Source organism: Stratiformator vulcanicus, from assembly GCF_007744515.1.
GTDB lineage: Bacteria > Planctomycetota > Planctomycetia > Planctomycetales > Planctomycetaceae > Stratiformator > Stratiformator vulcanicus.
Genome location: NZ_CP036268.1, coordinates 1,143,187 through 1,200,857 on the forward strand (window position 1 = coordinate 1,143,187; position 57,671 = coordinate 1,200,857).

Annotated in this window: 41 protein-coding genes (2 of these 41 only partly in view); 18 read left to right on the forward strand and 23 right to left on the reverse strand. The window is 57.3% G+C overall.

What is annotated here, in order from left to right; genetic code table 11:
* Positions 1 to 98 carry the final stretch of an FAD-dependent oxidoreductase gene (locus Pan189_RS04390; protein ID WP_145362746.1) on the forward strand. 1,528 nt of this gene lie to the left of the window's left edge, so the window shows 98 of its 1,626 coding nt (coding positions 1,529-1,626); its start codon lies off the left edge, out of view; the stop codon is at positions 96 to 98.
* Between the two features lie 27 nt (positions 99 to 125).
* On the opposite strand, the gene Pan189_RS04395 is transcribed toward Pan189_RS04390, so the two are convergent.
* From Pan189_RS04395 to Pan189_RS04415, 5 genes are all read right to left on the reverse strand, one after another.
* Entirely contained in the window at positions 126 to 569 is a 444-nt protein-coding gene (locus Pan189_RS04395) for a sulfatase/phosphatase domain-containing protein (RefSeq protein WP_375154901.1), read from the reverse strand.
* 24 nt (positions 570 to 593) lie between these two features.
* Positions 594 to 1,559, reverse strand: coding sequence for a sulfatase-like hydrolase/transferase (locus Pan189_RS04400; protein WP_145362748.1), 966 nt, complete (start codon positions 1,557 to 1,559; stop codon positions 594 to 596).
* A gap of 158 nt (positions 1,560 to 1,717) precedes the next feature.
* Positions 1,718 to 2,725 carry an HAD family hydrolase gene (locus Pan189_RS04405; protein ID WP_145362749.1) on the reverse strand — a complete coding sequence of 336 codons (1,008 nt, stop codon included), beginning with the start codon at positions 2,723 to 2,725 and terminating at the stop codon, positions 1,718 to 1,720.
* Between the two features lie 17 nt (positions 2,726 to 2,742).
* Positions 2,743 to 3,396, reverse strand: coding sequence for a DUF502 domain-containing protein (locus tag Pan189_RS04410; protein ID WP_310821067.1), 654 nt, complete (start codon positions 3,394 to 3,396; stop codon positions 2,743 to 2,745).
* 95 nt (positions 3,397 to 3,491) lie between these two features.
* Positions 3,492 to 5,099 (reverse strand): arylsulfatase, encoded by a 1,608-nt coding sequence (locus Pan189_RS04415; RefSeq protein WP_145362751.1) that lies wholly within the window; start codon positions 5,097 to 5,099, stop codon positions 3,492 to 3,494.
* A gap of 214 nt (positions 5,100 to 5,313) precedes the next feature.
* On the opposite strand from Pan189_RS04415, the gene Pan189_RS04420 reads away from it, so the two are divergent.
* Positions 5,314 to 6,555, forward strand: coding sequence for a M16 family metallopeptidase (locus tag Pan189_RS04420; RefSeq protein ID WP_145362752.1), 1,242 nt, complete (start codon positions 5,314 to 5,316; stop codon positions 6,553 to 6,555).
* A gap of 204 nt (positions 6,556 to 6,759) precedes the next feature.
* Here the strand turns inward: Pan189_RS04420 and Pan189_RS04425 are convergent, their stop codons facing one another.
* Positions 6,760 to 7,626 carry a class I SAM-dependent methyltransferase gene (locus Pan189_RS04425; protein WP_310821068.1) on the reverse strand — a complete coding sequence of 289 codons (867 nt, stop codon included), beginning with the start codon at positions 7,624 to 7,626 and terminating at the stop codon, positions 6,760 to 6,762.
* Positions 7,627 to 8,015: 389 nt separating this feature from the next.
* Here Pan189_RS04425 and Pan189_RS04430 point away from each other — a divergent pair, with 389 nt between their 5' ends.
* Positions 8,016 to 11,249: a PVC-type heme-binding CxxCH protein gene (locus Pan189_RS04430; RefSeq protein ID WP_310821070.1), complete on the forward strand. Its 3,234-nt coding sequence runs from the start codon at positions 8,016 to 8,018 to the stop codon at positions 11,247 to 11,249.
* 135 nt (positions 11,250 to 11,384) lie between these two features.
* Here Pan189_RS04430 and Pan189_RS04435 read toward each other — a convergent pair whose 3' ends face one another.
* From Pan189_RS04435 to Pan189_RS04445, 3 genes are all read right to left on the reverse strand, one after another.
* Positions 11,385 to 13,034, reverse strand: coding sequence for an ABC1 kinase family protein (locus Pan189_RS04435; RefSeq protein WP_145362755.1), 1,650 nt, complete (start codon positions 13,032 to 13,034; stop codon positions 11,385 to 11,387).
* Positions 13,035 to 13,108: 74 nt separating this feature from the next.
* Positions 13,109 to 13,474, reverse strand: coding sequence for a four helix bundle protein (locus tag Pan189_RS04440; protein WP_145362756.1), 366 nt, complete (start codon positions 13,472 to 13,474; stop codon positions 13,109 to 13,111).
* 154 nt (positions 13,475 to 13,628) lie between these two features.
* Positions 13,629 to 15,191, reverse strand: coding sequence for a DUF8689 domain-containing protein (locus Pan189_RS04445; protein ID WP_310821071.1), 1,563 nt, complete (start codon positions 15,189 to 15,191; stop codon positions 13,629 to 13,631).
* A gap of 357 nt (positions 15,192 to 15,548) precedes the next feature.
* On the opposite strand from Pan189_RS04445, the gene Pan189_RS04450 reads away from it, so the two are divergent.
* Entirely contained in the window at positions 15,549 to 16,880 is a 1,332-nt protein-coding gene (locus Pan189_RS04450; protein ID WP_145362757.1) for an outer membrane protein assembly factor BamB, read from the forward strand.
* A gap of 428 nt (positions 16,881 to 17,308) precedes the next feature.
* Positions 17,309 to 17,863, forward strand: a complete 555-nt coding sequence (locus Pan189_RS04455; protein ID WP_145362758.1) for a hypothetical protein — start codon at positions 17,309 to 17,311, stop codon at positions 17,861 to 17,863.
* Positions 17,864 to 18,099: 236 nt separating this feature from the next.
* Here Pan189_RS04455 and Pan189_RS04460 read toward each other — a convergent pair whose 3' ends face one another.
* The 3 genes from Pan189_RS04460 to Pan189_RS04470 all read right to left on the reverse strand — a co-directional run bounded on the left by Pan189_RS04460 (position 18,100) and on the right by Pan189_RS04470 (position 22,378).
* The gene (locus Pan189_RS04460) at positions 18,100 to 19,563 is read right to left on the reverse strand and encodes a hypothetical protein (RefSeq protein ID WP_145362759.1); all 1,464 of its coding nucleotides are present in this window, start codon (positions 19,561 to 19,563) and stop codon (positions 18,100 to 18,102) included.
* A gap of 854 nt (positions 19,564 to 20,417) precedes the next feature.
* Entirely contained in the window at positions 20,418 to 21,044 is a 627-nt protein-coding gene (locus Pan189_RS04465; RefSeq protein ID WP_145362760.1) for a sigma-70 family RNA polymerase sigma factor, read from the reverse strand.
* A 131-nt stretch (positions 21,045 to 21,175) separates the two neighbouring features.
* Positions 21,176 to 22,378: a phosphoglycerate kinase gene (locus Pan189_RS04470; protein ID WP_145362761.1), complete on the reverse strand. Its 1,203-nt coding sequence runs from the start codon at positions 22,376 to 22,378 to the stop codon at positions 21,176 to 21,178.
* A 194-nt stretch (positions 22,379 to 22,572) separates the two neighbouring features.
* Here Pan189_RS04470 and Pan189_RS04475 point away from each other — a divergent pair, with 194 nt between their 5' ends.
* The 3 genes from Pan189_RS04475 (at position 22,573) to Pan189_RS04485 (ending at position 25,786) form a co-directional block, all read left to right on the forward strand.
* Positions 22,573 to 23,304 (forward strand): Uma2 family endonuclease, encoded by a 732-nt coding sequence (locus Pan189_RS04475; protein WP_145362762.1) that lies wholly within the window; start codon positions 22,573 to 22,575, stop codon positions 23,302 to 23,304.
* A 228-nt stretch (positions 23,305 to 23,532) separates the two neighbouring features.
* Positions 23,533 to 25,341: a DUF5060 domain-containing protein gene (locus Pan189_RS04480; RefSeq protein WP_145362763.1), complete on the forward strand. Its 1,809-nt coding sequence runs from the start codon at positions 23,533 to 23,535 to the stop codon at positions 25,339 to 25,341.
* On the forward strand, positions 25,262 to 25,786 hold the full coding sequence (locus Pan189_RS04485) for a hypothetical protein (RefSeq protein ID WP_145362764.1): 525 nt from the start codon (positions 25,262 to 25,264) through the stop codon (positions 25,784 to 25,786). Before Pan189_RS04480 ends, Pan189_RS04485 begins: the two co-directional genes overlap by 80 nt.
* A 94-nt stretch (positions 25,787 to 25,880) precedes the next feature.
* Here the strand turns inward: Pan189_RS04485 and Pan189_RS04490 are convergent, their stop codons facing one another.
* On the reverse strand, positions 25,881 to 27,104 hold the full coding sequence (locus tag Pan189_RS04490) for a baeRF7 domain-containing protein (RefSeq protein WP_145362765.1): 1,224 nt from the start codon (positions 27,102 to 27,104) through the stop codon (positions 25,881 to 25,883).
* A 323-nt stretch (positions 27,105 to 27,427) separates the two neighbouring features.
* Here Pan189_RS04490 and Pan189_RS04495 point away from each other — a divergent pair, with 323 nt between their 5' ends.
* The 3 genes from Pan189_RS04495 (at position 27,428) to Pan189_RS04505 (ending at position 32,010) form a co-directional block, all read left to right on the forward strand.
* Positions 27,428 to 29,656 carry a hypothetical protein gene (locus tag Pan189_RS04495; RefSeq protein ID WP_145362766.1) on the forward strand — a complete coding sequence of 743 codons (2,229 nt, stop codon included), beginning with the start codon at positions 27,428 to 27,430 and terminating at the stop codon, positions 29,654 to 29,656.
* A 60-nt stretch (positions 29,657 to 29,716) separates the two neighbouring features.
* Positions 29,717 to 30,916 carry an AI-2E family transporter gene (locus Pan189_RS04500; RefSeq protein WP_145362767.1) on the forward strand — a complete coding sequence of 400 codons (1,200 nt, stop codon included), beginning with the start codon at positions 29,717 to 29,719 and terminating at the stop codon, positions 30,914 to 30,916.
* Between the two features lie 92 nt (positions 30,917 to 31,008).
* Complete coding sequence (locus Pan189_RS04505) at positions 31,009 to 32,010, forward strand: 3-keto-disaccharide hydrolase (RefSeq protein ID WP_310821072.1); 1,002 nt, start codon at positions 31,009 to 31,011, stop codon at positions 32,008 to 32,010.
* Between the two features lie 9 nt (positions 32,011 to 32,019).
* On the opposite strand, the gene Pan189_RS04510 is transcribed toward Pan189_RS04505, so the two are convergent.
* The 3 genes from Pan189_RS04510 to Pan189_RS04520 all read right to left on the reverse strand — a co-directional run bounded on the left by Pan189_RS04510 (position 32,020) and on the right by Pan189_RS04520 (position 35,943).
* Complete coding sequence (locus tag Pan189_RS04510) at positions 32,020 to 32,709, reverse strand: TIGR02117 family protein (RefSeq protein WP_310821075.1); 690 nt, start codon at positions 32,707 to 32,709, stop codon at positions 32,020 to 32,022.
* A 180-nt stretch (positions 32,710 to 32,889) separates the two neighbouring features.
* Positions 32,890 to 34,932, reverse strand: a complete 2,043-nt coding sequence (locus Pan189_RS04515) for a PrkA family serine protein kinase (RefSeq protein WP_145362770.1) — start codon at positions 34,930 to 34,932, stop codon at positions 32,890 to 32,892.
* 462 nt (positions 34,933 to 35,394) lie between these two features.
* Positions 35,395 to 35,943, reverse strand: coding sequence for a hypothetical protein (locus Pan189_RS04520; RefSeq protein ID WP_145362771.1), 549 nt, complete (start codon positions 35,941 to 35,943; stop codon positions 35,395 to 35,397).
* Between the two features lie 294 nt (positions 35,944 to 36,237).
* On the opposite strand from Pan189_RS04520, the gene Pan189_RS04525 reads away from it, so the two are divergent.
* Positions 36,238 to 36,981, forward strand: coding sequence for a sugar phosphate isomerase/epimerase family protein (locus Pan189_RS04525; protein WP_310821076.1), 744 nt, complete (start codon positions 36,238 to 36,240; stop codon positions 36,979 to 36,981).
* A gap of 66 nt (positions 36,982 to 37,047) precedes the next feature.
* On the opposite strand, the gene Pan189_RS04530 is transcribed toward Pan189_RS04525, so the two are convergent.
* Positions 37,048 to 39,294 (reverse strand): 30S ribosomal protein S1, encoded by a 2,247-nt coding sequence (locus Pan189_RS04530; RefSeq protein WP_145362773.1) that lies wholly within the window; start codon positions 39,292 to 39,294, stop codon positions 37,048 to 37,050.
* A 210-nt stretch (positions 39,295 to 39,504) separates the two neighbouring features.
* Here Pan189_RS04530 and Pan189_RS04535 point away from each other — a divergent pair, with 210 nt between their 5' ends.
* Positions 39,505 to 40,083 carry a hydrolase gene (locus Pan189_RS04535; protein WP_145362774.1) on the forward strand — a complete coding sequence of 193 codons (579 nt, stop codon included), beginning with the start codon at positions 39,505 to 39,507 and terminating at the stop codon, positions 40,081 to 40,083.
* Positions 40,084 to 40,088: 5 nt separating this feature from the next.
* On the opposite strand, the gene Pan189_RS04540 is transcribed toward Pan189_RS04535, so the two are convergent.
* Entirely contained in the window at positions 40,089 to 40,763 is a 675-nt protein-coding gene (locus Pan189_RS04540; protein WP_310821079.1) for a hypothetical protein, read from the reverse strand.
* A gap of 241 nt (positions 40,764 to 41,004) precedes the next feature.
* Here Pan189_RS04540 and Pan189_RS04545 point away from each other — a divergent pair, with 241 nt between their 5' ends.
* Entirely contained in the window at positions 41,005 to 42,042 is a 1,038-nt protein-coding gene (locus tag Pan189_RS04545) for a DUF368 domain-containing protein (RefSeq protein WP_310821080.1), read from the forward strand.
* 32 nt (positions 42,043 to 42,074) lie between these two features.
* Positions 42,075 to 43,535: a cardiolipin synthase gene (gene cls, locus Pan189_RS04550; RefSeq protein WP_310821081.1), complete on the forward strand. Its 1,461-nt coding sequence runs from the start codon at positions 42,075 to 42,077 to the stop codon at positions 43,533 to 43,535.
* A 108-nt stretch (positions 43,536 to 43,643) separates the two neighbouring features.
* Here cls (Pan189_RS04550) and Pan189_RS04555 read toward each other — a convergent pair whose 3' ends face one another.
* The 3 genes from Pan189_RS04555 to Pan189_RS04565 form a co-directional block, all read right to left on the reverse strand.
* A complete protein-coding gene (locus Pan189_RS04555; protein WP_310821082.1) occupies positions 43,644 to 45,398 on the reverse strand; it encodes an arylsulfatase in 1,755 nt (584 codons plus the stop codon).
* A 161-nt stretch (positions 45,399 to 45,559) separates the two neighbouring features.
* On the reverse strand, positions 45,560 to 46,882 hold the full coding sequence (locus Pan189_RS04560) for a DUF1552 domain-containing protein (RefSeq protein ID WP_145362779.1): 1,323 nt from the start codon (positions 46,880 to 46,882) through the stop codon (positions 45,560 to 45,562).
* Between the two features lie 24 nt (positions 46,883 to 46,906).
* Positions 46,907 to 49,339, reverse strand: a complete 2,433-nt coding sequence (locus Pan189_RS04565) for a DUF1592 domain-containing protein (protein ID WP_145362780.1) — start codon at positions 49,337 to 49,339, stop codon at positions 46,907 to 46,909.
* Positions 49,340 to 49,836: 497 nt separating this feature from the next.
* Between Pan189_RS04565 and cls (Pan189_RS04570) the strand changes: the two genes are divergently transcribed.
* The gene (gene cls, locus Pan189_RS04570) at positions 49,837 to 51,303 is read left to right on the forward strand and encodes a cardiolipin synthase (RefSeq protein WP_145362781.1); all 1,467 of its coding nucleotides are present in this window, start codon (positions 49,837 to 49,839) and stop codon (positions 51,301 to 51,303) included.
* Positions 51,304 to 51,532: 229 nt separating this feature from the next.
* On the opposite strand, the gene Pan189_RS04575 is transcribed toward cls (Pan189_RS04570), so the two are convergent.
* Entirely contained in the window at positions 51,533 to 52,993 is a 1,461-nt protein-coding gene (locus Pan189_RS04575; protein WP_145362782.1) for a DUF1552 domain-containing protein, read from the reverse strand.
* A 39-nt stretch (positions 52,994 to 53,032) separates the two neighbouring features.
* Positions 53,033 to 55,663 (reverse strand): DUF1592 domain-containing protein, encoded by a 2,631-nt coding sequence (locus Pan189_RS04580; protein ID WP_145362783.1) that lies wholly within the window; start codon positions 55,661 to 55,663, stop codon positions 53,033 to 53,035.
* Positions 55,664 to 57,020: 1,357 nt separating this feature from the next.
* On the opposite strand from Pan189_RS04580, the gene Pan189_RS04585 reads away from it, so the two are divergent.
* Together Pan189_RS04585 and Pan189_RS04590 are read left to right on the forward strand one after the other, a co-directional pair.
* On the forward strand, positions 57,021 to 57,341 hold the full coding sequence (locus Pan189_RS04585; RefSeq protein WP_145362784.1) for a hypothetical protein: 321 nt from the start codon (positions 57,021 to 57,023) through the stop codon (positions 57,339 to 57,341).
* A gap of 39 nt (positions 57,342 to 57,380) precedes the next feature.
* Positions 57,381 to 57,671, forward strand: partial view of an FkbM family methyltransferase gene (locus Pan189_RS04590; RefSeq protein ID WP_445785726.1) — the start only. The gene runs 351 nt beyond the window's last position; the window shows 291 of its 642 coding nt (coding positions 1-291); its start codon is at positions 57,381 to 57,383; its stop codon lies beyond the right edge, outside the window.

Genomic DNA, 57,671 nt, shown 5'->3' on the forward strand with positions numbered 1-57,671 from the left:
ACGTTCGCAGCGGCACCACCAAACGCTGCGCGTTCGCCGCCGGCGATGGTGCCATGAGCGTCAGTTGCATGCACGAAGTGCTGGAAGACCTGTCGTAATCGACCGGTCGCATGGGCGGGACTCGTCTATTCGCTTAATAGCCGATCCAGCTCGGCTTGCAGCGATGGAAGAATGGGCGGCGTTTCAGATCCGCTCAGCAAATTGCGCATCTCATAGGGATCGTTCTTTAGGTCATAGAGTTCATCCATGCCTTTAAGATCATTATACCGGATGTACTTCCAGCGTGAGGTTCGCACCGCGTGGTAGCCCATGTTCTTAACGCGTGGGAAGACGGTGTCGGTGTTGTATTCGACAAGTAGCGAATCTCGCCAGTCGTCCGGTGACTCTCCCTTAAGCAGCGGAACAAGGCTGCGGCCGTCCAATTTTCGATCCACACTCACTTCGGCGAATTCGAGGAGTGTCGGAGCAAGATCGACGATCGCGGCCATCTCGTCGACGACCTGACCCGCAGGCACCGCCCTCGGATAGCGGACCAATAGTGGAACACGAAGCGCCTCTTCATACGCCAGTCGCCGCTCGACGCTTAAGCCGTGCTAGCCATACCAGTAACCGTTATCGCTGGTGAAAACGAAGATGGTGTCGTCCAACTTCTTTGATTCCTTGAGCGACTTCAGAAGCATCCCCACGCCTTCATCGACGGCGGCCAACATCCGCAGCCGATCGCGAATCGTCTCGTCATCGGTCCCGGTCGCTCGACTCAGGGGCGGAAGCCCCTCGATCTCTAGCTGCAGAGCCGGTTTATCGCTGATGTCGTCAGTGACATTAAGCCGCCGCGGGATCGGATCGTCTCGGTAGAGGCCCTCATGTCGCTGGGCGGGGAGGAATCGTGCCGCGGAAGGATCGGAAATACTGCCGTCATCATATTGAATTAACTCGGGATGAAGCGCTTTCTGGGCGACGTAAAGGCAAAAGGGCGTTTCTCGCTCGCGTCCTGCGAACTCGGCTGCATACCGGTTTAAAACATCGGTCGTGTGCCCTTCGTGTGAAACGAACTTTCCGTTGATGTTTAATTCAGGATTGAACGAAGTTCCTTGCCCTTTAATACCGACCCAATGATCGAAGCCGGGTCGGGCGGAGGCATCGTTCCCCATGTGCCACTTCCCGACATAACCCGTTTCGTAGCCGGCCGCCTGCAGTTCCCGTGGGAAGGTCTGCAAGCGATAACTCTGTTCGCTGCGGTCGGTGTTATCGCGAATGCCGTGATTCTTTGTGTATAGACCGGTCAGCAGGCAGGCACGCGCGGGCGAACATAATGGGGTGTTGCAAAATGCATTGCGAAAGCGTGCACCCTCATAAGCCAGACGATCAATATGCGGCGTTCTTACAATAGGATGCCCCGCACAACCGATGTCGTCCCAGCGCAAGTCATCGACCAGAATGACAATGATATTGGGTCGGGGGATGTTGGGTCGGGGGTGGTCCGCCGCATCAGCGACGCAATGGGACACGCAGAGCGCGAGCGCGACGGCCGCGATGACGGCTGATTGAGGAATGATCATTGGTGTTATCGACAAGGCCTGTTGAGTTGAGCGCCGCGGGACGATTCCACGATGCGGCGACCGGCCTTACGATGTCAAGCCCGGCCCCTGAATTTGGCGATGGCTCCGCGGTCGCCAAATTTCCGAGGCTGCGCCTCATGTCGTGCGAAAAACGGCTGTCAATCTAAGGTTTCGCGCGGAAAGATCTTGTTCCAATCACGCCGCATATCGACAATTAGCCAACCGTGCTTTTCTGCTTCGTCGAGAGCTTTGTCGGAGCGACCGATTAATGAATCACGGTCGTAAGCGTACTCTCGCGTTGCGTCGGTGTGATGGATTAGGATCGCCATTCCGGGGCCAACCGTGTTCGCGGCCCACTGAAGCATTTGGAGGTCGCCGTCGGAGTTGCCGCCGGCAATGACGGGGCGACGACCGATGACCTGTTGAATTCCGACCGGCTTGCCGGGGCCATCATCGATGAGATCGATCTGCGGCAATTTCATTAATACTGGCTGCCCGTACCGTTGATCGAATTTGTATTTCCCTCGGGAACCGACGACCTGCTCGGGTGGGATGCCGTAGACTTCTTCGCACCATGCCCGCACGAAGTCGACGCCACCACCCGTAACAATGTAGGTCTTAAAGCCGTTCGCCCGTAGAAAGGCAAGCAATTCGACCATCGGTTGATAGGTCATTTCGGTGTAGAGCAGCCCGGTCTCGGGGTGACGAGCTGACGCAATCCATTCGTTGACGATCGATCGAAATTCGTCGACGCTCATGCCGGAGTGCGTCGCCGCGATAATTTTCGCCAAGCCCGGCTTCCCCAATTTCTTAAGGGACGCCATATCACCTTCCAAGACCGACTTGTAAGGCTCTTCGTTTTTCCATTCCGGGTGGGCCTCGGCCATCGCCTTAATTCGGTCGATCGCGAACACAAGTTGCACGTAGGCCGGCTGCTCGCACCAGAGGGTGCCATCGTTGTCAAAGACGGCGATGCGCTCGGCGGGCGGTATAAACCCTTCCGAACCTTCAGTGGTTGCCTGTTCGACGAAGTCGACGATCGACTGCTTGGTGGCATTGTCGTTCCAAGAGGGCAATGGTTGGGTAGATTCTTCCGCGACCAGTGCGTGACACCAACATCCCACGAAGAGGAGACTGACCGCTATTGGGGTTGCAAACTGATTCATCGTTTTTCCTTCAAGTCTTACCCGTCTGTCGCAGTTGGCGGTGTCGGGGCGGCAGTTCGAGTGGCTGGCCCGTCCTCGGTTGGCTTTAAGGTGTTCACATAACATAGGGAGTCACGGCCGAGACGTTCGAACGTCGCCATGACGTCGCCGACCTCGCCCTCGATCGGTTTGACCCGGTCGACCGTCACAAAACCGACATGTCCCGCCCACGGGTCGGGTGAACTCGGCAGGTAGAGTGTGACAAGTTCGTCAGACCGCTCGACTTCGAACGCGATCCTCGTCGTATCGATCATCTCGACGAGGACCGGCTTAAGACGAGACTTTGCAAATTCCCCGCCAATCCCGCCCGAGACCTGATCTTTATAGATCGAATACCGTGGGAAGATGAGGGTCAAATGCTTCTCGACGAACTCTCCCAGCCGCCTGCTGATCGCAAGTTGTGCGGCCAGCCCCGCTGCAAAACAGAGCAGGAGTACGAGTGCGACGGCCGCGATGAGCAACACGAAGTAGCCGTAAGCGGTCTCAATCCCGAGGGTGTCACGCAGTATTCCAGCGACAACTAGGACTACCTGGCTCACCTTGCCGAGCAACACTCCGATCACGATCAGAGGCAAGAGGAAGACCAGCCCGCCGATTGCAGTCGTTCTGAGAAAGCCAATCGATTTTGTCACCGCTTCCAAGTTGCGACTCCATCACCTCGGCATTAAAGACGGCGAACCCGACCGGGTTTCAGATCGGGCTCGCCGCGATAGGTTGACCGAAGATATTAACGCCCCCGGGCCGCGTTCTCGATCTGCTCTTGCACCTTTTCGAGATTAAACGACCCGGCCTTCTGGCTCGGCGGATACTCCTGCAGAGACTTAAAGAACTTACCGGCGATTTGCTGCATGGGGACGATCGCGAATGCACGATCAAGCACCCAATCGTTGTAAACGGTCGCGTTGTGCTGAGCTTTCTCGAACGGATCGCGACGCAGGTTAAAGATCAGCGGTACGCGCAGCTCCGTAAACGGTTCCCGCCACACCTCGAACGCCATGCCCCTGTTTTCGAGGAACACGCCCTTCCAATCGCCCAAGCGGATCGCAACGACCGCCCCGTCGTCATTGACATAGAAGAACTGTTTACGCGGTGACGCCTTAATGTTCGCTTCGATGCTCTTATAACTGTCGGCATTGGCCAGATACTCGGTCAGATCATGCCCGTCCAAGTGCTGGCGGTATTCTCGGCCGATGGCCTCGTAGCCGTCGAGCATGTCCTCTTTCAGGTCTTTCTTGCCGGCGGCGGCGGCGAAGGTCGGCATCCAGTCTTCGTGGGCCACAATCCCATTGACCGTCGCGCCGGCGGGCCATTTGTCCGGCCAGCGTGCGAAGGCCGGGACGCGATACGCGCCCTCCCAGTTGCTGTTTTTCTCGTTGCGAAACGGCGTATACCCCGCATCGGGCCACGTGTTGAAGTGCGGCCCATTGTCGGTGGAGTAGAGAACGATTGTATTGTCAGCAATACCGAGATCGTCGAGCAACGTGAGCAATTCGCCGACGTGGCCGTCGTGTTCGACCATGCCGTCGTGATATTCATCCCCGCTGCTGCCGCTAATTCCCTTATTCTCTTCTTTAACGTGCGTGCGGAAGTGCATTCGCGTCGCATTCCACCAGCAGAAGAATGGTTTGTCGCCATTCTGCTTACGCTCGATGAAGTTCTTGGCCGCCGCGACCGTTTCCTCGTCGATCGTCTCCATCCGCTTTTTTGTCAGCGGGCCGGTGTTCTCGATCGTCTGGGTTCCATCGGGATTGGCTTTGGCTTTCAAGACGCCGCGGGGGCCGTACTGCTCAAGAAATGTCTTCCCGTTCGGCAGCTTCATCTCGCCGGGGTAGTCGCGGTTCTCCGGCTCCTCTTCGGCATTGAGGTGATAGAGGTTGCCGAAGAACTCATCGAAACCGTGATTTGTCGGCAGGTGTTCGTCGCGGTCGCCGAAATGGTTCTTTCCGAACTGCCCGGTGGCGTAACCTTGCTCTTTAAGCACGGCGGCGATGGTGATGTCCTGCTCCTGCCAGCCTTCCTTGGCTCCGGGGAGGCCGACTTTCGTCATCCCGGTCCGCACGGGAACCGTGCCGCCAATGAACGCCGCCCGCCCGGCCGTGCATGATTGCTGGCCGTAATAGTCGGTGAAGCTGATGCCCTCGCGCGCGATGCGGTCGATGTTCGGCGTGGCGTAACCCATCATCCCACGGTTGTTGTGGCTGATGTTCCACGTGCCAATGTCGTCACCCCAGATGACCAAAATATTCGGTTTCTCCGCAGCGTCTGCGGCTGGGGTCGCCAGAGATAGCGAAAGCAGCAAAGCTGCCAAGAACTTCAACCGTGGGTAAGCTCCCATGACTGTTCCTCTCAAAGAATTGTTGTGCCGGGCCCGGCTTTTGATGTGGATGACTCTCATAGGTTGCCGCCCCCCCCGACCGCATTGCAAGTCATTTCGGGTTGCTGCTTCGACCGGGCGATTGATTCTCAGCCGCGTGACGAACTCCGGCCTTCACGCCATAATCCCTTGCTTGCGCTGCGGGCTTGATTCACACGTTTTTGAGAAACGCGACATGCACTTCCACCAAACCACGCTCTCCAATGGTCTCGACGTCGTCGCCGAGGTGAATCCCAAGGCGAAATCGGTCGCGGCGGGGTTCTTCGTCAAGGCGGGGAGTCGGGATGAGACGCCTGATGTATCGGGGGTCAGTCACTTTTTGGAGCACATGGCTTTCAAAGGGAACGAGCGGTATTCGGCGGATGATGTGAACCGCATCTTCGACGAGATCGGGGCCGACTATAACGCCAGCACCGGCGAGGAGGTGACGACCTATTACGCCGCGGTTTTGCCGGAGCATCTGCCGACGGCGTTCGAACTGCTTTCGACCCTGGTCCGGCCGACGCTGCGGCAGGAGGACTTCGATTTGGAGAAGAACGTCATCTTGGAGGAGATCGGGATGTACGACGACCAGCCGGCGTTTCTGGCCTATGACAAAGCGATGGCGGCTCACTTCGCCGGGCACCCGCTGGGGCGGAGCATTCTCGGATCGAACGAGTCGATCTCAGCCCTGACGGCGGACGCGATGCGGAAATATCACGCCGGGCAATATGTCGGGGGAAACATCACGCTGGCCATCGCGGGCAATGTCGGCTGGGATGAGATCCAGGCATTAGCCGGAAGATATTGCGATGCGATTCCCGAGGGGGACTTGGAGCGGGAAGTTGAAGAGGCCCGCCCCGTCGGTGGAACCACGGTTTTGACCCGCGACAATACCACGCAGCAATACGTCATGCAGATGGCTCCCGCGCCGTCAGCCGAGAGTCCGCTGCGATTTGCGGCGGAGCTCTTAAGTGTTGTCGTGGGGGATGACTCGGGGAGCCGGCTCTACTGGGACATCGTCGACCCCGGCCACGCGGAAGCCGCCGAGTTGGGCTTTAACGAATACGACGGCAGCGGCAGCTGGCTGACCTTCCTCGCCGGTACTCCGGAAGAAACGACGGCGAATCTCGACCGCATCGCGGCCATCTATGAAAAAATTAATGCCGAAGGCATTTCTGAGAAAGAACTGGAACAGGCCAAGAACAAGGCACTCTCCCGCGTCGTCTTAAGAAGCGAACGCCCGATGGGCCGGCTCTCGTCGCTCGGCAGCAACTGGGTTTATCGCAAGAGCTACGAGAGCGTGGATGCTGACCTCGAAGCGGTGAAACGCGTCACCACCCACGACGTGCGAGACTTGCTGTCCGTCTACCCGCTGAAACAATTAACAACCGTGGCAATCGGCCCGCTCGATGAGTTGCAATGGCAAGCGTCTTAATACAAGCCAAGTTTGCTGAGAACCGCGGGCCGCATTGGGGAACACATTACCAAGACACGTCCCCGCCTCCCGACGCGCTCGATCCGCACTTCACAGGAAGTGCGGCTTGTTGTTGGGTGACCTGTCGCTTCTCCTCCCAAGCCGAGGTTCCTGAGAACCGCGGACTTATTGAGATTTCGAAAAGAGAGTTCCTTTACGACCAACTCATCGCGGTTTCATCGGGACACGATCAATTGCACTGCAACTGGCGGCATTTGAAAAATTTGAACCGTCCTTCTTCGCCATGATGAGCGACGTGAAGAGCGTGGCGGAGAACTCGGGTCTGTCCACGATGTAATCGCGGCCGCCCGGAACGAGCATTGATTTGAGCCGTGCGCGTTCATGTTCCGGGGTGTGGTCCCCGACGAGTGACCACAGTTCTGTTAAGGCAATATCGAAAAAACGCCGGTCGATCCGCGAGAGCGGGGATAGTCGATCAAAGCCGAATGAATAACGCTTCGGATTCCTCCAGCCGTTTCGTTTGAGAATGCGGTAGGCGTATCGGCTGAAGCAAAGCCCATCGATCCCGGCGGATCGGCGTTCAAACGCCGTGGCCAGTGCCTGCTGAACGATTCCTTCATCGCGCGGGTCGAGTGGCAATACCATCCGATGCATCCCGTCATCTTCCAGTATGACGAGTCGGCCGCCGGGCTTGAGGACCCGATTCATCTCTTTGAAGAGGCGTTCGTGATTCGAGAGCGTTTCGAGGCTGTAAGCAAAGAAAACGAGGTCGAAGAACTCCGGGGGAATCGGCATGCGATACGCCGACGCATTCAGGAAGGCGACGTCTCGGCCGAGTTGATTCACGCAGACGCTGTGAGCGTTTTCTAAGGCATTGACGTCGGTATCAACGCCCAGGATCGTGGCCGACGGATTCAGCCCGCTCAGCAGGCGGGTGAAGAACCCCCTTCCGCAACCAACGTCGAGTACGCGATGCCCCGGCTCGGAAGGAACTCCGCGAAGCATTGTTTCGTATTCTTCATCGAACGCCGCTTCGCGGGCATCGAGAGCGCTGATTTCCGAGTCGATCATCACCGACCACATCCGTATCTGGCGGGGAGAGTCTTGTTGTTGCTCAGGCGGAGGGCCAAGTTCTACTCAGGCTTGGCGATGCCGATGGCAAATAAGGCGAATCATGAGACATCCTCTGATAAAAACTTGGGGATTGGCGCGCGAGATCGAATCGAGGTCGGGACGCGACCGCATTTCAGAATGCAATCACCGTTCCGGATGAAAAAAGCAGTGTTTTGCACGATTTCCCCGGTCCCGACCTCATCGTTTCTGGTGGCGGAGCGTCCAATCTGTGCCGAGTGCGGCCAGTCACTCTCATCGACCAAGGCGATAAGGCTTGAGTCCGGTCTGCTTTGATGGTGAGATCAACGTCCCTTGATGCGGCATCCAACCTGAATTTCGAAGTGCTCATGATCCGTCAAATCCTGCTTTTCCTGATCGCAACCTCGGCAGCGTTCCAACTCGCACCCTCCCGCTCGGCGGCCGAGGCGTTGGTGGAGATCGCGCCGAACGAGCGAATTGCGCTGGTCGGCAACGGTCTTGCCGAGCGGATGCGACTGTTCGGGAACTTCGAAGCGATGTTGCAATCGAATTTCCCGGAGAAAGCGATCTCGGTCCGGAACTTCGGCTGGCCCGCCGATGAGGTGGGCAAGCAGCAGCGCCCCAACGACTACACCCACATCGACGACCCGCTGAAGGTCTACTCGCCCGACCGGTTGATCTGCTTCTTCGGCTTCAATGAGTCGTTCGCCGGCCCTGAGGGCATCGACCGCTTCCGGCGGAACTTGAAGCATTACGTCAAAGAGTCGACCGACCGGCTCGATCGGTTGGCGAAACCACAATTCGTGTTCGTCTCGCCGATTGCCTACGAATCGACCGGCGATCCGCATCTGCCAGAGGGAGTCGAAGAGAACGAAAATCTCGCTCTCTATGCCGACGCAATGCGAGAGGTTGCCGCTGAGCTTGAGGTCCCGTTCGTCGATCTGTTCACGCCGACGAAATCGCAATTCGCAAAGCAACCGGGCAATCAATACACGACTGACGGCGTTCATTTGAATGCCGATGGTGATCTCGCCGTCGCGACGCTGCTTAGCGAAGCGCTGTTCGGAGAGTCCAGCACCGCTGATCCGAAGAGCGCGACTTTCGAACATTTAAGAGAAGCGATCGTCGATAAAGAATGGCATCACCAGCAGGACTACCGGATGGTCAACGGTTGGTATGTGTACGGCGGCCGTAGTTCGCCGTTCGGCGAAGTCAACTTCCCCGAGGAGTACGCCAAAATTCGCCAAATGGTCGCGCTGCGTCAGGAGCGGATCTGGAAGATCGCCCGGGGTGAAAAGGTCTCGGAGGAAGTCGATGACTCACAGACACTGCCGCTCAAACCGGTCCCTTCGACATTTGGCACGAAAACCTATTCGGAACCCGAAGACCTGCGGTTCTTAAGTCCGGAGGAGGCCCTCGGTGCCATGACGGTCGCGCCCGGCTATCGGGTGCAGACGTTCGCCGACGAAGAGCGATTTCCCGAGTTAGCCAATCCGGTGCAAATTAATTTCGACAATAAGGGGCGATTATGGGCGTCGTGCATGCCGACTTATCCGCAGTGGCATCCTAATGAAGCCCGACCGAATGACCGCCTCTTAATTTTTGAAGACACCGACGGAGACGGCCGCGCCGATGACGTGAAAGTCTTTGCGGACGACCTCCATATTCCAACCGGCTTTGCCTTCTGGAACGGCGGCGTGATTGTCGTCGATCAGCCGCGGCTTGTGTTCTTGAAGGATACCGACGGCGATGACCGGGCCGATGTGAAAGAGGTCCTGCTTGACGGCTTCGCCACCGACGACACGCACCACGCGATCGGGGCGTTCGAATTAACGCCCGGCGGCGAGGTGTTAATGCTCGAAGGAGTTTCGATGTCGACGGCTGTTGAAACGCCGCGGGGTCCGTTTCGCAATCATGGCCGGTCAACGATCTATCGTTACGACCCGCGAACGAGGAAGATCGAAAAGCACATTCAACCGGCTTTCGCCAACCCGTGGTGCGCGACTCACAATGACTGGGGCCAGCAGTTCGTCGGTGACGGCACCGGCGCCACTCAGTTCTGGGCGACGCCGCTCTCGGGCAAGGTCTATCCCGGTCGGAAGGGCATCGGGCAGTTCGTGCATTATTCCGGCGGGCGGATGCGACCGGCGATCGGGTGCGAATTCCTGTTCTCACGGCACTTCCCGGAGGAAGCCCGCGGAAACTACATCTACGCCTGCGTCATTAACCTAAACGGCATTCTGCAGTTTGAGGTTGAGGACGAAGGAGCCGGCTATCGCGGCGACCGAATCACCGACATCGTCAATTCGACCGACCGCAATTTTCGTCCCGCCGATCCTCAAATCGCCCCGGACGGAACTCTCTACTTCGCCGACTGGCACAACCCGCTGATCGGCCACATGCAATACTCGCAGCGCGATCCCAATCGCGATCACCGCCACGGCCGCATTTATCGTTTGAGCGCCGTCGACCGCCCGACGGTTGAGCCTGCGACTCAGCATGGAAAGTCGATCGAAGAATTACTCGAGCAGTTCCGCGAATATGAACCGCGTACCCGCGAGCGGGCCCGGCGGGAGCTGCGTGATCGAGACTCCGGCGAGGTGGCCAAGGCGATCGACCGCTGGGCGGCTGATCTTGACGAGACCGACCCGCTTTATGATCAACTGCTGACGAATGCCCTGTGGGTGCAGCAGGGGCATCATCGGGTGACCGAGGAGCTGGCCCAATATGTTCTGAATGCTCGAACGCCTGACGCCCGCGCGGCGGGTATTAATGTCGTTGTCTCGGAGCGCGCGTATCTGCCGACTGCGTTTCAGATGATCGCACCACTCGTCGATGACGATCACCCGCGGGTTCGGCTTGAAGTCGTGCGGGCGATGAGCTTTTTCCCCACGAACGAAGCGATCGAAGTCGCCTTACGTGCAGCTGATAAGCCGATGGACGAAATGCTGGATTACACGCTGGAAAGCACGCTCGCTGCGAATGAATCGGTGTGGCGAAGAGCAATAGCCAACGGTATCTCAATTGGCAGCCCCAAGTCGAAGGGCCGTCAAATCTTAGCCCGATTGGCGGGCAAATCAGATTACGGCCCTCGCGCGACCAAAGTTCTCAAACAGATTCTCGAAGGCAAGAATCTGCGGATCGATCGGAAGCTCGCGCTTTACGACTCGATCTCCAGTATGAGCGGCGACCACTCGGCGGGTGCGAAAGTCTTTAAACGGGCATGTGCAGCATGCCATAAAGCCGGAGAAGCCGGGGCCAAATATGCCCCGAATCTTTCCGACGTTGGCAAGCGACTCAAACCCGCGGAACTCGTCGAATCAATCCTCTATCCGAACGCAAAATTGAATCCTGACTATCAAACGGTCAACGTGCTGACTGTCGACGGGATTATCGTCACCGGTTTAATTGTCGAAGAGACCGATGAGGCTGTGACGGTTCACGTCGGGGCAGACAAAATTAAGAAGGTGCCGCAGGACGATATTGAAGAGATCATCAAGGTCCGGGTCTCCAGCATGCCGGAGAAGTTAAACGAGACGATGTCGGGGGAAGAGTTCGTGGACTTGTTGGCGTTCTTAAAAAGCCGGCGCACGAAGCCCTAATGTCGACACCCCACAAGCCCGACGCGCAAGCGAGGGATTCGCGGGGGGGGGCGTCCGCGCAGATTCCACACGTTTAAGTGGGAGCGCTCCGAGTAAATCCCTTGCTTGCGCTGCGGGCTTGTTGAGGAGTGACTCTTAAAGCGAGCCGCTGCGGATGATGCCGTAGACGAGCCACAGGCCGAGCACGCTCGACAAGATAAAGATCGGAATCGCGAACCAGGCGTTGCCCGGGCCGGAATGAATTAAGAGCGCGGAGGCGACGATCAGCGACGCCATCGCGAGGCTGACGGTGACCCGGTTGCCGGTTCGGTCGATCTCGTTGGTCAATCGCTCCAAGCCAGCCGGTCGGACCTCGATCTCAAATTTATCGCGAGACATCTTATCAGCAATGATGTCGAGATAGCCCGGCAAACGTCGGGCCACTCCGCCGATCTCAAAGGCCTCCTCGAAGAATTCGGACGCAAGTCGATCGGGGCGATAGCGATCCTGCAGGACCTGTTTCACAAAGGGACCAAGAGCGTTGGCCAAATTAAAGTCGGGACTGAGGGCCCGTCCGGCGCCCTCCAGCGCGACAAGGGCCCGGATCAGCATCATTAGATTCCCGGGGCAACGGATCCCGTGAGCCGACAGAATGCCAAGGAAATCGCTGAGCAAATTGGCGACGCTGACCTGGTCGAGCGGCACACCGTAATACGCTCCCAGAAAGTCACGCACATCGGTCCGCAGCAGTTTCGTATTAACCTCGCCAAGCGGCTCGCCGATCTCGACCATCAGGCGTGAGACTTTCGGCACGTTGCGATTCGCGATGCCGGCGAACAGATCGACCAGGTCTTCGCGGAGTTCATCGTCGAGGTAACCGATCATGCCGTAGTCGAGCAGGCAGAAGGCTCCTTCTTTTAACACCCGCACGTTCCCCACGTGGGGGTCAGCGTGAAAGATACCGAACTTAAAAATCTGTTCCATAAACAACTTCGAGCCGACCTCGGCGATGTGATGCGGGTCGATGTCGAGTTCGGCCATCTGCTCGTGGTCGCTGACATGCAGTCCGTCGACGAACTGCATCGTGAGGACTTTTTCGGACGACAGCTCGAAATAGACGTTCGGAACGGCGAACTCTTTATTGTCGGCAAACTGACGACGGAACTCGTCCATCGAGCGGGCTTCGCGTACGAAATCAATTTCGCGACGGATCGTCCGGCTGAAGTGTTTCACGAGGCCCATCGGGTCGAAGATTCTCGCTTCGGGCACGCGATGCTCCAACAGCGCGGCCAAATCGACCATTAACATCAGGTCGCGCTCGATCGTTTCAACGACTCCCGGCCGGCGCACTTTCACCGCGACGGGTGTACCGTCGCGATGCACGGCCCGGTGAACCTGAGCCAGCGATCCCGCGGCCATCGGCTCCCGATCAAATTTCAGGAAGAGCTCGTCGACGGTGCCGCCCAGCGAGGCTTCGACCTCGGCAACGGCCTGTTCGCTGGGAAATGGCTTCACGTCTTCCCGCAAGCGTGACAGTTCCTCGATCACCTCGGGGGGAACGAGGTCAGGGCGAGTGCTGATCACCTGCCCCAATTTGACGAACGCCGGGCCGAGTTTCTCGAGTGCCATGCGAAGCCGTTGCGCCAGCGACAACTCTTTAACGCGTGGCGAGCGGCTGCTTCGACTGAACAGTCGCTGCAACTTCGTCCGCCGTAGCAAATCGCCGAAACCATGCGCAGCAAAGACGGAAACGATCTCTCGTGTCCGATTGAGGTTGCGGATCAGACGAACGGGGCGGGGCTGCATGAGGCGTGGGTTTTAGGGGCAATGAGCGAGGAGTTAGTAGTTAGAAGTCTGAAGCCGACGCGGGAAGGGGCGAATCAAAGTGAATCGCGGCGGATGGCTTTTGTATAGCCGTCGAGGAGTTTCGACACCTGCTCGATCTGCAGAAAAAGCTCTTCGGGATCGAGAAAGCCGGGGTCTCGGGCGAGAATCAGAAAGTAACGAGTTTCGTCGAGCGATGCTTCGGCGATGTTCAAGAAACGCAGCTTGTCATTCTTTCCTCGTTTCCGGAACCCTTCGGCGATATTTGCAGGTACCGAGTACGCGGCTCGACGAACTTGAGAAGTGATTCCGTAGATCTCCCTTCTTGGGAATGCCTCAGTCCGGCGATAAATGTCGAGCGTCAAAGCGTGCGATTTTTGCCAAACAACGAGGTCTTCGAACCGCCGAGCTGGATTTCGCATGGGTCGGTCTCAATCAGCCTAAACAAAACCTGCCATGTTCGGTTTCAACTTTACATTCTGCCGAAGCAAATGTCTCCCACCTCCCCATTTGCCACTCCTGCCTTCTATCTTCTGTCTTCTAACTTCTGCCGCCCTGCTCCCCGCTCCCCGCTCCTCACATCACCGAGAAGTAATTCTCCACCGCGAAGTCAAAAGCCTGCGGGCTGAGTTTCTTCGGCTCTTTCTTGTAGACGCAGTAGTTGCGGACCTGGAGCAGCAGGTCGCGGGGATGGCAGGCCCGAAAGGGGCGCCCCGCGGCGTGATAGTGGGTCTCGATCAAATACTCGACCGACTCTCGGTCCTCGCGGTCGTAACTGAAACCCATTTTCGGAGCGAACAGCTCCGTCAATTTGCGGAACAAATCAGCCGAGGGGTCGGTCACTTCGATTTTGTACGGGATGCGGCGCAGAAACGCGCCGTCGACGAGGTCTTTCGGTTCCAAGTTGGTCGAGAAGATGATCAGTTGGTCGAACGGAACCTGAACCTTCTTGCCGCTCGGCAGGTTGAGAAAGTCGTAGCGCTTCTCTAAAGGCACAATCCAGCGATTCAGCAGCACGTCGACCGGCATCGTCTGCCGACCAAAGTCGTCGATCACCAAGGTTCCACAGTTGCTCTTAAGTTGCAGCGGGGCCTCGCAGATCTTGGTCTGCGTGTTCTGGCAGACTTCGAGCTCCTTCATCGTCAGCTCGCCCCCGGCAATAACCGTCGGCCGCGTGACTTGCACCCAACGCTGATCGACGCCGGAGAGATCGAAGATGCCGTCGTCCTGAGGGTCTTCGATTAATTCATGCACACCGGGGTCGTAAAGCCGGATGATGTCGCCGTCGATCCCGATCGCTCGTGGAATCCAAATCGTGCTGCCGAAGCACTTGGTGATTCGTTCGGCGACACTCGTTTTGCCGTTGCCCGGCTCGCCGAACAGGAACATCCCGCGGCCCGAATTAATCGCCGGGCCGAGCTTGTCCATCATTTCGGGTTCGAGGATCAGATCGCTAAACGCCCGCGCGAGGTCTTCTTCGGTCACCTCCTGCTTGGCGATGCTCTGCCGCTCCATCGCCTGAAGATAATCCTTAAGCTGCACCGGCGCGGCACCGAAATAGGTGCACTCTTCGGAGTACCGCCGGGCCCGTTCGCGACCGTAATCGGTAATCTGAAATTCATAGTCGCCCATCTCCGCGGCTCCGCGGAAACCGACGAGTTGCTCCTGCTTCAATTGCTTTAAGATCGGGTCGACCAGCGCGAAGGGCAATCGCATCTGCTGGCAGATTTCCCGCCCCGGTGCCGAGCCTTTCGCTAGAAGAAATTTTAAGGCCAGTCGTTCGACCTCGTCGGCCATTAAGCCGGTTTCTTCGAGCGATTCCGGAACCGGCGGGCGGAACGTGACTTCCTGCTGAGACTTCGACCCCAGCAGGTCGTGCACGCGGTCGAACAGTTGTGATAGCCGAGCGTTGTGAGCCGCCGCCTTGGGCTTCGCCTGCCCGTCTTCGTCCGCCGTCTGACCGGAAGGCTCACCGCTTGAATCATCGCCCGAAAACGATTCCTCAAGGTCGTCGAGATTGATGTCGAGGTCGTCCAGCGCACCGAGAACCTGCTCGTCGCTGAGATGATCGACCCCCGCCTGACCCTTTAATTCGGCCAGAAACTCAGCGGGCGACAGTTTGAGATGTTCGTCGGACATAGATGTCGGAGGTGAGGCGTCAAAGAGAGGCGCATGGGAGTGCGGCGAATGGCCGTTTGCCCAAGGCAACGCTACGTCACGCCCGGCGTCGAGGTTCCGCAACGCCCCACTCCCGCCGGCGTCCGCTCCCTCCCCCGCTCGGGCCATGCGACTTGTCGCGACTGTAGCGATTCTGCACCCGCTATTTTGCGTCAGAAATCGATACGCACTTCCAGTGACAATTCGATATCGATCGATCCCGGACGAGTAAGAACCGTAATCGCCAAAGGCCCTACGACCCGAAGAAGCGAGACTTTTGCGGCCCGGCCTCGTACACTTGCCGCATTGATCACGAGCCTCCGGAACCGCGAGTTCACTATGCGCAGCAAGTTCGTCTCAGCCGTCGCCCTCACACTCTCGACGTTGATGGCCACCTGTTCGTTCGCCGAAGACTGGCCGCAGTGGATGGGCCCCCAGCGTGACAACGTGTGGCGGCAATCGGGCCTGATCGAAAATCTCGACGACGCCGAAGTCGTCTGGCGACAACCAATCGCCTGGGGCTACGCGGGCCCGGCTGTCGCCGATGGCACCGTCTTCATCAACGACTTCGTCACCGATGCGAACGTCAAAGTCTCGAACTTTCAACGACGAGGCTTCGACGGCACAGAACGTCTCACCGCCCTCGACGCAGCCACCGGTGAGGAAAAATGGACGTTCGAGTATCCGATGACGATCACCGCGTCGTACCCCGGCGGGCCGCGCTGCACGCCCGTGGTTGAAGACGGACGGGTCTACTCCCTCGGTGCGGAAGGATTCCTCGCCTGCCTTAATGCGGAAGACGGAACAAAGATCTGGTCGGTCGATCTGAAAGAACAATACAAAGTCAACTCGCCGCTGTGGGGCTATGCCGCCCACCCACTGATCTATAAAGACAAATTAATTACGCTCGCCGGGGGAGAAGGCACGCACGCCGTCGCGCTTGATACGAAGACCGGCGAAGAGCTGTGGCGAACGCTGAGTTCCGAGCAACAGGGCTACGCCCCGCCGACGTTAATCGAGCACGGCGGCATCCTTCAACTCATTCTCGCCAAGCCGGACGAGGTCGCGTCGGTCAATCCCGACACCGGCGACGTCTATTGGAGCGTCCCCTATCAGGCGACCAACGGCTCGATCATCATGTCGCCGGTTTTATTTAAGGATCATCTCTTCGTCGGCGGGTACTCGCAAAAGACGATGCTCTTAAAATTAATTTCCGCCGCCGAGCAGAATGACGGCAAGCCAGGTGCAACAGTCGAATGGCAGGACAAGGGTCGGGCGGGGATCTCGCCGGTGAATGTGCAGCCGATCGTGACCGACGGCGTGATGTACGGCTTCGACCAGAACGGCCAACTCTACGCCGTCGAACTGCCGAGCGGCAAGCGGCTGTGGAACACGCCCGAACCGGTCAGCAAACGCCCCCTGGGAACCGGCTCGGGCTTCATCGTCCGACAGGCCGAGACCGACGTCTATTGGATCTTCACCGAAGCCGGCGACCTCACCCGCTGCCGCCTGACCAAGGACGGCTTCGAAGAACTCTCCCGCACCCACCTCCTGGACCCCACCAACTCCGCCTTCGGCCGAGCCGTCGTCTGGTCCCAACCCGCCTTCGCCGGCCAGCGAGTTTATGTAAGGAATGATAAAGAGATCATGGCGGTTGATTTGGGGGAGTGAGGGTGGGGGAATTAAGCCGACGGCTATCAGCTTTCAGCCGTCGGCTTTTCGATAGGGCAATGTGTGCCACTGCGGTCTCGTTCCGCAGTGCTGCGACTAAAGAATACTTGCCCCGCCGTTGCAAAGAGTCCCCCGTTATCGGGGGACTCGGAACGATGTAATAACGGATCGCACCCTAAGAGCGAGCCGCACTGCGGGACCAGCCTGCATTGGCATCCGGTGCTTGTGTGGACGGCACAATCACTGGCAAAGCAAGTGCCACCCGCCCGCGTTCACTTGGGGGAAGTCGTAAATGACGATCTGATACAAGTCGTTTGGAAGGAGGTAATTGACGAAGATGTGTATACAACCCTACCAAGAACGCTTGGGAAGGCGATTCCTCAAGCGATTAAAGACGCAATGCCTGAACTTGCAGATTGGATATTCTAATGAATAAAAATGAAGCCGATGTCGATCGACTCGACGGGTGTGAAGAGGCGAAATCCAACTGGCAGCGGCAAATGTCGATTAGGATGTTTCTCGGCGATGTCTATGATGAATGCCCTTCTTTATCCGAAGACGGATTTCCGATACGGATATCCTTCGATGAAAAATACGTACGTGAATATAACGAGTTTCTTGATCGACTATTGGACGAACATGGAATCCCAGAGTGGAACCCGGGACGTGTCATCGGAGACGAGTCGAATCGGACGCAGTGTATGGATAACGGCCAAGATTTTGAAAGTTTTTGCGAACAAGTTCAAGCAGAAGATTTAGCAAGGGTGCTTCGTGCAGTCGAACAATCTTGGAAGAAGCTCGAAGGAGCCAGACCGCTCCGCGCATCGTACTGCCTTAATGGCCGGTACATTATCGTTGGCGGGGATATCAATCGGGGGACTCGATTCGACCTCGTTGATGCTCGTGAAGGAGAGTGGACGTGTGCAGATCTTGAATTAGACGAAAACTGGATTGCTGAACGCCGACGGGGCCCCGCCGAGTAGCCGGGGCGAGGGCTGAACGCGGGTGGCCCGGAGGTTGCACCTCCGGATCGCGGAGCGACAAGAGGTCGCAGAGTGGCGTTTCGATAAACGGCGCGACTGTGAGATTCGGTGAGGGTCAGCTTTGGTCGTCCGCGGTGCTTAGTCTGTTTAATGAAGCTCCACACCAAACCTCTTGCGGCTGCGCCGTCCGGACGTGGTAACGTCCGGGCCACCCGCGGTATGGTCGCAAATTGTGTTCATCCAATCAATGCTTTCACTACATCCATATCTCGCAGTTTCATTCTAAGGTCTTTAGGCTCAAGTGAGTCTTGAGTCACTTTGACCTCGGAATCACTTTCTGCTGATTCATCCATCTCCGGGTCAGTGTCGCCACCCTCAGCCTCCGCAGCTTCTTGGACCATCCCCGCTGTGAATGTTGACCCAAACACCTTCTCGTATACCGTTAAGAATTGCCCTGAGCGACGAAACTCGCGAAATAGGGGCCATGTGTGATACGCAGACTTTGTAACGAGATCACCCTTTTTTCCGATCTCGGTCATCAGGCACGCTGCGTCCTCAAAATTGCCACGAAGTACCTCGACAGCTAAATTAAAGTCTTTTGATGCAGCGGACCAATCTTCCGCCGAAAGCACGTCTTCGCACCGGCGTTCATTTCCTGAGAAGCGATAAGCGATCGCGCTGTTTATTACACGAATTCGGCGGTCACGCTCATTGGCCTTTCCCTCTACAGTTCCGGCAAATTCCGAAATCAGGATAGCACGATCCCACCTTTCAATTTGTAGTGATTGATACACAGGGTCGATCAGATGGCTATTCGCGATATGATGCTCGTTCGGAAAGACTTTGCGCCAAAGTGTTTGTCCAAGTTTGAGAGTGACCTCATATAGAACAGAGCATGACCGCAGTAAGTAGCCGAGGGAAACACTGAGTTGGTCACCCTCCATCAAGTCTTGCTGTATCTCTGTACCATGCTTCGCACACACTTGTAGATATTGCTTGGAGACCACGCCTTCGCAGTGTGTGATAAGGTTGCGACGCTGTCCTATTTCTACGAACTCACTCCAAGATTCAAGAGATCGCAAGGGCAATCCAAACCGCTTTTCAAGCAACTCGAACTGTTCTACATAACTCTTTCTCCTGAACGCGTCTATCTCATCTGCTAGCACAGCTTTTTTGAGATCGTCAAAAGTGTCGAAGCGAAGTATTTCGCTGAGCGGGACTTCTGCATTGAGTGATTCGAGCAGGTCTGGACGGCGAAGATATATGGCTGAAAGCAGATTCCCAGTGAATGCGTCAAAGGCGGAGAAAAGACCCAGGAATAGGCTTACGTTAAGAGTTCGTGGAAGATTCGCCTCCGCAACACGGTCGATCACGAGCATGGCATCGTCTAAGTTCGCGGCAAGATTGCCGTCGCCGCAATCTTCTTCGCCCCCCTCGTCTATTTGTTTGCGTGCGGTTTCAAACACGTCGTTCGCCGACTGAAAAATGTCCTTCTGGAGCTTTGCTGCAGCAGGAACAAGTAGCCTGGAAACCGCTTCGATATCCCGGTATCGGTGCAAAGCGGTGTCAATGGCATCTTCTATAGGATGCTTTTTCTCTTCATCGTCAACCTCCGAATTCGGGTTATCGACTACTTGTGCATCCGCTAGTTGATCACGATTCGCGTCGCCTTGATTGTCATTTTCTTTGGTTCCCGACAAAACTTCTTCTCCCGTGTCATGAACTTATCTTACTGCTGATAAGACTTGGCTATGCAAGTTGTTGGAGACATCTTTAATTTCGGCAGGTGGCATTGGCTCCGCTAGTGTTTGTGCTCGTAGCGCGCTCTCGACTCGAATCAAACGTCAGAGCAACCAACAGTCATAACCAGTTCGCTTCGACATCATCACTGCGCGTTCGCACTGGCAGAGCCAGTGGCACCCTTTGCATCCGCTTCCCATTCCCCAACATTCCCCGCACTTTCTCGGAATTCTGTTTGAGAGTTGCGCAATCGGTGGCGATTCTCCCCCGTTCAGTGTTTATCTGAACCCGTCACTGTGGGGGCGTCAAGCGTCCTTGGAAAGGCGAGTGGCGAGTGTCTAGGGGCGAGAGAAAGGGGGATTGCTGCGGTTGCGGGGGGCGGGGGTGGTTGCAGGGGGACAATCGACTTGTGGGGGTGCTGTGTCGTGTTTCCCTCGTGAGCCTCGGCGCAACGTGGTTGGCGGGGGAGGTTGTCCCCGGTGGGGGGAGGGGAATCGACGCCGTGAGAGGGGGGGCGAGCTGCGCTCGGGTTTAGAGGTGAGAGGTGAGAGGTGAGGACTCGCTGCGCTCGTCGTAGGGGGCGCGAGAGGAGTCGGGGGAGTGGCGTGGGGGTGAGGTCCCCGTGGTCCCCTCATCCGCCTTCGGCACCTTCTCCCGAGGGAGAAGGAACTGTGGGGACTCGCTGCGCTCGTCGTAGGGGGGCGTGTGAGGTGTTGGGGGAGTGGCGTGGGGGTGAGGTCCCCGTGGTCCCCTCATCCGCCTTCGGCACCTTCTCCCGAGGGAGAAGGAACTGTGGGGAGCTTACTCTTGGTCTTCAGTTTGGCTCGGGTTCGCCGAGGATGGTGCGGAGGCGTTTAAGGGCTCGGAGGTGTCTCATGCCTGCCGCTGCGGGGCTGATTCCGAGGGCTTCGGCCGCTTCGCCGTTGCCGAGTTGCTCGAAGTGCCGCATCAGCAGGATGTCGCGATCGTCTTCGTCCATCTCATCGAGTGCGGCGAGGAAGCGTTCCTGCAGTTCCTTGCGGATCGTCGCAGCCGCGGGCGTTAGCTCGGGATCACGAAGCTGGGCGGCGAGTTCGATGGAGGATTGATCGCCGAACTGTTGCGATTGGAGCGGGCGTTCTTTGTCGACGCTGCGTTTCGCCGCCGCGCGGTGCCTGCGATGCATGTCGATGATGCGATCGCGAGCAAGGTGGCGAATCCAGAGGTGGAACGGCATGGAGCCGTCCTTGAAGTACTCGGGCAGCCGCTGATGGGCTTCGAGCATGACGTCCTGCACGACGTCGCTGGCATCGACACGGCGGATGAGCCGCCGGTCGAGCCGCAACTGGACGAGCCTGCGGAGCGAACCGCGGTGCCGCTCCAACAGAGCCTGCACGGCGTCTGCATCGCCGTCACCGGCGTTTTGCAGCAGAACTTGCGTCTCGTCGGCAGTCGGCCACATCGGACTTCCATCTGTCTGTTGGCCTTCGGGCGAGTCACTCTGAAGACATTTGCCAGGTTCCGTTCACCGCAATCTTCCGGGGGCAGCGAAAGCGCTGTCCCCGGCCACCCGCCGCAGGCACGTGACGTGCCCTATTTGTCGTCGAGGACGGCGACCGCTTCGAAGGTCTTGCCTTCGAGCATCTCGAGGCTGGCCCCGCCGCCGGTCGAGACGTGGCTGACCTGATCGGCGAAGCCGAGCTGCTGAATGGCAGCGGCGCTGTCGCCTCCGCCGATGATGCTCGTGGCGGAGGAATGGGCGATGGCTTCGGCGACGGCTTTGGTGCCGGCGTCGAAGGGGGGAACTTCGAACACGCCCATCGGCCCGTTCCACACCACGGTCTTCGCATCTTTGACGATGTTGGCGTAGGCGGCGGCCGTATCAGGGCCGATGTCGAGGCCTTCGTAGCCGTCGGGGATTTCGCCAGAGGTGACGGTCTTCTTGTCGAGTCCGGCGGCCTGTTCGGCGGTCTTGGGGAAGCCGTTGGCGCAGTGGGTGTCGGTCGGCAGGACGAGCTTATCGCCGGCTTTTTCGATCAGTGATTTGGCGAGTTCGACTTTGTCGGGTTCGACGAGGCTGTCGCCGACCTTGCCGTCCTGGGCGAGGCTGAAGGTGTAGGCCATCGCCCCGCCGATGAGGACCTTGTCGCACTTGGCGAGCAGGTTGTCGATGACGTTGATTTTGTCGGAGACTTTGGCCCCGCCGAGGATCGCGACGAAGGGGCGTTCGGGGCTTTCGATGGCGTCGGTGAGGTACTGAATTTCCTTCTCGACGAGATAACCGACGACGCGGGGTTTGCCCTGCATGGCTTTGGGGACGGCGAACATGGAGCCGTCGGTGCGGTGGCAGGTGCCGAAGGCGTCGTTGACGTAGGCGTCGCCGAAGGAGGCGAGGGTGGCGGCGTATTCGGCGTCGCCCTTCTTTTCGCCAGGGTTGAAGCGGACGTTCTCGAGGACCAGAACTTCGCCGTCGATGAGCTTTTCGACCTGAGCTTTGGCGTCGTCACCGACGGTGTCGGTGGCAAAGGAGACGGGGTTCTCGATGAGGTCGCCGAGGCGATTGGCCGCGGGGCGAAGGGAGTATTTGGGGTCGGGCTCGCCCTTGGGCCGACCGAGGTGGCTCATGAGAATGACCGATCCGCCATCTTCGAGGACTTTTTCGATTGAGGGGATCGCCATCTGAATGCGGCGGTCGTCGGTGATCCGGCCGTCGTCGTTGAGCGGGACGTTGAAGTCGACCCGCATCAGCACTCTGAGGCCGGAGCAATCTAAATCGGCGATGGTTTTTTTAGCCATGTCAGAAGTTCCTCAAAGCGTCAGTGGGCCGGTGTCGGCATGCTTGTACTTATTGATCAGTTTGATGAGCGATGTATTTGGTCGCCCGCGGTATCAGGTTGTCTGCGCTAATGTAGCCGTCGCGGTTAGGAACGCAAGGTTCGGTGTTGCGGATGACGGAGACGATCTCGAAGATGTTTGGAAGGAGGTGATTGATGAGTTCCGTTCATTCGACCGATCATGCAGCTTCGCCGGCCGATGCCGAGACGGCGCGTCGACTTGAGCGTGTGTCGTTCCCACTGAAGTCGGGCGACCACCTGACGCAGGAAGAGTTTCACCGCAGGTATGAGGAGACTCCGCCAGGCTTTCGCGCGGAGTTGATCGGGGGGATCGTTTACGTGTCGTCACCAGTATCTGCCAATCACGGAAAGCCGGATAACACGATCTCGACATGGCTCGGCGTCTTCGCCGCCCGGACTGCCGGTGTCGATGCCTACACGAACACGACCGTCATCTTACTCCACGACGGAGAACCGCAGCCGGACGGATGCCTGGTCGTCGAGGGTGGCGGCGCGGAGTTGGTCGAGCAAAAGACCCGTCACGGCCGAAACAAGCTCTATCTGAAAGGGGCTCCCGAACTCGTTGTGGAAGTTGCTATCAGCAGCGCCGACATCGATTCATTTGAAAAGAAAGACGATTACGAGAAGGCGGGCGTGAAGGAATATGTCCTCGTCTTATTGGAAGAGCATGAGGTGCGGTGGTGGCGGAATTCATTGGATGAGGAACAAGAGGAGCGAAGCTTCTCTGAGATCGAGCCTGATGGCGTCGGAATTTATCATTCAATACAGTTCCCGGGATTGTGGTTGAATTCAAAAGCGTTTCTCGATGGAGATGCTGCAGGTGTGCTGGCAACATTGGAACAGGGGTTAAAGGCGAGGAACGACTAGCCGATTTTCTACTTAGCGGCGAGTGGCGATCGACGATTTCAGGTCGCAGTTCGGAAATACATTCATTACAAATTGTGACAGAGCCACCGCTCAAAGGATGCAAGTTATTTAATTCGGAATTCGGCACGATCTTGACAGTGCAGCTCTATAAGTGAGCGGGCACAACTTAGAAGACACGAATCTTGACCGACAAATCAACCGCAAACCGATCTCCTTGAGAAAAAAGTCATGACGCTCGCGCTGACCGTCGCACTGCTGGCTACCGTTTCCGCCGCCGAAGTTGACGGCGAAGCCGTGCAGTGGGAAGAGACCGTTCTCACTTTTAGCGGACCTCGTTGCGCGGAGGGCGGAACGCCGAGTCCGTTCACTGATGTGCGTGCCACGGTCACGTTTTCGCATGAGGAATCTGGTAAGTTGCTCAGCGTTCCCGCTTACTTCGCCGCCGATGGCAACGCGGCCCAGAGCGGCGCAACCGAAGGCTCTAAGTGGCGGGCCCATTTTCGTCCGCACCTATCCGGCCGATGGACGTATCGGATCGACATCCGTGTCGGCAAGGGCGTCGCGATTTCAGACAAACAGATGCCGGGCGAAGCGTTTGGCGAGGGCGACGATGGTGCGAGTGGGAAAATCGACATTGAAGGGGCCGTCTTCACTCAGCCGGTGCCGGGACCGATGATCGCGCCGCGTTATGTCGACGAGCGGTACTTGAAAGACGTCGCGACCGGGCAGTATTGGTTAAAGCTGGGTGCCGGCAGCCCGGAGAATTTTCTCGCCTACGCCGACTTCGATGGGACACGGTCGGTCAAGGGCGAAGTCCGAAGCCGTAAGAATGATCACAAACGAACGGTCGGCTTTCTTCATCGATACGAGCCACATATTAAAGACTGGAACGACGGTGACCTTGTCTGGCACACTTCCAAGGGAAAGGGAATCATTGGCGCCATCAATTATCTCTCGTCTCGGGGCGTTAATAGCATCTATATGCTGACAATGAACGTCATCGGAGACGGACAGGATGTGTGGCCGTGGACCGGTCCTGAAGAGCGTGATCGGTACGACGTCTCGAAGCTTGCTCAATGGGAGATCGTCTTCGACCATATGGACCGTAAAGGCATGATGATCAATCTCATCACGCAGGAGCAGGAGAACGATCAGTTATTAGACGGTGGCGAACTTGGGCCTGAGCGAAAATTGTATTACCGCGAATTAATCGCTCGCTTTGCACATCACCGGGCGATCACGTGGGACCTCGGTGAGGAAATTACGAATACTGAAGAGCAAACAATCGCGTTTGCCGATTACTTTTCGAAGCTCGATCCTTACGGGCATCTGATTTCGGTTCACACTTTCCCGAAAGATCAAGAGAAGCGTTATCCGCCGCTGCTCGGCGACAAATCGAAAGTGACTGCGACCGCCATCCAAACCAGCGGCGGAAAATCCCAGGTCGCACAGAGTGTGCAGCGTTGGGTCAAAGAATCGGCGGCAGCGGGCAAGCCTTGGGTCGTGATGGTCGATGAACCGGGCACGGCAGGAGAGGGCGCTAAGCCCGATGCGGACGCTCCCAATCGCGACTTTGATCGCCGCTATCACCTTTGGCCGGCTTTAATGAGCGGTGGCGGGGGAATCGATTGGTATTTCGGCTACAAGTTTCCGCATCACGACCTCAATTTAGAAGACTTTCGCAGCCGCGACGAACTATGGCGACAATCGAAAGTCGCGATCGACTTCTTTCACGAGAATCTGCCATTCGCGCGGATGGAAAGTGCGGATGATCTCTTAAAAACTGATTCCAAATACGTGCATTGTCTGGCCGAAACGGACGAAATCTATTGTGTATTCGCTCCCAAGGGAGCAGAGTTCTCCTTGAAGCTCGGGCACGGCCGATATCAGGCTCACGAGTTCGACCCGATCAAAGGCGGCCCGCTACGACCACTCTATAAAGCGGAGGTTGACGGTAATGACTTTACGCGACCGCCCAAGGGCGCTGCTAATCGCGATCGCGTTGTGCTGTATCAGCGGGTTCGCCGAGACGGATGAAAGAGTCTTCGCCGGAGATCAAGAGTCGGACATTTCAGTCGACTTGAAAGACGAAGTCCTCCTCGTCCGAATCGCCGACAGGGACGGAATCGGTCGGCTGACGGTCGAACGACCGTCAGCCGGCTGGCCCCAAGCGATTAAACTGCGGCTTCATCTGAGTGGTCTGGAATCTTTGACGATTGGTAACGGTAAACAGACTTTGCGCGTCTCAGTCCAGAGCTACGGCAAACACCGTCAGATCATCAATCTGCTTGAAAACGGCGAGGAGATCGCCGTCGACAAAAAGAGCCCTTACTGGTTAAAGGTCGGCTCGTTAACAGCGAAGTCGAAGACTTCCGACGACCCCGCCCAGGCCGCCGGGTTCGAAGTTACACTGCCGGACAAGATGACTTCTCAAGATCCAAAGTCGCTCGAAATTCGCTGGATCGATTTCTACCGAAATTGAACCTTAGCGAGATGATCGAGATCGGTTTCTCAAGCGAACGAACTGCCAATGTCATTTAATCACGGAGTCATCTCTATCTGAGTGAGTGTCTCGCTTAAGAACTCGCAACCTGTTCGGCGACGGGGTAACGGTATTGGGCGGCCAATTCCGAACTTTCAGGCAGGTCTTCCGGTTCGACATAGTAGACGGTTCCACCGTACTGCAGCACGCGGTTAACGATGTCTTCGATTGCGTTGCGATGTTCGCCGCGGCTCGATGATGTCCCCGCCTCGCCCGCTTCCCCCGTCCGGATCAGAACACGATTGGAATCATCCGCCTGACCGGAAATCCAAGCTTTCTTCGACACGTAGAGCGTCTCGACGGCACCGTCCAGACTTGAAGCGAAGACCTTGTCGGGGTCGGTCTCACCCAGGTCGGTTGTGACGGCCTTCGACAACCGCTCCAGTTTTTCGTCCAAGCCGGTACGATATTGCTGATGGACCAGTGGCCAAGCTTTCTCGAATAGATCTTGGGCCGAAAGGTCGTCCGGATTGCCAGCAACGGGTTCATCCAGCAGCGCCGAGTAGCGGGTCGCCTCTTTGAAGATCGGATAGAGATACTCCACGCCTGCAAAGACGAGTGGTGCCTCTCCGGTGCCAAGGGCTTCGGCAAGCGCATCGTCAATTCTGCGAAAGTACGAGGTCAATTCGGTGGCCTTGCGGCGATCGAGGTCGCTGCCGCCCTGGCCGTGATAAATCGCGTCGCCGCCCGACGAGTCTGCCCCGACGGAGTGGAACTGCAGATGCTCTTTATACTCGTCGATCCTCAACGCTTCGACGAGGTTCTCGGGCATCGCGGCGTGCTCGATTTCGGTGAGTCCGAACCGACTTCCTTCGAACAGTCGGACTCGGTTGGGGCTGACTGCGAGAACGAAATACCGACCGTCGCCTTGGACGACCTGCACCAGCGGGGCAACGTCGGGCCGGTGATCGACAACGCAGCGTGACTCGAATTCGACAGGCATCCGATACGTGGCGAACAAATCAGCTTCGCCGCTTTTCACCCCGACGAAAGCGACGAGCCCGTCACCCTGATGCTCCCAGAAATTCTCGTCATCCTGCAGCTCAACGAGCGGCCGAAGGGTCGTTTTTTGCACAGACTCGTCGGCGTTGAATTCCTCCAACTGCCCCTGTGCTTCGTTAAGCAAGTTTTTGAAGCGGATTCGATCTTCTCTGAGTTCCGGCCCGCCGGTGCGGTGGGTCGGCATCGTGATTGTCAGGACGACGTCTCCCCGGTAGGCGAGCAGTTTGTCGAGTTCTTTCCGAGTAAAGCGATCCACGGTGAGCGTTTCCTTCAAAATCCGGACCTCGGTCAGACTGATGTCAAATCACTGAGCTAAGGCGGGACGGGGGGCGGCAAGGGATTGAGGCAGACCTCATCTGCCTCCTTAACGCCGCAATTGGCATTCCGACATGGGTTGGAACTGCGAATGCAGGCCAAGCAGGCGTCAGTTTTTGGCCCTGATGCGTGCCGAGAAGTCAGCTTGGTCGCATGGCGACCAACTGCTTGGTCGGTGATCGCTTGCGATTCAGTCGGCGGAGCGTCACAACAAAGAGACTTTGCAGCCGCACATTTTCGATCTCCTGTCGCTTTGAGAACGGTATGAACTACGCACTTCGCTCGCTCGCCTCAGCTCTGTTCGCAACATCGGTCGCCCTTTTTCTGGCAGTGACGGCCTCAGGCGAAGAGTCATTCGTCGAATATCAATACGACTGGAACAACACTGCCGGCTCAGTGACTGACATGTCGCACTATCTGGATGCCCCGGCGGGGAAGAACGGTTTCATTCGGGTCGATGGTGACGATCTCGCTACTCCGGACGGCTCCCGATTTCGCATTTGGGGCATGAATGTCGGCGGGAATGAGTGCTTCCCGTCGCATGAAGACGCCGCGGGATTTGCAGGCGACCTCGCGCGGATGGGTGTCAACGTCGTACGGTTTCATCACCTCGATTCGAAGCGTGAGAAAAGCACGATTGATTACTCAAAGGGAGACTCCCGGCATCTCGACTTGAACGACCTCGACAAGCTCGACTTTTACATCGCCGAACTGAAGAAGCGCGGCGTCTATACGAATCTCAATTTAAATGTCTCTCGACGATTTATGCCAGGAGATGACGTTCCCGGGTGGAATGAAATCGGAATCGCCAAAGGGGCGACTTTATACGATGACCGGCTGATCGAACTGCAGATGGAATATGCCCGCAACCTGCTGACGCACGAGAATCCTTACACTGGAATGCGATACTGTGACGACCCTGCGGTCGCGGTTGTGGAACTGGTTAACGAAAATTCGATGTTCGAGTCGTGGTGGCAGGGACGACTCTCCGGCAGCTCGGACCGCGCCGGTTTCATGGGCGATACGTGGGCGCCGCTGCCCAAAGCTATGACGGACGTTCTCGACAACAAATATAACAAATGGCTGAAGGACAATTTAAAACAGGAACAGCTCGCCGAATTGCAAATCGAAGTTGACGCCGCCCTCGACGGGCGCATTCCGCGATTGGAACCGTCCGAGTTCGCTGCCGCCTCCAAATTAAGATTTCACTCCGAATTGAAATTCCTAATGGAGTTGGAAGCCGAATACTTTGAGCGGATGAGAAAATTGCTGCGAGACGAAATCGGATTGAAATGCCTGATCGTCGGTTCGGCCGATCACAATGACTGGATCAGCCCGTTCCCCATCGTAAAAAACCTTTTAATGTTCGATATTGTCGACGGTCACGGATATTGGCATCACCCGCAACTGGGAACACCGACGTGGTTCGGTATGCACTACCCGATGGTCAATGACCCGCTCGATTCGTCGTTCGTCCAGTTTTCGAGAACGCCAGTGCATGGCAAGCCGTTCGTCAGTTCGGAAACCAACGAGCCCTTTCCGCACCGCTTCACCGCGGAGAACTTTCCGATCGTCGCGGCCTACGGACTCTTGAATGATTGGGACGGAATTTATTGGTTCGCGTGGGGCGACGGTCGTGAAGCGAAACCGGAGGAGGGGCTTCCGACGAATCGCTGGTTCGACGTGGCCAACGATCCGGTGAAAATGACCAATCTCGCCGCCCTCGCTCCGATGTGGTATCGCGGCGACGTTAGAGAGGCGGAAACCGAAATCGTCCGCGAAATGACCGACGAAGTTATGCTGGAAAGCGCCCGGCTCGATCGCAAAAATTTCCGACCGTTCTTCACTCCCGACTTCGCCCTTTCGACACCGTTGCGACACCGCGTCAGTTGGAAGGTCGGCGACAAAACTGCGACCGAGTTTCCCGCGGCGATTCCCGTCCTCGATCACATCCCTTCCGACACCGGAGAATTGAACTGGGATAATGTCGACAAACGAGCCGGTATCGTTTCGATTAACACGCCAAAGACGCAGGGGTTGGTCGGCTTTGTGAAAGGGTCCGGCATTGACACGCCCGTTCTTAAGCACGAACTCGAAACCCCGTTTTGCTCCTTAATTCTAACGTCACTTGATGGAAAAAGACTTTCGAAGAGCAGCCGCATCTTATTGGCGGCCTGTGACTGGGCGACAAACACTGATTTCGAATGGAGCGTCGATAAAAACGTCGTCAAGAACTGGGGCAAAGGTCCGACTGTGATCACACCTGTGAAAGGGCGTATCTATCTTGCCGATGGATTTGCCGGTGTCAGCGAAAATGCGATTCAAGTGACGCCATTGACACCGGAGGGGCGAGAAGGCGGAACGACCCTGAAAGTAACATTAAAAGACCCACAGTCGCCAAGTTCGGCCAAACGCCGCGAAGGGCTGCCGTCATTCGAGATCGGTGATCCGGCTACGACTTGGTATTTGATTGAAGTCAAGCGGCCCGAGTGAACTGACTTCGGAGCGGCTCTCGCATCGGGCTTAGGCAATTAATGAAAACGAGGGATTTTCTTGGCGGAAACCGATCAGAATTTGACGTCCGATGCGACCGCTCCCGATCCGGAGCTGCGGGTCCAAACGATTTGCCTGCTCGTCATGACCGCGGCCCTCGTCGGCGGATTGGTTTATCTGCTTCGGCCGGTGCTTCTACCGTTGGTTGTCGCGGTCTTTGTCGTCAGCGGCGTGACACCGGTTCTGAAATTTATTGAAAAGACGTTGGGCGCGGGCCGGTGGACGGCGGTCGTTATTACGGTGCTCGGCGGATTGGTCGGAATGACCCTTCTAAGTTGGCTGCTATGGCTCTCGATCGGTGAATTGCAGGCATATCAGACCCAGTACCGTGAGCGAGTCCAGGGTCTCATCACTTGGGCCGAAGGGTTGGCCGACTTCGAATGGTCGATCTTCGACGATCGCACCTCAACCGACACTGATAAAAACGCTGATTCCCCTGTCGAAGCGATCCGACCGGAGGAGGACGCGGCTGCCGCAGCCGCTCGACATGAGGCTGCGTCGCGCGAAGCGCGAAAGGCACTCGACTTAATGGTGCAGCGCGGTGCGTCTGTCGTGACCGGGACGTTGCTTGACATGTTTTCCGTGGGCATCATCGTCTTAATCTACGTTTTCTTTCTGCTAATTGGCGCCCCGACACTTCCTGAGCAGCGAACGCCGATGATGCGAGAAATGGATCTCTTGATCCGAAATTATTTGGCTCTTAAGACAGTAATTTCGCTGTTCACGGGACTCGCGTTCGGCGGAGTCTTGTGGATATTCGGCGTGCCGATGGCCGTGGCATTCGGAATGCTTGCGTTTCTGCTGAACTACATTCCCAACCTGGGGCCGCTCATCGCGATAGTTTTGCCGATCCCGCTCATCCTTCTTCATCCCGACGGCACGATTATCTGGATGACGATGGTCATCACGCTTGCGGCGCTCGTGCAGTTCGTCAGCGGCAACGTGATCGAACCGAAAATCATGGGCGAATCGGCCGACCTGCATCCGATCGTCATCCTCTCCGCGTTGATGTTGTGGGGAACGATTTGGGGGTTGATGGGGATGTTCCTCGCAACGCCGATTACTGCCGGAATTAAAATTGCACTTGCTCGGAATCGACGGACCCGCTCAGTCGCCGACTTTATGGCCGGTCGATGGGACGCGTTTGACAAGTCGAGTGAAAGCAGTGAGTCCGCCACGTCCCTTGTATCCGCGGATTAACGAATTGAGGCCTTCATCAACAGTTTTAAGGGGCTGAGTCTTCAGCTGGCTGTCTCACTGCAAATTTTACTTACCGTATGAAAAGGAAAAAGATGTCGTTAAAGTTTAATCCTTCAGCATGTCGACCCGCGACGGCCTTGTGCATCGGGGCACTCTTCGCGGCATCTTGCATCGCCGGTGAAAAGGCCTATACGTCGGCGGACGATGCCCCGTCCAGTATTAAGATTCAAGGCGAGTATGTCGGTACAATCGAGTATGACGACGCACCTTTGAGGTTGGGCGTACAAGTCGTCGCGCTCGGCAATCAGAAGTTCAAATTTACTGTCTGTCCCGGCGGGCTTCCCGGCGCGGGATTTGTCGGTACTGACAAACTGGAAACGGAAGGCATTCTAGAAGAGGGTAAAATCAAATTCGGCGACGATGAGAAAAGCGGTGTGTGGGAAAAAGGGAAAATCGCCTGCTACCTCGGCGACAAGAGCGTCGGCACACTTGATCGGATCGAACGGGAAAGCGAGACGCTCGGTAAGGCACCGCCCGAAGGCGCCGTCGTACTGTTCGATGGAACGTCGACCGATGCTTGGAAAAATGCTTCCATGACCGAAGACGGCTTGCTGAATGTCGGAACGACTTCAAAGCAAAAATTCGGCGATCACTCGGTTCACTTGGAATTCCGCACGCCCTACATGCCGGCGTCTCGCGGGCAGAAACGGGGCAACAGCGGCGCTTATCTGCTGGGCCGCTATGAAGTGCAAGTCCTTGATTCGTTCGGATTGGAAGGTAAAGACAACGAGTGCGGCGGGATTTACAAGGTCTCGAAGCCGCGGATGAGTATGTGTTTCCCTCCTCTAACTTGGCAGACTTACGATATTGACTTTAAGGCCCCGCGCTTCGACGACGCTGGCATGAAGACCGAAGACGCGAGAATAACTGTCCGCCACAATGGCGTCTTAATTCACAATGATATCGCCGTGCCCAAGATTACGCAGGGGGGGCGCGGAAGCGAAGAAGTTCCGACCGGCCCGCTCTACCTGCAAAATCACGGCAACCCGGTCCACTACCGCAATGTGTGGGTTGTCGAAACGCCGCAAGGTTAAGTTGCGCGATTATTGAGGCGGGCCAATACCGATTGCGAGCGGTGTCCACAGACTCGTCCGAACGCCGGCCGACTTGACCACATCGTTCGCCCAGGCATTACAGGTATAAAACAGAGTGTAATTTCCACGGGCTTCATAGAAGGCATCCGCCGGGCCGTAGGCAGCGCCGGGAAGGACCGTGGCTGCCCCGTCCATCGGGGCGGCCACGTAACTCTTGACATGTTGAACGAGTCGCAGGTACGCATCGCGACTCAGCATCACCCGGCGGAAATGATCGCTTTGCTTAGGACGTGGAGAGTGGGTGACGTGCAACACCGTCGGCGTGGGCCAGAGTATGGCTTTTAACGTCGGTCCGAGGCGAACATCACTCCACTGCGGCGTACTCGGGTAGAAGTCGCGGTCACCCCAACCGATGCCGATATAATCGCCGCCGTCTGGTTGGACTCTAATGTCGGTCAGACTAAAGATATCGCCCCAATCGACTAGATCAGTCTTCCGGGGAATGAAGACTTCGCTGTGGGCGATATCCGCATAGACAAATATTTCAATTCCGTCGTCAGCCTCACGATGATCGAGGTTGACCGGAATCTGCCCGACAGCGATGGCAACCACCGGAATCGCCAAGACACCAACGGCAGATAGAACAATCTTTTTGAGCAGTGATTGCTTTGGTTCAGATTCTATATCGGGATCACCCAAGGCATTTGTTCTCCGCGAATACGTCCGCGATTTCTCAGCAAACCCGTCGGATTGTACCGATCTCGCTGTCTGCTCCGACTTGGTCATCAGTGCGGCGAAATCGCATGGGATAGACTGATCTTAATGCAAACTCCGGGCGCTGACGCTTCCGGCTCGCTGAAAATTCTTTTGACTACTTTGTCAGCTTCGTTCCTTTGCGTCGCCGCGGGCGAAGATGCTGGCGACGTATTGCAGTACGTCAGTGGCGCTTTCGTCGTTGTAGCCGAAGTCGCGAATGAGGCGGCTCTTAACGATGTCGATCTTCTCCTGCGTCGCCTGATCCATCGTGTTGGAGACGAGGCTCGTTAATTTGATCGTGTCCTTCTGGTCCTCAAAGAGTTTCATTTCAAGGGCCTTCTGCAGCCGCTCATTGGTGCGATAATCGAACTTCTTCCCGTCGAGCGAGAGGGCACCGATATAATTCATGATCTCCCTGCGGAAATCATCTTTGCGGGTATCGGGAATATCGATTCGTTCCTCGATCGAACGCATGAGCCGTTCGTCGGGTTGTTCTTCTTCTCCGGTAAACTTGTTCTTGACCTTCTCCCGCTGCGTATAAGCCTTTACGTTGTCAATGTAATTCGCGCAAAGCCGTTCGAGGGCTTCTTCATCGGCAGCGATCGCGCGCTGCACCTCGTTCTTGACGATGTCGGTGTACTCTTCCTTCACGGCGTTAATGAGCTGCCGGTAATGTTCTTTCAGCTCTTCACTGTGGATCAGGGAGTGGTGTTTGAGGCCGTCTTCCATCTCCTTAAGAACCATGAACGGGTTCAAACTCGTCGCGTCGCTATTGACAACGAGGGCGTTCGAAATTTTGTCCTGCACATAGCGTGGACTGATGCCTTCCAGGCCTTCGTGCCTGGCTTCACGGCGGAGTTGGACGACGTTATCGCTCGTAAAGCCCGGAAGGCTCTTGCCATTATAAAGCTTCAATTTCTGCAAAAGCGTGAGCCCCGCATGATTGGGCTGCTCCAATCGCGTGAGAACCGCCCACATTGCGGCGATCTCCAGGGTATGCGGGGCAATGTGCTTGCCGCGCACGCGACGGGTGTTGTAATCCTTCTCATAGATCTTCACTTCTTCGGTCAGCGTCGTGACGTAAGGAACGTCAATTTTGATCGTCCGGTCACGGAGCGCTTCCATGAATTCGTTTGATTGGAGCTTCTTATACTCCGGCTCATTCGTGTGGCCGACGATGACTGTGTCGATGTCGGTTTGCGCGAATTTCTTCGGCTTAATCTTATGTTCCTGAGAAGCCCCGAGCAGGTCGTACAGGAAGGCGACGTCGAGCTTTAAGACTTCGATAAACTCGATCATCCCGCGATTGGCGACGTTGAATTCGCCGTCGAAGTTAAACGCCCGCGGGTCGGACTCTGAACCGTACTCAGCGATCTTGCGGAAGTTGATGTCGCCGGTCAGTTCGGTCGAGTCCTGATTCTTTTCATCCTTCGGCTGGAACGTGCCGATGCCGATCCGATCCTGCTCAGACAGCAGCAGCCGTTTGACGACGATCTGATCAACGACTTTGGTCCAATCGCCGCCGGACTTCTCGAGGCGTTCATTAAACACATATCGGGAGAGCGGACAGACTTCGCCTTTAATTTCAATGTCATATTCGTGCTCAACGCCATCGGCGATCCACTCGCAGACGGCAGTTCGATGCTTAAACGGCACGAGTTGCAGCGGGTCGCTGTGCATGGGGTCCCACTGGATTGATCCGTCGTCTTCTTTCCAGCCGAATGTATAGATTGCCCCCTCATCGGCCCGGCTGTAGCGTTCGAGCCCACGTTTCAAGAGGCGGGCGATCGTTGATTTGGACGAGCCGACCGGTCCGTGCAGCAAAATGACCCGGCGCTCGGTGCCGTACTTAAGGGCGGCCGACTTCAGCACGTTGACGAATTCGATCAGCGTTTTCGTCAGGCCGAAGATTGCGTCTTTACCGTCGTTGTCGGGGTCGTCGAAAAAGCGGTAGCGGATGAGGCCCTCTTTGGTACTGCCGACCGAATAGGTCCCGTACGACATGATCATGTCGTACATCCGCTGGTAGGCGGTCCGGGTATATCCCGGGTTCTGCTTGACGAGGTCGAGATATTCGTCAAACGAGCCGGTCCAGTGCTCCTGCTGGTACTGATCGAGCTTCTGGTCTTCGGCAATTTGGTCGAGAATTGCGCGGCCTGCACTCATCGATCTGTGCTCCTTATTTCAGAACACCGGTCACTCAGCCGCCCGCTTCCGCCCCAACCGCACTCTCCGGTTCGCGGACGCGCAGGCGAAAGAACCTCAATGTCGCACTCAATCGCGACGTGAGGTCTCAGGCAGCCGTCCATGGCCGAGTGCGTGTTGTGAACTAGCGGGGGCCGACTGTCCGGCAGGACACCGGCCGTTACGAGTGGTTCGTGGTGGGGCGCCTGTGGCGCCGGTTGCGAGCCATTCCCAATTATCCGGCTCAAGCGCTTGGCGACAAGATCAGATTCTTACGAAAGTTGTAAGTCGGGCAATGCGATCGGTGGACGGGGCGAGGGGGCGAAACAAGAAACCGCCCCCGCGACTTGCGCGGGGGCGGTTTGAGCGTGAACGGCGAAATCCTTTTCGCGAAGGGCAACGCTCACGATCGGCGGCCTTGCCGATCGAAGATTCATCTTGTCCCTAATAGATGCCGTCTTTGTCCAGGAAGAAGTCGTCCGGACCTTTGGGGGTGAAGTACGGATACTGAACCATCGCGCCGGGAGTTCCCGGCCCCATACCGCCACCCGCGGCGGTGCCGGCCGGATAGGTGCCGGGGGGATAGACGAGATTGCCCGGGTTCTTGTAGCTGACCGAATATTTGTGATCGGGCATCCAATTGCCTTTCCCGCCGAGAAGTCCGGGGTAGAGGCCGCTGAACATGCATTTTTTGCAGCCATGGCCACCGCAGATGGGGCATGGGCTGTAGTGACCGCCGAAGCCCTTATATTGGCAAGAGTTGCAGCCGGAGCCCTGGCACATGCCGCAGGCGGTCGTATCGCAGCTCGGTTTGCCCCAATGGCCGACTTGCTGAACCTGCGGGTTCTGATAGCCGGCGGGTGTTGGCAGTGTCGGCGGGCCTTGCATCGTCGGCGGGTTCTGCCCGCGAACAAGGTTCGCTTGCTGAGCACATCCGACTGTCAGCGGAAGCGCAAAGGCGGCGAGAAGGGCGGTTTTTAAAAAGATTTGCATCGTCGCACGTCCTGTTTGCGTCGTTTCGCGGCGTCGGTTGGTCGAACTGCACGCAGCGGCGCGGGGTCCCGCACCGTCCTCATTGGTGTTATCGGCAAATCCGGCTCGCGACCTGACACAAGACATACATTCGCTGCGGACCGATCAGGCGGCATGATGGTCAGATCGATTCTATCTTGCAGGGACCTCCTGATCGGAATACTCTGCCCAGTCTCTCACCGCGGGACGGCTCCCGCTGATTTCCCACCGAGCAGGCATTTCATTTCGCCTCGTCCGGACTGAAGGAGTGTACTGTTGTTTGTTGCCGTTTCGTTGCAGTCGTTTTGGGACCTTTCGCTCGAAAAAGCGCTTGAGCTGGCCGAAGAAACCGGGTTCGACAAGGTCGAACTCTGGTTCGACGATCAACAGGGCATGATTCGCTCAGCCGATGTGGCTGCCGCGCCCGAATCGTTCGTCAATAAAATCCGCGACTTGACGCGACTGACGCCGATCGCTTTTCAGCTTGATAAAAATGTCACCCCCGAAGTGATGACGGGGATCGCAAAGGCGGCCAAACTGCTGCGAGTGGCCCAGGTAACGGTCCCCTCGTCGCCGTTGGGCACACCGTTTAATGAAGAGGTCGATCGACTTCGGGCACTCGTCGGGGCCGCATCGCCGGACGGCGTCCGTGTCTCGGTCAAGACGAAGACCGGCGACCTGACCGAGGATCCGGACACGACCCGGTCCCTGTGCGATTCGGTCAAGGGGCTGGGTGTGACGCTCGACCCGAGTTACTTCTTGTGTGGCCCACACCGCGGCGTCGATTATGACGTGCTGTTCGAGCGGGTCTACTTGATGCACCTGCGGGATACGAGCACCGAGAGTGTGCAGGTTCCCGTCGGGCTGGGCGAGATCGATTACAGCCGGCTCATCAACAAAGTCGGCCACTATCGCAATGATGCGATCCTGAGCGTGAATCTCATCCCGGAGTTCACCGACCCCGAGACCCGCGGGCTGGAGCTGCGGAAGCTGCGAATGCTGCTTGATACGCTGCTTTAAGCGTGGCCTCAATTATGGGGCGGGCCCACGGGGCGGTGCCCGTGGGCTTTGAGGGCTTATTCGCCCTTATTTGAAGTCGTCGGGGTTTCCGAACAGGCCGCCGCTGGATTCGCCCCCGGTGTTGCCACCCCGCAACGGCCCTTTGCGTTTCCGCTTATAGGGTTCGGGAGGAGGGCCCGAGTCCTGTTGCCGTGAGGCCCCCTCGGGCTTCGGTTTGAGAGCTTTGAGTGAAAGCGCGATCCGCTTGCGGTTCGGCTCGACCGAGAGCACTTTCACATCAATCTGATCGCCGACATTCACGACTTCATCGACCGTCCCGACGCGGCGATAGTCTAATTCGCTGATGTGGACCAGCCCTTCGACGCCCTTCTCTAATTCAACGAAGGCCCCGAAATCGGTCGTGCGGGTCACTTTGCCGTTGACCTCGGACCCGATGGCGAATTTGCTTTCCGCGTCGCTCCACGGGTTGGCTTCGAGTTGCTTCATGCCGAGGCCGATCTTGCGAGCCTCGGGATCGAGCTTGACGATTTTCACTTCGACCTGCTGGCCGACGGAGAGCACCTCGGACGGATGCCCGATGCGATTCCAACTGATTTCGCCGACGTGCAAAAAGCCGTCGACGCCGCCCAAATCGATGAAGACGCCGTAATCTTTGATCGTCTTGACGGTTCCCGATCGTGACTGACCGATAGCCAACTCTTCCCAAAGCTGCTTCTCGCCTTCGCGACGTTCTTCTTCGAGAATGGCCCGCCGACTGACGATCAGATTGCGTTTCTGAGGATTCACCTCCGTGATTTTGACCGTCACCTTCTGACCGACATACGCGTCGAGGTTCTCGACGAATCCGATGTCGACCTGGCTGGCCGGGAGGAAACCGCGGATGTTGCTGATCGAGACTTCCAGACCACCCTTGTTCGTCTTGGTGACCATGCAGTCGACGATTTGACCGGCGGCAACGGCTTCCCAATTCCCGGCCGGTTTTCGTTTCGCCTTCGGCGGGCTCAGCGTGACCGTGCCTTCGGCGTCATTGATCGTGTCGACGACCATCGAAAGCGAGTTGCCGACCTGCGGCTTCTTGTTCTCCGGGAATTGTCGAAGTTGGGCGATGCCGGTGTTTCGGATCCCCGTGATCTTGAAGAACACATCTTCCGCAGTGACCGTATCAACGATCGCATTGATCCGCTGTCCGGGCTCGAGCTTGTCGCCGGCATTGGCGATCTCCGCGTCTGTCGCCGGTTGCTTCTCGGCGGTGTCTCCAGAAGATTCGGTTTTCGCTTGCAGCTCGGCCGGAGCACCTTCCGGTTTTGCCCGACCGACCTGCTGCTCGACGACCGGCGGGTTCTCTGGCGACGGAGTGACAGGCGCCGCGGATTCAGACCCTTCGGGAGAACTCGGCTCCGGCTTCGCGGCCGGTGGCTGATCAGAACTCTTCAGCGCTTCGTCGAGCGATGCGGCCATCTTGTCGTCGAGCGGCACGTCTTTGGGAATCTCGACGTTCAGAGGGCCGCTCCGGGCGACAGCCGCCTGCTTGGCCTCTTCCGTCTCTGGCACATTAGGAATCGCCTGAGCGTCCTTCACCCCAATTTGCGGCCGCTTCCGAGAAGCGTCGTCACCCGCGGGTGTCACGTCCGCTCCAGGTGCAGTCGGCGATTCTTCTTGGACGCCCGCTTTTTCGGCTTGTTGCGAGACTTCCGCGGCAATTTGTGTCGTCTGCTGGGTCGGAGCCGTCGGCGGTGTTGGGTCGGGCGGCGCTTGTTCCGTCACGGTCGTCGGAGCGTCGAGTGCGGCGTCGACGAGTGTGCTCGTTTCTGATTTCGCTTGTTGTGCGGATTCTTGTGCGGGCGCGGCCTGTGAAATCGTCGGCTCGGCGGAAGAGTCGGTTGGCGGATCGGCTGACGCCGACGCTACGGCCGCCGAAGTTTCGGCGTCCAAGGGCGAAGACGCAGCAGGGGAACTCTGCTTGGTCGCATCGTCGCCTGCAGGATCGGGCGGTGGCGGACTTTGCAGCGCGGCGTCGGCTTTCACGTCATCGGCAGACGCACCATCCGCGGAAGTGCCGTTGCTGTCGGGCGAGAGGGTACCGGACGAATGCTGCGGTTTCGCCACGGCATCGACCGTAGTCGATTCGGTTTCCGACGTTTGAGGCTGATCCTCTAACGCCGACTCAGGAGAACGCGTCTGATCCGGGCTCATCACCAACCACATACTTGCGAAGACGTTTCGCTCGAACTTCTGACCGAGACATCGGCCCGCCAGCCGCATTCCCGAGCCCTCGGTAAACGGCCACGAATCGAGTTCGTCGAAACGAACCAACTGCGCGCGTCAGAATAGTCGAACATATACGGAATCTCTACCACCTATTGTGTTTTCGCGAAACTCTCGGTGAGTTTCTCGCATGATTTTTTCCGATTGCTGCCCCCTTTGAGGAGGCCGCCAAACTCGGCAGAATGGGACTGCTTCACGCTGAGCGGTCGGCCAGCCTGAGTGGAACTACCAAGCAAACTCTCTCTGAAATCCTCTGACATGTCAGATATGAACAATGTTCGCAGCCCCGGACTTCTCGGGGCTACGCAGACGACCTTGTTTGTGATTGACATTCAAGAACGCATGCTGCCGCATATTCATCGAGGCGACGACGTCGTTGCTCGATGCGGAATGTTGGTCACGGGCGCGAAAATGCTCGGTATTCCGGTCATTGCCACGGAGCAATATCCTCAAGGGCTTGGCGCGACGGTCCCGGCATTGAGGGAATTGCTTCCCGCGGAACTCCCTTCGAAGAAACGCTTCAGCGCCGCAGCGGCGTCCGGACTGCTCCCCGTCGGCGAGCGCGACGATGGGCGTGATCGCGTGCTGCTGTGCGGTATTGAGACCCACGTGTGCGTATTGCAGACGGCATTCGACCTCGTGTCGCTCGGTTACCGCGTCGGCGTTGCCGCTGACGCGGTGTCGAGTCGCCGCGATTTCGATCACGACCTTGCTTTGCAGCGGATGCGCGACTCGGGGATCGACTTGGTTTCGTCCGAGGGCGCTCTGTTCGAGTGGTGCGAAACCGCGGAGCACCCGGCGTTCAAACAGATCAGTGCCCTCGTCAAAGAGAATTGAGCCGCTCATTGGCCCGACTCGCCCGCCGGCTTTTTCTTCCGCTTCCGATTTGATCGGCGACGGCGTTTTCGAGGCGGTCGTTTTTCAGAATTTGAAGTCTCGTCCTCCGACGGTCCTTGCTTTGGATCGATCGTCGACTCCCGTTCTGCCTCGACCGATTCGGAACTGCCGGTTTCAGATTCCTTCAACTCTACCTCAGCCGGAGCAGCGGCTTCGTCCGGTCGATTTTCGGACGTGACGTCACCCGCTAGCGACGAGAGATGCGATTTCGCCGAGTCGTCGTTCGATTCGGTTTGCGGCTCGGCCGCGGGCACAACCTCGGCGGTCTCAACCGTTTCCGGCTCTGAATCTTTCTCTTCAGATGCCGGTGCTTGATCCGGCTCGGAGGGCGTCGGGTGTCCCGATTCGTCCATGTGGTCGGAGCCGACGACCGCGGCAATCCGTTTCTTGGCTTCATGCGCGACATGGTCGAAGGGTGATCTGGTCTTCCCCAGTTCTTTGACCAGTTCGCAAAAGACATCGGGGTGGCGGTGATCGCCACAACGCAATTGTTGAACGTCGCCGTCCCGAAACTCTTCCCGCCCGCACTCCGGGCACCGCCAGTGCCGGCGTACATCGAGGGCGTGGCGGAATCCCGGTCCTTTCACGAGCAATGACCCTTGCTGAGTGTCATCGAGCACTGCGAGCCGGCGGAGGCCAGCTCAGACGCCGCGTATTGCCACCGGATATCCCGAGAGACGACAATCGCCGAGGATGTTTGGACAACCATCCGCAGTGCTTCTGTGTGATGGGAAAGTAATCCGAGGGCATGAGTCCGTGATCGTGTCATCGCCTGCACGATCCGGCTCGCCCCGATCGAGCGAACCCGGTACGATCCACGATCGCAGGGAGTACCAAGTCCACCTCACGGAACAAACTACTGTGTCAACCGTCATGGAAGACGACAAGGCAACGCCAACCGATCATACCTCAGAAGCAGAATCGGGCGCCGCCTCAGCAGGGTCCGATGTTGTTGCGCTAGCGAAATCGAGCGCGGCTCATTTCGGACGCGGCATTCTGATGGGCGGTGCCGATATCATCCCCGGCGTCTCCGGGGGTACCGTCGCGCTGATCGTGGGAATTTATGACCGCTTGGTTCGCGCCGTCAGCCGGGTCGACGGAACGTTAATCCGGATGATTCTCCGGCTCGACGTCGTCGGCGCCGCGAAATATCTCGACCTGATGCTGTTGATTCCGCTTGTGCTGGGAATCGGCGTCGGAATCCTGAGTTTATCAGGCGTGATCGAGTATCTGTTGACCGACCAACGAGAACCGACCTTCGCCACGTTCTTTGGTCTGATCGTCGGCTCAGCCGTTCTCGTCGGTCGCATGGTCACGGCGTGGACATGGAGCCGGGCGGGCATTGCTGCCGCGGCGGCAGTCACCGCCTTCGTTCTGGTCGGGCTGCCGTTCCTGTCCGATCCGCCAAGTCATCCGGCCTATCTGTTCGTGTGCGGGGCGATCGCAATTACGGCGATGATTCTTCCCGGGATCAGTGGCTCCTATCTGCTGCTCGTCCTCGGTGCTTACGGCACCGTGCTCGAAATGCTGAACGGCATTCGGGCCGGGGATGTCACCGGCAGCGCGATTGCTTCGCTCGCAGCGTTCGGAGCAGGAATCGTTGTCGGAATCCTGTCCTTCAGTAAATTACTGCGCTGGCTTCTCGAGCATTACTATGCCGTCACGATGGCCGCTCTCACCGGCCTGATGATCGGATCGCTTCGTCGGCTGTGGCCGTTTCAGGTCGACCTGACTCCCGACATCGAAAAGCTGGGCCATAAAAGATATGAACTGGTCATGCCGGAGTTCGGCGATGCCACCACGTGGATCGCGCTCGGTGGGGCCATCGCCGGATTTGCTGTTATCTTGCTGCTCGATCGCTTCGCCAATCGGCAAAGCGCATCGATCGAATCGAAATAGCCAAAGCGACCACACAGCCTGTGATCCCCTTCGTGCCCCCGCCCGCCCAATTGTGGGAAGAGACTTCGTGGACCGCGCTCGGCGTCACCGTTTTCGGTTATTTGCTGACGCTCCTGTTGATCCGCTGGGTCCTGTTGACGCGAAAGGAGAATCCCGGCGCGACGGTGGCCTGGATCATGGCCATCGTCTTCGTTCCGATTTTCGGTGCTCTGCTGTTCTTAATGTTCGGTGTCAATCGCGTCGATCGGCGACTCGCGATGAGGCAGGAGTCCGATCGAGAGTTTAAGCAGACGCTGCCGGTCATTACCGTTGACCGCGTTTTCGCGGCTGAATCATCTCAGGAGATCGATCGCACGTTGATGACCGTCGCGACCAACGTGGGCCGCTACCCTGCCACAAATGGTAATTCGGCGCAGATCCTTAGCGATACGAATCAAGCGTTGGGATTAATTGAGCAGGCGATTCATCGTGCCGAAAAATCGATTCACCTACAGTTTTATATGTGGAAGCAGGACGCCACCGGCACCCGCGTCCGTGATCTGCTTGTCGAAAAGGCCAAGCAGGGGGTAACGGTCCGATTCCTTTACGATGCGTTGGGTTCGTCGTTTCCGGGACGAGAATTCTTTCGCCCCATGCGCTCGGCCGGTATTCGCGTTGCTTCAACCGCGCCGGGATCGGGCCTGTTCGGGCACTGGAGCATTAACCTCCGCAACCATCGCAAGATCGTGATCTGCGACGGGAAGGTCGGTTTCACCGGCGGTATGAATATCGGTGACGAGTACTTGGGAATCACCGAGAAGCGCGGATACTGGCGCGATACGCACTTACGGTTGGAAGGCCCGGTCGTTTCTCACCTACAGCAGATTTTTGCCGAAGACTGGTATTACGCGACCGAAGAAGCACTTTCGGACCGGCAGTATTATCCGGAGCCTTCTGGCAACGGCACCGACACCGTGCAAATGCTTTCGGGGCAGCCGACCAACGAAGCGAACGCGATTCGAACCGTCATGTTCGCGGCGATCAACGAAGCACGTTCGCGAATCTTAATTACGACCGGCTATTTCGTTCCCCCGTTCGCCATCGTTCGATCGCTCGAAGCGGCGGCTTACCGCGGCGTTCGCGTCGCCTTAATGGTTCCGGGGACGTCGACGTACTTCTATACGATGTGGGCGGGCCGGTCGTATTACGACTCACTGCTCGAAGCCGGAGTCGAAATTTACGAGTATCAACGAGGTGCGCTACACGCCAAGACGATGACGGTTGATGGGCAATATTCGATCGTCGGCAGCGCCAATCTCGACAATCGGAGCCTGCTGCTTAATTTCGAAGCCTCGGTCGCTATTTTTGATGACCGGCAGGCCGAACAGCTCGACCGCGATTTCAAGTCCGATATCAAAAACGCCAAGCGGATTGATCTTGCGGAATGGACGAAACGATCGAAGACACGCGTCATGGGCGAAAACGTCTGCCGCATGTTTTCGCCGATTTTGTAGTGCGTGGAGTAACACGCAATCGCAGTGCATGACCGAACCTATCTCGGCACCGATCTCGGCTCAGTGCCCCGGAAACTTAGTGCCCCGGAGATTCAATCTCCCGGAAATTTAGTGTTCGGGAGATGTCGAAAATTGCATCTGGAATACGCCGTGGGGATTCGTGCCGTTTTCTCCCACGATCGCGGCAGCCAAGCTATGTTTGCCAGTAGGAAGTTCAACGCCTTTAAGCGTGACTTGGTTCCACTCCCGATTCGGCCGCGCCCGGTCCGTTGTCGCTTGGGCAATCGTCTCACCGTCGACCGTGATTTCGACGGCTCGATCAGTCTCACTCGGCGAGTAAGTGACGAGAACGTCAAACGGGCCGCCGTCTTTAATGTCAACGACCCAACGTCCACGATCGAATTTTTGCCATCCGGCGTCGCGCCAATCTTGACGGGTTAATGTCACCGGAGATTCTCGTTTCAGATCGATCACGATCCTCGGCGGCGCATAATTCTCGTCACGCGTTGAAGAGACATCGCTAAACCATTCTTCATAGTCCGCTCTCAATTCATTGGCGATCTCCGGATGGTTTTCGATCAGGTTCCTTGTTTCACCGGGGTCCTCTTTGAGATCGTGCAACCGCAGCGGGATTTGGTCTAAAGAAGGAGAATTGCCCCGGAATCTGTCGGGGTTCAGCAATTTCCAACGGCCCTTTCGGATTAAGAAGTGATTGTACATTTGGGGTTCGTCGCCGCGGTGCCATTGGAGCGCGATGGGGCGGGAGTTGAAGTCAAACTCGGAATCTCGCCCCTCCACAATTGGCAGGAAACTGCGGCCGTCCAGCGCCAGGGCATCCGGCTTTTCAATTCCTGCCGCCTCCAAAATTGTAGGCAGCACATCAACATGCGCCGTCGGGGCGTCCGACTTGATGCCCGGCCGAATTCGCTCCGGCCAACGCAGCCACATGACAGTCCTGACGCCACCCTCGAAAGTATCACTCTTCATGCCACGAAACGGACCCGCGTATCGCATCGTATTGGGGCCGTTGTCAGTTAAGAAGATAATTAATGTATTGTCGGCGACCCCAAGTCGATCGAGCCGTTGCAGCAAACGGCCGAAATTCTCATCGACGTTGGAAATCATTGCGGCGATCCGGCGGAGTTTCTCGTGCTCGGCCTCTCGGTTCTTATGCCGCTCGGCGCTCCAGTACTTCATGATCGAAGTCATATCGACCGTCTGGTAATAGTCGAGCCAGCCCTTCGGGACGTCATAGTACGGCCCATGCGGGGCATTCGTCGCGATGTACGTGAAGAACGGTCGGTCTGCTTCGACCGACTTGCGAATGAAGTCGGTCGCGGAATTGAAATAAACGTCGGTGCAATATCCGTTCGTTGGGGTGAGTACCCCATTATTTACTAAAACGGGGTCAGTATACCGGCCTTCATTTTCGATCGGATCACCGGGTTGTGCCAGTCCGCCACCGCGGTGGACGAGCGACTCACCAAATCCTTGATCCATCGGCCGGAGAGGATAGTTGTCGCCCAAGTGCCACTTGCCGAAAATCCCGGTCGCGTAGCCGGCGTCCCGCAGTAGTTCGGCGATCGTGACCTCGTCGGTGTCCATCATGGCCCGGCCGAGGTAAGTGTCGATCGCTTTCGTCCGAAAATTCCAACGACCGGTCATTAAAGAGGCCCGTGTCGGAGTGCAAACCGGGCTGACGTAAAAATCGGTCATCCACGCTCCGGACGTCGCGAATTCATCCAGGTTTGGCGTTCGGATTAATTCGTTACCGGTCGCGCCGAAGTCGCCCCACCCCTGGTCGTCGGTCATGACCAAAATGACGTTCGGACGGGCCGCTTGCTCGGCCATAAGTGAATTCATGAAAGCGAGTTGCGATAGAGCGATCCCCGCCAACAAAAGAGCCTGAGCAGCCATTTTGCGTTTCGACCTGCGATAGAGAGACCTGCCGCAACAGGCTCGCGTGCTGAGAAAGACTTCAAGCATAATGGTGCCGTTTCTAAGTTCTCTGCGATTGCGAACCGTTATGAATTCAGCAGTTCCGGTAGTGGTCCGGTGCTGTCGCCGAATTCGTCGAGTGGTACTCCCGCAAGCTGCGCCGTGGTGACGAACAGGTTTGCCATCGGCGTATTGGCGGCAAGTTGCACGTGCCGGCCACCTTGAATCGCACCGCGAGCGTGGCCGGCGATCACACACGGAATCCGGCCGTGATCGTGCTTGCGGCCGTCGCCCATCCCGCTGCCGAGCGTCACCAGGCAGCTGTCGAGCAACGTGCCGTCCCCTTCAGGAATGTTTCCAAGTCGGGCAACGAAGCGGGCATACTCGGCGACGGTGAATTCGTCGATCTTTTGAATGTCCGCTTCCTGACCCGTGCTGTGGGTCAGTTGATGATGGCCCGATTTCACACCGAGGTTTTCGTAGGCGCGGTTCGTTTGCGAGTTCGCGAGCATGAATGTCATGACTCGCGTTGCGTCGGTTTGAAAGGCCAGCGCCAGTAGGTCGTACATCAGGCGAGTGTTCGTGACGAAGTCGGCCGATTCGCCGTCGGGCCGACTTTCTGGCGGGACATTAATCGGCGGCAGGCGAGACATCTGGCCGATCTGCCGCTCCACCGCACGGACGCTTTCAAAGAACTCGTCGAGTTTGCGACGGTCGGTCGTTCCCACTCGGCGTTGCAGCCGCCGGGCATCTTCGGCAACGAAGTCCAATACGCTTTGTCGCGACGCCGCACGTTGACGGACGCGTTCCCCCTCTGCGCCCGACGCACCGAAGAGGCGATCAAAAGCCCGCCGCGGATTAATCTCAACGCCGCTCGGCTGCGTGGGGCTGCGCCAGGAGATGTTCGACATGTAAATGCAGCTATAGCCCGAATCGCAACGGCCTCCTTTGCGGTTCGGCTCCGTGCCGAGTTCCACCGAGGGCAGCCGTGTGTGTCGACCGATCTGCCGCGCGAGGAGTTGGTCGATCGAGACGCCCAGATGAATGTCCTTACCACCGGTTTTCTTGGCCTGCACGGCGGTAAGAAACGTCGCGCCTTCCCGCGCGTGCTCTCCGGCACCATCCCCGTTGCCACGTGCTTTATCGTGCGCGAGATTCGAAATGAGCGTGACGTGTTCGCGGACGTCGGCCAGCGGGGCGTTGGTCTTATTGAACTGAAAGTCGCGTCCTTCGCCCTGTGGGGTCCAGAATTCGCGCACCATGCCGTTCGGAAAATAGACCCAAGCCAGGCGCAGCGGCGGTCGGACTGATTCGGCCGCGCGCCCTCTGGGCAGCATCGCGTCGAGGAACGGCAGACTCATCGCGGCACCGAGACCGCGAAGCAGAGTTCGTCGGGGAATTGGTTTCATGGTTGCTCCCTCCGGCAGTGGCCCTCAGCGGGCATGAGTCGTGCCCCTCATGCGGAATGGTCGGCTCAGGACGACCTCTCGGATGAGGTCTTGAAACCGGTGGCTGCGGGGCTTGGTCCGCTGCACGATCTCGTCGAGTGCGACTCGGTCATAATACTCGACGCCGCGGCCGATTGCGAAAGTTAGTAATTTACCCGAGAGGTGCCGCACGAAGTCTTCCTCCCGCTTGGAAAGAATCGCGATCAATTCCCGCGATGATTGAAACGATTCACCGGAAGGCAGGTCGCCCGCCGAGTCAATCGGGCGGTCCTTGTCGTGATCTCGCCAGCGGCCGATGGCGTCGAAGTTCTCAAAGCCGAAGCCGATCGCATCCATCGTGCGATGACATGACACGCACGACGGGTTCACCCGGTGCTGTTCCAACTGTTCGCGAAGCGAAAGATCGGGCGCGGCGGCTTGCGTGCGTTCCAACTCGGGGACATTTGCCGGAGGCGGAGGCGGCTCTTCGCCCAGGATCGCTTCGAGAATCCAGTTCCCGCGTCGCGTGGGAGATGTTCGATTCGGATACGAAGTGAGCATAAGCAGGCTGCCATGTGTGAGCACTCCCTGGCGCTGCGAACCCTTTAGCGACACACGCTGAAAATCAGATTTTCTACCAATCCCGTCAATGCCGTAGAAGCGGGCCAGTCGCCCGTTGAGGAATGAGTAATCGGCGACGAGCAATTCCAGCGCGGGCCGGTTCTCGCGCACCAGCGATTCGACAAAGAGCAGTGTTTCCTGACGCAGGTTGTCTTTTAACTCCGTGCTGTATTGCGGGAACAAATTCTGGTCGAACGAAGCACCCGACAGCTTTCGCAACTCGAGCCACTGACCGAAGAAGCCGTCGATCATCGCGTCGCTTCGTTTATCTCGCAGCAGACGATCGGCCTGCTGCGCGAGCACGTCCGGGCGGCTTAATTGTCCTGTCCTCGCCAGTTCAAACAGTTCTTCGTCCGGCATGCTGCTCCACAAGAAATAAGATAGCCGCGACGCGAGCGAAAACGCATCGATCGGCTCGGCCGCTTGACCTGGCTTAACCTCTGAAGAGTCGCCGCCCGCATTGAACGATGGCTCGTAGAGCATTAAGAAACGTGGTGAAATAAGAATGCTCTGCAGCGTGAGTTCGAGGGCGCGATCGAACGATTCACCGGCGCGAACCTGTTGCTCGAAAAAGCCAACGAGTTGATCCAGTTCCGCTTCGCTGAGTGGACGCCGCCACGCGCGATCGGCGATCTTGCGTAACACATTGCGGGCCGCTTCGCGGCCTGACATCGAGTCGCTCGACCCGGCTGTCACAAACGCTCGATGAGCCGGCGTCAGTTTCGCATCGCCGATTTGAATCGGGCCGCGGACCTGCACTTGTCGCAGTCCGAGTCGCGGAGCCAGCAGCGGCTTCTTTAGATGCGAGGCGACTTGCTCCTGGTTCATCTCTCGCGGGAACCGATGCCGAATACGGATGACGTGCTCGCCCGCCTGCGCCGTGAATCGCAGTGAATAGCTCTGCTTAAGCGATGTCGTGGCATTGCCGGGCAGCACCGGCACATGACCAATGGCTCGGTCCTCGCACAGCAGCGTCGCCTCGACAACCGGCTTCGCGTCGGGGTCGATCCGAAACTTTGACTCGGCCTCCAGCCAGCGCTCGTTCTGTTTACGGTCCTTTTCGATCGGATGCTCATCGCCCCAGGCGTTAATCGTCACCTCGTACTCTCCCGGCAAAGGGAGCTCGAACACCGAATACAGCTCCGTCCCCGGCACCAGTTCTCGACCGCGATCACTGCTGTTGCGCGGTCGAACGCCATTGAATCTTAAATGCCCGGCTTCGATGAACTCGTCATACACCGGTTGGTCCGAGTAGCCGCGAAGCATCGCCGTCAGTTTCTCGGCGGCATTGAGGTATTGCTCCATTCGCAACGGCGAGACGCTGAGCACGTCCCCGATATTGTCAAAGCCGTAGCCGACGTCATCTTCGGGAAACTCATCCGCCAGCGGCAGCGAGACGCCAAACAGATCGCGAATTGTATTATTGTATTCGGTGCGATTCAGTCGCCGGACCGTCACTCTTCCCGGATCGGCCGGCTGCGTCGGGTCGACATACACGACCGCCAGATCGAGCCAGCGGACGACGGCGTTGAGCTGCTCGGCTTCCGGTCGCGGCATTCCATCCGGGGGCATGGCCCCGGCCTTCAATTGGCCAAGGACGTTCTCCCAGACTTTTCGATTGTCGAGTAAATCATCCACTTTGGCGAACCGGGAAAGATTCAGTTCGCCCTCGGCTTCTTCGGCGTTGTGGCAATCTAAGCAGTGCCGCGATACGAACGGCACGACCTGCTGTCGGAATCCCTCGGGATCGAACGGCTCTGCTCGAACGCAGTCAGGGATTAGCAGTATCACGATTACAATCGGAAGGACTGCTTTCATGGTTGACCTGCCAGGTTCGAAGACTTCAGAGCTACAGGACGGGCCACTTTGAGGATGCGGCGCCTGTTTAGCACGGCAAGACTTCGGCGGGGATGGGTCTGACTCGTACGAAACGGGGGCAGCCCGTTACCAATTTAACATGCCGCTCACACATGAAAAGGTCATGCTCAGCAGATACCGCCGAACACGGCCAATGACCATGCCCCACCAGTCCTTAGTCGGCTCGTCGAACATGGCGCTCGCCACCGGCAATCGCCGACGACTCATCAAGTATGGCAGCATTGGCTTCGCCAACCGGTTCAAAAGTGAGAAATCAAACGCTTTCCCGAAGTTGTGTTCGGGAGTTATCGACGGATATTCATTCGAGAAAGGTCAAGGGAAGAGCCGTTCCCTCAAAGGGCCCGAAGCACCAATACGGAGCTAACTAGCACGAAACTCGATGGTGTGTAAGGATTCAAATAGGTCTTTATTCCTCGCCGATACGCGTGATCGACCGTATGCCAATCAGTGCTCTTGTCACCTTCCTCTGGACGGCGTTGCTTTTCCTTGTCCATCTTGCCGTGGTCGCGAGGGTGATTTTGCGTCCGCACCGAGAACCCGCATCGAGGATGGCGTGGGCAGTGGTCATCCTGGTGATGCCGGTGCTGGGCATGATCGCGTACTTCTTGGTGGGAGAGACGAACATCGGACGCCGCAGGGTGGCACGGATGCGAGAAGTCCTCGCCGGGATGCCCGCCCCGACGCCACTTGGTTCGGACGCCGAATGGCTTCGGCCCGTATTGTCCGAACCCGTTGGGTCCGAAGATCGCAACCACCTGTTTCGACTCGGACGAACCGTCAACGGATTCGACCCCGTCGGGGGAAACACGGGAAAGCTCTTGCCCGATTCGAATGCCACCATCGCGGCGATGACTGCTGATATCGATGCCGCGACGCGTCACGTTCACTTAATTTTCTACATCTGGCTAACCGATGAAAATGGCCTGGCGATGGTTCGAGCACTTCAGCGGGCTGCTGCCCGCGGTGTCACATGTCGGGTGATGGCAGACGGACTCGGGTCACGAAAAATGATTGCATCGACATACTGGGCCAAGATGCACCAGGCCGGTATCAAATTGGCCGTCGCGTTGCCCCTTTCGAACCCACTGCTAACTCCGGTGCGAGGACGAATCGACCTGCGGAATCACCGCAAGATCTTGGTCGTAGACAACCATATCACGTATTGCGGAAGCCAGAACTGTGCGGACCCGGAATTTCGAGTTAAGGCGAAGTTCGCGCCTTGGGTCGACACGATGATTCGTTTCGAGGGCCCGATCGCGAGGCAAAATCAACACGTCTTCGCCAGCGACTGGATGGCGCACGTTGACGAGAATCTCGATGAATTGCTCCGAGAGCCGCTGCATGAGGGTGAGCCCGGTTTCGCGGCACAGGTGATCGCGACCGGCCCGACGGTTCGATTCTCAGCCATGCCGGAAATGTTTGAGACTCTGATGTACGCCGCCCGGAAAGAATTGTTTATTACGACTCCTTACTATGTGCCCGATGAATCCATGCAGGCCGCACTCTGTGCCGCAGGTCGCAGAGGCATAAAGACGACGATCATTTTTCCGGCGAGAAATGACTCGTTCGTCGTCGGCGCTGCGAGCCGAAGTTACTACGCCGAATTACTGGCTGCGGGAGTCCGCATTTTCGAGTACGAGGCCGGCTTGCTGCATGCCAAAACGCTCACGCTGGATGGCAATTGGTCGCTTATCGGTTCCGCTAATTTGGATCGCCGCAGCTTCGAATTAAATTATGAAAATAATATCTTGCTCAATGACCAGAACCTGACCTCCGATTTGCACTCGCGACAAGAGTCATTCCTCCGTCAGTCGCACGAGGTAACCGCTGAAATGGTCGCCACGTGGTCGGTCCGCCGGCGTTTCTGGAACAATTCGATCGCAATGCTCGGCCCTGTATTGTAAGCAGCAATTAAGATGAATCGACGGAAACGTGACACCGAGACGGCTTTCGCTTACATAACGATCAGGGTTGCTCTTGCGACTGTGGAGACCTGCGATCTTTGGCATATTGAGTCTGGGCAAGATGCGATCAACTGTCGCCTCATGCGAATTCGCAACGCGACAAAGGGCCCAAATAGCCTCCGCCAAGACGACGTCGCGGCTTCAGGCTCACTGCCCGTAGCCGATCGAGTCAAACCAATTCTCTAATCACGCCGTCGGCTTCGCCGCCTTGGAAATCTTGTGGGATGGGCGCGCCCATGAAGCCGAACATTGTCTGCCAAAGATTGCCGAAATAGTCGTCTTCTTTAATTATGTGCCCCTGATGGCGGACGCCGAGTTTGTGCCCGCCGACGAGCATCGTCGGTAGCCAGGTTCGATTGTGGGCGTTTCTTGTGCCGCCACTGCTGCCCCAAACCAGCATCGTGTGATCGAGTAGCGAGCCGCTTCCTTCGGGAACGCCCTTAAGTTTCTCAATGAAGTAAGCCCATTCTTCGCTGTACCACGTATCGACCTTGGTGAGCCACCTGAGCTTGTCGGGGTCTTCGCCGTGATGCGTCATTTCATGGTATCCGTACGGGCAGCCCATCGTGCCGTAGGCGTAAGTTCCGTCACGGAGGTCTTTACGAGCCATATAGCTGATGACCCGTGTGCTGTCCGTTTGAAACGCGAGCGTGATGACGTCGTACATCAGGCGTTGATAGCGGCGATAGTCGAAGGTCGACTTCTTTTGGCGCTGCGGATCGAGTGCTTGCAAGTCTTCGCCGAAATCGACCGGTTCGACCTCGGGTTTCGGCCGGTCGAGCCACGCCAAGTCTTCGGCCATGGAGTGCTCAAGGTCACGGATCGATGTAAAATATTGATCCAGTTTTCGTTGATCAGCCTGCCCGAGGCGATTATTCAATCGCGTCGCTTCGTCCCGCACCGCATCAAGGACACTGGCGGTGCGGGCGGAACCGGCTTTACGCGCGGCAATTTGCTCTGCGTTTTCGGACCGGAAGAGGCGATCAAAAATTACATCAGGGCGGTTCTCGGCGGGAATTGGAGTTCCGCTTCGCGTCCAAGAAAGCGTGTTGTCCTGCGGGTTGCCAAAGCTCGTTCCCCGATTAATTCCCAAAACAAGAGATCTAAATCGAGTGTCATTGCCGACGACCTCCGCGAGTTCCTGATCACAGGAAATACGCAGTTCGGAACCAGCATCGTGGGTCGATGTTCCCGTTAAGAACGTGCGGTCTCCACCGTGCCCCCCGGAGTGCGTCAGCTTCAGTCCGCTGACGATCGTAAAGTCGTCGCGCAGGTGAGACAGCGGCTTGAGGATTGTCGTCTCTTCCCAGTTTTTTCCCGTTTGAGTCGGAGTGAAGTCTCGGCCGTTCAGGCCCAAACCCCACATCGAAAAAACTGACCGGCGCGGCCGCTCGTGCTCGGCAATTTCGCCGGCGTTCACGACGGAGCGTGACATTGACGACATCGATTCGAGCCAAGGCAGCGCGACGGCGACTCCGGTTCCGCGAAGCATTGTACGACGGGAAAGCGAGTGGCGGTTCAGGGGAGGCATGTAATTGACCTTAATACTCTTAAAGCGATTGGCATGTTTAAACAAAGAAGTTTGCAGCGCAATCAAAAAGTTCTGGTTGAGAACAACATCACGCGGCACTAGCCGATTCGTGAAGGTGGCCTATCGATTTAATCACTTTCACTTCGTTTGAAACGGTTCGGATGCGATGATTGCTTGAATTACCGAATGAAGGCGGTAGTCGTTTAACTTCGTCTCTGAGACAATTTTGTTTACTGTTTTTTCGTCGGCAAAGCCGATCGGTCGGCATAGCGCATAGGTCAATAGTTTCTCGGCAAACGCGGTAGCGAACGTTTCACGTTCTGCCAGTAAGGCCGCTTTGTAGCCTTCCAAATCGCGGAACGAGCGCCCCGATTTCAAAGTGCCGCTGGGGTCAATGACGGGGGCGCGATTCTCACGAATTCCCTCTCCGTTTTGCTTCGTTCGCCATGCCCCAATGGCGTCGTAATTCTCAAGGGCGAGGCCGTACGGATCAAGTTTAGCGTGACAACTCGCACAGGTTGGCTCGTTTCGGTGTTGGGCGAGGCGTTCGCGAACGGAGAGGTCATTGCCTTTGACATTGGGCTGAATCTCACCCGCGTTCGGCGGCGGTGGCGGCGGCGGATCATTAAAGAGGTTCTCCCGCACCCAAGCGGCGCGGCGGACCGGCAGGGTACGCGTACCGTCTGAAAGCAATGTGAGCAGCCCTGCCATACCTAATACACCGCCGCGATGATGGTCGGGGCGCAACCGCACGGGACGGAACTCTTCACCAGTGACGCCCTCGATACCGTAATGCGTTGCGAGCCGTTCGTTAATGACGAGAAAATCAGAATTAAGAAAGTGAGTGATTGGAAGGTCTTTGTTAAGGACGTGCTCGAAGAACGATAGCGGTTCCTCGATGCTCGCCGCCTCAAGTTCCGGATCGTAACTCTTGTACTCGTTTGCCGGCATGACGCTACCGAACTGGTCGACGCTCAGCCATTGGCCGGCGAAGCCGATCACGAACCGTCGGGCTTTCGGGTCGCCCAGCATGCGTTCGACTTGCCGGCGGAGAATGCGTGGCGAACTTAGCTCTTTTCGTTCCGCGAGGCGGAGCAACTCTTCGTCCGGCATCGAACTCCAAAGAAAATAGGACAATCGACTTGCCAATTCAAAGTCGTCCAACGATCGCAAGCCGTTGGTGGCGGGGGGCAATTGAACCTCATGGAAATATGTAAATGCCGGCGACGCAAAGACTGCCGTTAGTCCCATCCGCAGGGCTTCAATAGTTGAGAGTCCATGGTCTTGGCGAGCCGACACAATTAACTGAACAATCCGGTCGACCTCGCCGCGCTCGACGGGCCGACGGTAGGCTACGGGGAGTAGCCGTGCGAACATTCGACGAATGTCCGGCTCTCGTTCAGGTAGCGATTGAGTAATCGCCAGTGCTTGATGACTAGCGGGCGGCCATTGCTCGGCCACCGGGCCTTCGAATTCAATTCGGCTCAGAAATAGTCGCGGAACGGTGGCGAGATCGTACTGCTCGTTGTGGAGATAACTCGGTCCGGAGAACGTGTTCAACTTCTCCAAGACCTTGTCCAACTCTTTGCGGAGCCGTTCAGACGCGACCTTATCTTTGGCGAGTACCGCTTTCCGGCGGGCATTGAATAGTTTTTTGCGGCTACGTTCCAGACCTGCTAACTCCGGATTGCGGATGCGAACATTTTGCAACCCGTTCCACTTCACGCTTACGGCGGTTTTCTGTCCCGGTTGGCCCGCTTTCAGGAACACGAGTTTCTCTGCGACCGCCGGTTCTCTTAAACTACCTTTAACATCAATGTAGTGAACCGATTGCAGAGGACTGTTGGCCGCATAGACCAGCATCAATTGAATCGGGTCGCCCCGCTCCCCCGCAAAACTTCCGCCGTGAACCCGAATACGATAGTAGCCGTCTTCGGTGACGATATTCGACAAATTTGGAGCTGGGCCCGGTGGGATATTTTTAAAGTCTCCGCCGCGCTTGCCGTAGGGGACGCCATTCCAAACTTCGAACCCACCGTCACGAACCTTGTAATAATCGGCTCCTAACGGAACCTTGTGCTTGGCTCCCTGATAAACCGCTTCTGTTGGCTTTGAGGGTCGTTTCTTGGCATTCCAGACAAGTTTCTGCGTCGCAGGTGGCTGACCTTGAATCGCCTTCTCGGCGATCATTTCGGCAACTCGCAGGTAGGAGTCGAGTTGGGTTTGGTCGTAGAACAGCGCGGAAGACAGGCGATCGAAGCCTTCAGCTTTACCGTCTGCGGGAAGTTCTTCCTTAATTTTCGCCACGAAATTGGCATCCAGGCTCAACAGATCGCCGACCGTATTCGCATACTCTTCGCGGTTGAGCCGCCGCATTACGATCCGGCCCCCGGAACTTCGCGCTTCACGTTCCGCCTGCCGAAGACGATCACCGACCCACTCGACGACGGCGAATGCTTCGGCCGGATCGGGGCGAGGATGATCCTCGGGTGGCATGTCGCCAATGTTGATGCGGTCGATAACTTCCCGCCACATTTCCGGGGCTTTGGCGACCGAGAAATCGGCTCCCAGGCTGTCGATTCTGAGGCCCGCTTGCGCTTCCCGAGCATCATGACACTGGTAGCAGTGCTGCTTCAGGAAAGGCACGACTTCACCCTCGAATGTGGGCTCGGCGGCGTCGACAAATTCAGGAGTCGTCAGCCCTAAAATCAGGCACAGCAACAGGATCAGTGATGTTCGCATCGATTCTCGGAGCAGTTTGGCGAGCATTGAGTGAGTCCGGACTCCTGTTTGTTAGCGCAGGAGTCGTTCATGAATATGACGATCGAGCCACTCTGGATCATCCATGATAGTTGCTGATCGCAGTATTTTACCGCGATTTCCGTCGCGATACTCTGGCACCTCTTGTCCGAGTTTCCATTAGCCAATCAGTTTTTTCGCGGAGCTGCGTACGTCTTGGCCTGAATACCGCGGCTATCGACGAATTCCCAAAGCAAGATGAGATCATGGCCGTTAGGCTCGCTGGCTTGAAGAACTCGCCCGAGCGATGAGAGGCCAGAGCGATGGCCGTGCTTCGTGCGAGCAGCCGTTCGGCCCCACGTAGGTGGCTATTGATTTGCTCAGTCGCCAATCGTTTCCGCGGCATCGCATGCCCCCTCTGTTTTGGATGCCAATCGCCGCGGAGCCTAATCCAGCATCTGGCGTCAAGTTGAAGGGGCAGGTCAGTGCTCCCACGTGCCGTGCACGCCTATCCGTCGACCGCGACGGTAATCGCGGTCTCCCCGCGATCGTTTACCTAGGTCACGCCCGACAGCCTCCCGAACCCAGCGGACCAATCCTGCCTCCAAGGCCTCTGATTCTAACACCACCATCAGTTCGCGACCCCCTTAAATTCTCAGCGGCTGACGGGTGAAACTGGGCACGCCCCAGCTTCCGGCGGCTAAGCAGGGATGCATTTTGCGATCGACCGAAATACCGCAGAGCGTCGCACAAACGTTCGCAGTCAGGATAGCCGCCAAAGGATGGCGCCGTCCGTGACGCCCGCGATGACCGGGGGATTGCTGCAAAAATGGAAACTAAGTTCCGGCGGTTGTGGTCTACACGGGAGAAAAGCATCGAAATTCCGGGCCATTGTTGGTCCTTCGCCTCCCTCCAAGACTCTTCGTGCGCCTACACATCGCACGTCACAAACCCTGTCATAGGCGAATTCGTATAAGCGCTCCGATCGTAACGCATTTTTGAGCGAGTGATAGCAAGTCGCGAGATCGGATTGGCTTGCAACAGCAATTGAATCTTTGTCGCCGCAGCAACTCTCTCTGCTGTCGCAAAACATCGAAACCAGCGTTGACGGTACGGGTGAATTATGAACCACAACCACACGGGCGGCGTAGCGCCTGATGCCACGTTGAAAGCCGCCAGCCACACCGCGAACTCCCAATTCCACACGAGCCATGCTGTGCTGCCAGATGCGGGTCACCCAAACGGACCGCCGCATCAGTCGCAGACGGCCTCTGCTGCCGAGAAATCGCCTCGGTTGCAACGATTTAGTCATGCAATCCGAAGCCGCACAAAGAACCTGCTACGTCATCCCTAAAGAGTGACGAAACGTCTGAGCCGACCTTTCGTTTTGCCGGTTCTCACTCGCCTCCGCTGGCAACTCTTCGGAGAATTGCGGGCCGAATTGCGACGCGAACATGCTGAGCTGATGGAGACAGTGCAGAATATCAGCGGAAGCATCCGCGGCATGAGTCACCGATTTGATCAAGTCGAAAATCGTCAGGAAATCAGTCTTCGGCACCTCAGTCAGGTTGAAGCGTACGCGCAAGCGACGGCGCAACGGTTCGTGATCAATTGCGGTGACGACGGCTTGCTCGTGCGGACCGCAGTCGGTTACTTGTTCTGTGACTCAAAAGATTCTCAATTAATAGCATGTCTTCTTGAGAATTGAGAACTTGAGTGTGGAACCCGTCGCGTCATCGAAAGGTATCTGCGTCCCACCGATACCTTCGTCGATGTTGGCGCGAATATTGGAATCCATACACTTGCCGCCGCTACGGTTTTGAGAACCGCCGGACGTATATTTTCGTTCGAACCATCTCCGCGGACTTTTTCGCTACTTGAAGCCACAGTTCAACTGAACAGAATTAATCAAGCTGTTGAACTCTACGAGGCAGCAGCTTCGGACAGTGACGGAGAACGCACGCTTCACTTCGGCGACACATGTGGGCACGACTCGCTGTTCCCGGTTGAGGCTGCCTCAAACAAATCTATTAATGCC

Bases quoted from the DNA above. Each gene is read 5' to 3' on its own strand.
- Pan189_RS04400 (WP_145362748.1), bottom strand. From the start codon at position 1,559: ATGATCATTCCTCAATCAGCCGTCATCGCGGCCGTCGCGCTCGCGCTC.
- Pan189_RS04405 (WP_145362749.1), bottom strand. From the start codon at position 2,725: ATGAATCAGTTTGCAACCCCAATAGCGGTCAGTCTCCTCTTCGTGGGA.
- Pan189_RS04415 (WP_145362751.1), bottom strand. From the start codon at position 5,099: ATGGGAGCTTACCCACGGTTGAAGTTCTTGGCAGCTTTGCTGCTTTCG.
- Pan189_RS04420 (WP_145362752.1), top strand. From the start codon at position 5,314: ATGCACTTCCACCAAACCACGCTCTCCAATGGTCTCGACGTCGTCGCC.
- Pan189_RS04425 (WP_310821068.1), bottom strand. From the start codon at position 7,626: ATGATCGACTCGGAAATCAGCGCTCTCGATGCCCGCGAAGCGGCGTTC.
- Pan189_RS04430 (WP_310821070.1), top strand. From the start codon at position 8,016: ATGATCCGTCAAATCCTGCTTTTCCTGATCGCAACCTCGGCAGCGTTC.
- Pan189_RS04435 (WP_145362755.1), bottom strand. From the start codon at position 13,034: ATGCAGCCCCGCCCCGTTCGTCTGATCCGCAACCTCAATCGGACACGA.
- Pan189_RS04440 (WP_145362756.1), bottom strand. From the start codon at position 13,474: ATGCGAAATCCAGCTCGGCGGTTCGAAGACCTCGTTGTTTGGCAAAAA.
- Pan189_RS04445 (WP_310821071.1), bottom strand. From the start codon at position 15,191: ATGTCCGACGAACATCTCAAACTGTCGCCCGCTGAGTTTCTGGCCGAA.
- Pan189_RS04450 (WP_145362757.1), top strand. From the start codon at position 15,549: ATGCGCAGCAAGTTCGTCTCAGCCGTCGCCCTCACACTCTCGACGTTG.
- Pan189_RS04455 (WP_145362758.1), top strand. From the start codon at position 17,309: ATGAATAAAAATGAAGCCGATGTCGATCGACTCGACGGGTGTGAAGAG.
- Pan189_RS04465 (WP_145362760.1), bottom strand. From the start codon at position 21,044: ATGTGGCCGACTGCCGACGAGACGCAAGTTCTGCTGCAAAACGCCGGT.
- Pan189_RS04470 (WP_145362761.1), bottom strand. From the start codon at position 22,378: ATGGCTAAAAAAACCATCGCCGATTTAGATTGCTCCGGCCTCAGAGTG.
- Pan189_RS04475 (WP_145362762.1), top strand. From the start codon at position 22,573: ATGAGTTCCGTTCATTCGACCGATCATGCAGCTTCGCCGGCCGATGCC.
- Pan189_RS04480 (WP_145362763.1), top strand. From the start codon at position 23,533: ATGACGCTCGCGCTGACCGTCGCACTGCTGGCTACCGTTTCCGCCGCC.
- Pan189_RS04485 (WP_145362764.1), top strand. From the start codon at position 25,262: ATGACTTTACGCGACCGCCCAAGGGCGCTGCTAATCGCGATCGCGTTG.
- Pan189_RS04495 (WP_145362766.1), top strand. From the start codon at position 27,428: ATGAACTACGCACTTCGCTCGCTCGCCTCAGCTCTGTTCGCAACATCG.
- Pan189_RS04505 (WP_310821072.1), top strand. From the start codon at position 31,009: ATGTCGTTAAAGTTTAATCCTTCAGCATGTCGACCCGCGACGGCCTTG.
- Pan189_RS04515 (WP_145362770.1), bottom strand. From the start codon at position 34,932: ATGAGTGCAGGCCGCGCAATTCTCGACCAAATTGCCGAAGACCAGAAG.
- Pan189_RS04520 (WP_145362771.1), bottom strand. From the start codon at position 35,943: ATGCAAATCTTTTTAAAAACCGCCCTTCTCGCCGCCTTTGCGCTTCCG.
- Pan189_RS04535 (WP_145362774.1), top strand. From the start codon at position 39,505: ATGTCAGATATGAACAATGTTCGCAGCCCCGGACTTCTCGGGGCTACG.
- Pan189_RS04555 (WP_310821082.1), bottom strand. From the start codon at position 45,398: ATGAATTCACTTATGGCCGAGCAAGCGGCCCGTCCGAACGTCATTTTG.
- Pan189_RS04560 (WP_145362779.1), bottom strand. From the start codon at position 46,882: ATGAAACCAATTCCCCGACGAACTCTGCTTCGCGGTCTCGGTGCCGCG.
- Pan189_RS04565 (WP_145362780.1), bottom strand. From the start codon at position 49,339: ATGAAAGCAGTCCTTCCGATTGTAATCGTGATACTGCTAATCCCTGAC.
- cls (WP_145362781.1), top strand. From the start codon at position 49,837: ATGCCAATCAGTGCTCTTGTCACCTTCCTCTGGACGGCGTTGCTTTTC.
- Pan189_RS04580 (WP_145362783.1), bottom strand. From the start codon at position 55,663: ATGCTCGCCAAACTGCTCCGAGAATCGATGCGAACATCACTGATCCTG.